Source organism: Mesorhizobium sp. ORS 3428 (genome assembly GCF_001854785.1).
GTDB lineage: Bacteria > Pseudomonadota > Alphaproteobacteria > Rhizobiales > Rhizobiaceae > Mesorhizobium.
Genome location: NZ_MDFL01000140.1, coordinates 1 through 51555, shown reverse-complemented (window position 1 = coordinate 51555; position 51555 = coordinate 1). Strand labels below are relative to the sequence as shown.

At 64.4% G+C, this 51555-nt stretch carries 49 protein-coding genes, 1 tRNA gene, 1 rRNA gene and 1 pseudogene; 30 read left to right on the top strand and 22 right to left on the bottom strand.

Annotation, left to right across the window (positions count from 1 at the left end):
- From ORS3428_RS23990 to ORS3428_RS23970, 5 genes and pseudogenes are all read right to left on the bottom strand, one after another.
- A pseudogene (locus ORS3428_RS23990) lies at positions 1-185 on the bottom strand (electron transfer flavoprotein subunit beta/FixA family protein); the annotation flags it as partial.
- A 164-nt stretch (positions 186-349) separates the two neighbouring features.
- Entirely contained in the window at positions 350-1159 is an 810-nt protein-coding gene (locus ORS3428_RS23985; protein WP_071100769.1) for a rhomboid family intramembrane serine protease, read from the bottom strand.
- Positions 1160-1184: 25 nt separating this feature from the next.
- The gene (locus tag ORS3428_RS23980; protein WP_071100768.1) at positions 1185-1766 is read right to left on the bottom strand and encodes a cob(I)yrinic acid a,c-diamide adenosyltransferase; all 582 of its coding nucleotides are present in this window, start codon (positions 1764-1766) and stop codon (positions 1185-1187) included.
- A 17-nt stretch (positions 1767-1783) separates the two neighbouring features.
- Positions 1784-1975 (bottom strand): twin transmembrane helix small protein, encoded by a 192-nt coding sequence (locus ORS3428_RS23975; RefSeq protein ID WP_071100767.1) that lies wholly within the window; start codon positions 1973-1975, stop codon positions 1784-1786.
- A 24-nt stretch (positions 1976-1999) separates the two neighbouring features.
- A complete protein-coding gene (locus ORS3428_RS23970; protein WP_071100766.1) occupies positions 2000-2857 on the bottom strand; it encodes an SDR family oxidoreductase in 858 nt (285 codons plus the stop codon).
- A gap of 58 nt (positions 2858-2915) precedes the next feature.
- Here ORS3428_RS23970 and ORS3428_RS23965 point away from each other — a divergent pair, with 58 nt between their 5' ends.
- Positions 2916-3767: a YihY/virulence factor BrkB family protein gene (locus tag ORS3428_RS23965; protein ID WP_071100765.1), complete on the top strand. Its 852-nt coding sequence runs from the start codon at positions 2916-2918 to the stop codon at positions 3765-3767.
- Here ORS3428_RS23965 and ORS3428_RS23960 read toward each other — a convergent pair.
- A complete protein-coding gene (locus ORS3428_RS23960) occupies positions 3737-4639 on the bottom strand; it encodes a DMT family transporter (RefSeq protein WP_071100764.1) in 903 nt (300 codons plus the stop codon). The two genes, ORS3428_RS23965 and ORS3428_RS23960, sit on opposite strands and share 31 nt — an antisense overlap.
- A 152-nt stretch (positions 4640-4791) precedes the next feature.
- On the opposite strand from ORS3428_RS23960, the gene ORS3428_RS23955 reads away from it, so the two are divergent.
- Entirely contained in the window at positions 4792-5079 is a 288-nt protein-coding gene (locus ORS3428_RS23955; RefSeq protein ID WP_071100763.1) for a hypothetical protein, read from the top strand.
- Between the two features lie 69 nt (positions 5080-5148).
- Here the strand turns inward: ORS3428_RS23955 and gluQRS are convergent, their stop codons facing one another.
- Positions 5149-6024, bottom strand: a complete 876-nt coding sequence (gene gluQRS / locus ORS3428_RS23950; protein ID WP_071100762.1) for a tRNA glutamyl-Q(34) synthetase GluQRS — start codon at positions 6022-6024, stop codon at positions 5149-5151.
- 97 nt (positions 6025-6121) lie between these two features.
- Here gluQRS and ORS3428_RS23945 point away from each other — a divergent pair, with 97 nt between their 5' ends.
- Together ORS3428_RS23945 and ORS3428_RS23940 are read left to right on the top strand one after the other, a co-directional pair.
- Positions 6122-6781 carry a DNA-3-methyladenine glycosylase family protein gene (locus ORS3428_RS23945; protein WP_071100761.1) on the top strand — a complete coding sequence of 220 codons (660 nt, stop codon included), beginning with the start codon at positions 6122-6124 and terminating at the stop codon, positions 6779-6781.
- Positions 6782-6892: 111 nt separating this feature from the next.
- Entirely contained in the window at positions 6893-7450 is a 558-nt protein-coding gene (locus ORS3428_RS23940) for an HNH endonuclease (RefSeq protein WP_071100760.1), read from the top strand.
- Between the two features lie 162 nt (positions 7451-7612).
- Here ORS3428_RS23940 and ORS3428_RS23935 read toward each other — a convergent pair whose 3' ends face one another.
- Both ORS3428_RS23935 and ORS3428_RS23930 read right to left on the bottom strand, forming a co-directional pair.
- Entirely contained in the window at positions 7613-8131 is a 519-nt protein-coding gene (locus ORS3428_RS23935) for a disulfide bond formation protein B (RefSeq protein ID WP_071100759.1), read from the bottom strand.
- Between the two features lie 24 nt (positions 8132-8155).
- Positions 8156-8746 (bottom strand): YqaA family protein, encoded by a 591-nt coding sequence (locus ORS3428_RS23930; protein ID WP_071100758.1) that lies wholly within the window; start codon positions 8744-8746, stop codon positions 8156-8158.
- Positions 8747-9021: 275 nt separating this feature from the next.
- Between ORS3428_RS23930 and ORS3428_RS23925 the strand changes: the two genes are divergently transcribed.
- Together ORS3428_RS23925 and ORS3428_RS23920 are read left to right on the top strand one after the other, a co-directional pair.
- Positions 9022-9106: transfer RNA gene (locus tag ORS3428_RS23925), tRNA-Leu, on the top strand.
- A 136-nt stretch (positions 9107-9242) separates the two neighbouring features.
- Positions 9243-9635, top strand: coding sequence for a GFA family protein (locus ORS3428_RS23920; protein ID WP_071100757.1), 393 nt, complete (start codon positions 9243-9245; stop codon positions 9633-9635).
- Between the two features lie 18 nt (positions 9636-9653).
- On the opposite strand, the gene ORS3428_RS23915 is transcribed toward ORS3428_RS23920, so the two are convergent.
- Positions 9654-11183, bottom strand: coding sequence for a winged helix-turn-helix domain-containing tetratricopeptide repeat protein (locus ORS3428_RS23915; protein WP_244508083.1), 1530 nt, complete (start codon positions 11181-11183; stop codon positions 9654-9656).
- Positions 11184-11311: 128 nt separating this feature from the next.
- Between ORS3428_RS23915 and ORS3428_RS23910 the strand changes: the two genes are divergently transcribed.
- Positions 11312-11551 (top strand): DUF1127 domain-containing protein, encoded by a 240-nt coding sequence (locus tag ORS3428_RS23910; protein WP_071100777.1) that lies wholly within the window; start codon positions 11312-11314, stop codon positions 11549-11551.
- A gap of 59 nt (positions 11552-11610) precedes the next feature.
- On the opposite strand, the gene ORS3428_RS23905 is transcribed toward ORS3428_RS23910, so the two are convergent.
- The 4 genes from ORS3428_RS23905 to ORS3428_RS23890 form a co-directional block, all read right to left on the bottom strand.
- Complete coding sequence (locus ORS3428_RS23905; protein ID WP_071100755.1) at positions 11611-12780, bottom strand: YVTN family beta-propeller repeat protein; 1170 nt, start codon at positions 12778-12780, stop codon at positions 11611-11613.
- A gap of 71 nt (positions 12781-12851) precedes the next feature.
- A complete protein-coding gene (locus tag ORS3428_RS23900) occupies positions 12852-14132 on the bottom strand; it encodes a GNAT family N-acetyltransferase (protein ID WP_071100754.1) in 1281 nt (426 codons plus the stop codon).
- Positions 14132-15535 carry a lipopolysaccharide biosynthesis protein gene (locus ORS3428_RS23895; protein ID WP_071100753.1) on the bottom strand — a complete coding sequence of 468 codons (1404 nt, stop codon included), beginning with the start codon at positions 15533-15535 and terminating at the stop codon, positions 14132-14134. Before ORS3428_RS23895 ends, ORS3428_RS23900 begins: the two co-directional genes overlap by 1 nt.
- Before the next feature lie 390 nt (positions 15536-15925).
- Positions 15926-16198: a DUF4242 domain-containing protein gene (locus ORS3428_RS23890; protein WP_071100776.1), complete on the bottom strand. Its 273-nt coding sequence runs from the start codon at positions 16196-16198 to the stop codon at positions 15926-15928.
- A 245-nt stretch (positions 16199-16443) separates the two neighbouring features.
- Here ORS3428_RS23890 and ORS3428_RS23885 point away from each other — a divergent pair, with 245 nt between their 5' ends.
- Positions 16444-19029: a helix-turn-helix transcriptional regulator gene (locus ORS3428_RS23885; RefSeq protein ID WP_071100752.1), complete on the top strand. Its 2586-nt coding sequence runs from the start codon at positions 16444-16446 to the stop codon at positions 19027-19029.
- Between the two features lie 128 nt (positions 19030-19157).
- Here the strand turns inward: ORS3428_RS23885 and secA are convergent, their stop codons facing one another.
- A complete protein-coding gene (gene secA / locus ORS3428_RS23880) occupies positions 19158-21890 on the bottom strand; it encodes a preprotein translocase subunit SecA (protein ID WP_071100751.1) in 2733 nt (910 codons plus the stop codon).
- Positions 21891-22153: 263 nt separating this feature from the next.
- On the opposite strand from secA, the gene ORS3428_RS23875 reads away from it, so the two are divergent.
- Positions 22154-23071: a peptidylprolyl isomerase gene (locus tag ORS3428_RS23875; protein ID WP_071100750.1), complete on the top strand. Its 918-nt coding sequence runs from the start codon at positions 22154-22156 to the stop codon at positions 23069-23071.
- Between the two features lie 59 nt (positions 23072-23130).
- Here the strand turns inward: ORS3428_RS23875 and ORS3428_RS23870 are convergent, their stop codons facing one another.
- Positions 23131-23724, bottom strand: a complete 594-nt coding sequence (locus tag ORS3428_RS23870; RefSeq protein WP_071100749.1) for a TetR/AcrR family transcriptional regulator — start codon at positions 23722-23724, stop codon at positions 23131-23133.
- 186 nt (positions 23725-23910) lie between these two features.
- Here ORS3428_RS23870 and argJ point away from each other — a divergent pair, with 186 nt between their 5' ends.
- The 5 genes from argJ (at position 23911) to ORS3428_RS23845 (ending at position 27136) form a co-directional block, all read left to right on the top strand.
- Entirely contained in the window at positions 23911-25152 is a 1242-nt protein-coding gene (argJ, locus tag ORS3428_RS23865) for a bifunctional glutamate N-acetyltransferase/amino-acid acetyltransferase ArgJ (protein ID WP_071100748.1), read from the top strand.
- Complete coding sequence (locus ORS3428_RS23860) at positions 25152-25931, top strand: GNAT family N-acetyltransferase (protein WP_172833723.1); 780 nt, start codon at positions 25152-25154, stop codon at positions 25929-25931. The genes argJ and ORS3428_RS23860 overlap by 1 nt, the downstream gene beginning before the upstream one ends.
- Positions 25928-26350 carry a (deoxy)nucleoside triphosphate pyrophosphohydrolase gene (locus ORS3428_RS23855; protein ID WP_071100747.1) on the top strand — a complete coding sequence of 141 codons (423 nt, stop codon included), beginning with the start codon at positions 25928-25930 and terminating at the stop codon, positions 26348-26350. Before ORS3428_RS23860 ends, ORS3428_RS23855 begins: the two co-directional genes overlap by 4 nt.
- Before the next feature lie 176 nt (positions 26351-26526).
- Positions 26527-26841, top strand: coding sequence for a hypothetical protein (locus ORS3428_RS23850; RefSeq protein ID WP_071100746.1), 315 nt, complete (start codon positions 26527-26529; stop codon positions 26839-26841).
- A gap of 112 nt (positions 26842-26953) precedes the next feature.
- The gene (locus tag ORS3428_RS23845; protein ID WP_071100745.1) at positions 26954-27136 is read left to right on the top strand and encodes a Flp family type IVb pilin; all 183 of its coding nucleotides are present in this window, start codon (positions 26954-26956) and stop codon (positions 27134-27136) included.
- 31 nt (positions 27137-27167) lie between these two features.
- Here the strand turns inward: ORS3428_RS23845 and ORS3428_RS23840 are convergent, their stop codons facing one another.
- Positions 27168-28040 (bottom strand): methyltransferase domain-containing protein, encoded by an 873-nt coding sequence (locus tag ORS3428_RS23840; RefSeq protein ID WP_071100744.1) that lies wholly within the window; start codon positions 28038-28040, stop codon positions 27168-27170.
- Positions 28041-28103: 63 nt separating this feature from the next.
- On the opposite strand from ORS3428_RS23840, the gene ORS3428_RS23835 reads away from it, so the two are divergent.
- The 4 genes from ORS3428_RS23835 to ORS3428_RS23820 all read left to right on the top strand — a co-directional run bounded on the left by ORS3428_RS23835 (position 28104) and on the right by ORS3428_RS23820 (position 30528).
- The gene (locus ORS3428_RS23835; protein ID WP_071100774.1) at positions 28104-28904 is read left to right on the top strand and encodes a ComF family protein; all 801 of its coding nucleotides are present in this window, start codon (positions 28104-28106) and stop codon (positions 28902-28904) included.
- Positions 28905-28973: 69 nt separating this feature from the next.
- The gene (grxC, locus tag ORS3428_RS23830) at positions 28974-29237 is read left to right on the top strand and encodes a glutaredoxin 3 (protein WP_071100743.1); all 264 of its coding nucleotides are present in this window, start codon (positions 28974-28976) and stop codon (positions 29235-29237) included.
- A gap of 2 nt (positions 29238-29239) precedes the next feature.
- Positions 29240-30106, top strand: a complete 867-nt coding sequence (locus ORS3428_RS23825) for a carbon-nitrogen hydrolase family protein (protein ID WP_108723158.1) — start codon at positions 29240-29242, stop codon at positions 30104-30106.
- Positions 30103-30528: a DUF1178 family protein gene (locus ORS3428_RS23820; protein ID WP_071100741.1), complete on the top strand. Its 426-nt coding sequence runs from the start codon at positions 30103-30105 to the stop codon at positions 30526-30528. The genes ORS3428_RS23825 and ORS3428_RS23820 overlap by 4 nt, the downstream gene beginning before the upstream one ends.
- 88 nt (positions 30529-30616) lie before the next feature.
- On the opposite strand, the gene ORS3428_RS23815 is transcribed toward ORS3428_RS23820, so the two are convergent.
- The gene (locus ORS3428_RS23815; protein WP_071100740.1) at positions 30617-31102 is read right to left on the bottom strand and encodes a MarR family winged helix-turn-helix transcriptional regulator; all 486 of its coding nucleotides are present in this window, start codon (positions 31100-31102) and stop codon (positions 30617-30619) included.
- Between the two features lie 104 nt (positions 31103-31206).
- On the opposite strand from ORS3428_RS23815, the gene ORS3428_RS23810 reads away from it, so the two are divergent.
- Positions 31207-32121 carry a DMT family transporter gene (locus tag ORS3428_RS23810; protein ID WP_071100739.1) on the top strand — a complete coding sequence of 305 codons (915 nt, stop codon included), beginning with the start codon at positions 31207-31209 and terminating at the stop codon, positions 32119-32121.
- A 24-nt stretch (positions 32122-32145) separates the two neighbouring features.
- Here ORS3428_RS23810 and ubiG read toward each other — a convergent pair whose 3' ends face one another.
- Positions 32146-32895, bottom strand: coding sequence for a bifunctional 2-polyprenyl-6-hydroxyphenol methylase/3-demethylubiquinol 3-O-methyltransferase UbiG (gene ubiG / locus ORS3428_RS23805; RefSeq protein WP_071100738.1), 750 nt, complete (start codon positions 32893-32895; stop codon positions 32146-32148).
- 307 nt (positions 32896-33202) lie between these two features.
- Between ubiG and ORS3428_RS23800 the strand changes: the two genes are divergently transcribed.
- Positions 33203-33766 carry a putative glycolipid-binding domain-containing protein gene (locus tag ORS3428_RS23800; RefSeq protein ID WP_071100773.1) on the top strand — a complete coding sequence of 188 codons (564 nt, stop codon included), beginning with the start codon at positions 33203-33205 and terminating at the stop codon, positions 33764-33766.
- 5 nt (positions 33767-33771) lie between these two features.
- On the opposite strand, the gene ORS3428_RS23795 is transcribed toward ORS3428_RS23800, so the two are convergent.
- Positions 33772-34080: an antibiotic biosynthesis monooxygenase family protein gene (locus ORS3428_RS23795; protein ID WP_071100772.1), complete on the bottom strand. Its 309-nt coding sequence runs from the start codon at positions 34078-34080 to the stop codon at positions 33772-33774.
- 223 nt (positions 34081-34303) lie between these two features.
- Here ORS3428_RS23795 and ORS3428_RS23790 point away from each other — a divergent pair, with 223 nt between their 5' ends.
- The 8 genes from ORS3428_RS23790 to ORS3428_RS23755 all read left to right on the top strand — a co-directional run bounded on the left by ORS3428_RS23790 (position 34304) and on the right by ORS3428_RS23755 (position 46115).
- A complete protein-coding gene (locus tag ORS3428_RS23790; protein ID WP_071100771.1) occupies positions 34304-35557 on the top strand; it encodes an aspartate kinase in 1254 nt (417 codons plus the stop codon).
- Between the two features lie 83 nt (positions 35558-35640).
- Positions 35641-37911, top strand: a complete 2271-nt coding sequence (gene ptsP / locus ORS3428_RS23785) for a phosphoenolpyruvate--protein phosphotransferase (protein WP_071100737.1) — start codon at positions 35641-35643, stop codon at positions 37909-37911.
- Positions 37912-37921: 10 nt separating this feature from the next.
- Positions 37922-39001: a peptide chain release factor 1 gene (prfA, locus tag ORS3428_RS23780; RefSeq protein ID WP_071100736.1), complete on the top strand. Its 1080-nt coding sequence runs from the start codon at positions 37922-37924 to the stop codon at positions 38999-39001.
- Positions 38994-39863, top strand: a complete 870-nt coding sequence (prmC, locus tag ORS3428_RS23775) for a peptide chain release factor N(5)-glutamine methyltransferase (RefSeq protein WP_071100735.1) — start codon at positions 38994-38996, stop codon at positions 39861-39863. Before prfA ends, prmC begins: the two co-directional genes overlap by 8 nt.
- A gap of 337 nt (positions 39864-40200) precedes the next feature.
- Complete coding sequence (locus ORS3428_RS23770) at positions 40201-41115, top strand: DUF4167 domain-containing protein (RefSeq protein WP_083355273.1); 915 nt, start codon at positions 40201-40203, stop codon at positions 41113-41115.
- Positions 41116-41347: 232 nt separating this feature from the next.
- Positions 41348-43954, top strand: a complete 2607-nt coding sequence (clpB, locus tag ORS3428_RS23765; protein WP_071100733.1) for an ATP-dependent chaperone ClpB — start codon at positions 41348-41350, stop codon at positions 43952-43954.
- A gap of 109 nt (positions 43955-44063) precedes the next feature.
- Positions 44064-44426, top strand: a complete 363-nt coding sequence (locus ORS3428_RS23760) for an MmcQ/YjbR family DNA-binding protein (protein ID WP_071100732.1) — start codon at positions 44064-44066, stop codon at positions 44424-44426.
- Between the two features lie 168 nt (positions 44427-44594).
- Complete coding sequence (locus ORS3428_RS23755; protein ID WP_071100731.1) at positions 44595-46115, top strand: L,D-transpeptidase family protein; 1521 nt, start codon at positions 44595-44597, stop codon at positions 46113-46115.
- Here ORS3428_RS23755 and ORS3428_RS23750 read toward each other — a convergent pair.
- The gene (locus ORS3428_RS23750; protein ID WP_071100730.1) at positions 46089-46721 is read right to left on the bottom strand and encodes a TMEM175 family protein; all 633 of its coding nucleotides are present in this window, start codon (positions 46719-46721) and stop codon (positions 46089-46091) included. The genes ORS3428_RS23755 and ORS3428_RS23750 overlap by 27 nt on opposite strands.
- 262 nt (positions 46722-46983) lie before the next feature.
- On the opposite strand from ORS3428_RS23750, the gene ORS3428_RS23745 reads away from it, so the two are divergent.
- Entirely contained in the window at positions 46984-48540 is a 1557-nt protein-coding gene (locus tag ORS3428_RS23745; RefSeq protein ID WP_071100729.1) for an MFS transporter, read from the top strand.
- A gap of 55 nt (positions 48541-48595) precedes the next feature.
- On the opposite strand, the gene ORS3428_RS23740 is transcribed toward ORS3428_RS23745, so the two are convergent.
- Positions 48596-50572: a M23 family metallopeptidase gene (locus tag ORS3428_RS23740; protein ID WP_071100770.1), complete on the bottom strand. Its 1977-nt coding sequence runs from the start codon at positions 50570-50572 to the stop codon at positions 48596-48598.
- A 727-nt stretch (positions 50573-51299) separates the two neighbouring features.
- Between ORS3428_RS23740 and ORS3428_RS23735 the strand changes: the two genes are divergently transcribed.
- Positions 51300-51555 (top strand): 16S ribosomal RNA (locus ORS3428_RS23735); the annotation flags it as partial.

Genomic DNA, 51555 nt, shown 5'->3' with positions numbered 1-51555 from the left:
GACACGACAACGATCTCCTCGGCCTTGCCGGCTTCCTTGATCCGGATCGCTTCCTCGACCGCGATCTCGTCGAACGGGTTCATCGCCATCTTGACGTTGGCGAGCTCGACGCCCAGTCCGTCGGCCTTCACCCGAACCTTGACGTTGGCATCCACAACCCGCTTCACGGGCACAAGGATCTTCATTTTCCTGTCACCTCTCCTGAGATAGTCGGGCGCGCTATAGCAGTGTGCGCCTGTTCAGAGTTGTCGAAAGCCGACATTCCCGGCGGAATATCCGTCCAGCATGGTGGCGTTTCCGTAGTGGCGGCAATCCGGCGCGTCAATATCCAGGACGCACCCAAATCGGTTCAGTCCTGAGGCGGAGCGRCTCCTCGACCCCATTGCRACGCCGGCTGCGCCGAACCCGGCGCGCTGCCGATGGGTTCGACGGGGACGGGCGCCGGCTGGACCGTCGGCACGGGATCCGGCTCGCCGTCGGCGCCGGCAAGCAGTGGCACGCCGCGGCTGCGCAGCACCAGCACGAGAACGGCGCCGGCGATGATGCCGCCGATATGGCAGGCCCAGGAAACCCGGTCTTCRCCGCCCGCAGCAAACATCACGATCTGGAACAGGATCCAGAGGATGAGCGGTATGAAAGCCGGGATGCGCAGAGGGATGCGCGCGAAGGCCAGAACCCAGACCTTAACCCTTGGATAGAGGATCAGATAGGCGGCGACCACACCGGCAATCGCTCCCGAGGCGCCGATCAGCGGTACCTGCGAATCCCAGGCCACCAACCCTTGAAAGAACGCGCCCGCGGCCGCRCAAAGCAGATAGAAGATCAGGTAGCGGATATGACCGAGCGCATCCTCGACATTGTCGCCRAACACCCACAGGAACAGCATGTTGCCGCCGAGATGGAAGATGTCGGCATGCAGGAAGGAATAGGTGACATAGCTGAGGCTCTCGGGGATGACGACGAATTCGGGCGACAGCTCGACTTTGTCGTGGACCACCGACGGGATGAAGCCGAGACCCAGCACCGCGGCGTTGTTGAAGTTTTCGCCGCCGAGCGTAGTCGCGAGATAGACCAGCGCATTCGCCACGATCAGGCCGATCGTCACATATTGCAGGCGGATGTGACGCAGCCTGTTGGTGTCRTAAAGCGGGATAAACATTGGATCCTCCCGCGATCCMTGATTGTCAGCGGTTCTTGCCGGGAACCCATAGCACGTCGGCATTTCCATTGTCATTGACCGCACGCGCGGCAACGAACAGGAAGTCCGAGACACGGTTGATGTATTTCAGGCCCTCGCGGTTGACGTRCTCGGCCGGATGCTGCGCCAGCGCCACCATGATGCGCTCGGCACGCCGCGCCACCGTTCGCGCCAGATGGAGGGCGGCCGCCGCCGGCGTGCCGCCGTTCAGCACGAAGGACTTCAGCGGCTGCAGATCCTTGTTGAGCAGATCGATGTCCTTTTCGATCCGCTCGGTCTGCGCGGCGACGATGCGCAGCGGCTCGTAGTCGAGCGGCTTGCCGCTGTCCGGCACCGCGAGATCGGCGCCGAGATCGAAAAGGTCGTTCTGGATGCGCGAAAGCATGGCGTCGATCGCCGGATGGTCCTTTCCGGTATGGATGCGGGCCATGCCGATGCATGCATTGGCTTCGTCCACCGTGYCGTAGGCTTCGACGCGCAGATCGGATTTCAGCCGCCGCTCGCCACTGCCGAGGCCGGTCGTGCCGTCGTCGCCGGTGCGGGTGTATATCTTGTTGAGCTTGACCACGTCGTTCTCCTTGCCCGCTATTTGCGGGTGAAATAGACGGTCAGCAAGATCAGCACCAAGGCGATGAACTGCAGCAACACGCGGGCCTGCATCAGCTTGTTCGAGGTGATGCCGGAGYCGCCGCGCATCATGTTGACCAGGCCGCGCAGGAGCACGACTACGACAGCGRCCAAGGCGACGATGGCAAGGATGTTAAAGGCGGTCCCCATGGGCGGACTCCAGTTCGGTTTCTGTCAGGCGCGCCTGGCGAGCACRCGGTAGAGCGCTGATGCCGGCAGGATGCGCTTGAGCACCACGCCGATCTTGGCCGGCACCGTTACCACATAGTGCGGGCGTGGGCGCCGCGACAGAAGTGCATGCCGCAACGCGGTGTGGACTACCTCCGGTCCCGGCTTCAGCCGTGACACGCTGCCGCCCGCCTGCAGCCGCGCGAGCTGGGCCTGATAGTCGGCGCGGTGGACGGAGTTCTCGACGTCGATATTCCTGAGGAACCACGCCAAGCCGTTGCTGGCGATMTTCGATCTCACCGGACCCGGCTCGATCAGCGACAGGTGGACGCCRCTGCCTTCGAGTTCCTGGCGCATGCACARCATCAAGCCTTCGACGGCGTGCTTCGAGGCCGAATAGGCGCCGCGAAAGCGGACTGGGGCGAGTCCCAGGATCGAGGAGCAATGGACAAGGCGGCCTTGYCCCTGACGCCGCATGACCGGCACGACGCGCCGCGTCAGGTCGTGCCAGCCGAAGAAGTTCGCTTCGAACTGCTCGCGCAGCGCTTCGACGGCCAAGTCCTCGACGGCGCCGGGCTGGGCGTAGGCACCGTTGTTGAACAGCGCATCGAGCGCGCCGCCCGTGCGCTTCAGCACGGCATCGACCAGCGCGGCGATCGATTCCGGCTCACGGTAGTCGAGATAGAAGGCCTCGATGCCGTCGGACTCAAGCGCGGCGATGTCGGCCGCCTGGCGCGCCGTGGCGAACACCCGCCACCCTTCCGCCTTCAATGCCCGCGCGCAATAGGCGCCGATCCCGGAGGAAGCGCCGGTGACGATAATGGTGCGCAACTCTTTCGCGGCGGTTTGAGCTGGGGTTGCCATTTGCCGCAATCACTTCCCATATTCGCGGCGTCGACACAATCGAGCGGAGCGCGGGTCCTTGCTGAGGAATATCGTCGCCGTCAAGCGCGTGCTCTACGATGCGATCGGCCATTTCACCACCGACGACGGCTGGGCGATGGCGAGCCACCTGGCGATCACCTCGCTGATGGCGCTGTTTCCCTTCCTGATCTTCGCCACGACATTGGCAAGCTTTCTCGGCGCGCGCGCCTTCGCCGACACGGCCGWGCATCTGGTCTTTGACACCTGGYCGGAGCAGATCGCCAAGCCGATCGCGCGCGAGGTGCAGAACGTGCTCACCGTGCGGCGCACCGACCTCCTGACGTACGGCGTGGTGCTTGCTGCCTACTTCGCCTCGAACGGCATCGAGGCTTTGCGCACGTCGCTCAACCGCGMCTACCGAGTGACGGAGACGCGCGGTATCATCTACCGCCGGGTGCAGAGCATCATCTTCGTGCTGATCGCGACGGCCTGTTTTCTCGCCGTCAGCGTGCTTCTGGTATTCGCGCCGCTGCTCGCGCGCCTGGCCGAGGCGCATTTGGAATGGATCAAGCCCTATATGGGCACGATCACCGTATGGCGTTACGTGATCGCCTCGACGGTCATCGTCATCGGGCTGTTCTCGGTGCATATCTGGCTGCCCGCCGGCAAGCGCCGCTTTGCCTCGATCATTCCGGGCATCGTCTTCACGCTGATCGCCTGGCTGGTCGGCTCAACGATCTTCGCCGTCTATCTCGACCACTTCTCCTCCTATGTGACGACCTATGCGGGGCTGGCCTCGATCATGATCGCGGTGGTGTTCCTCTACATCATCTCGGCCATCTTCATCCTCGGCGGCGAGCTCAACGCCGCGATCAGCCGCTATCTCGAAGCGCGTGCGCGAGTCGGTTGAGGCCTGTCTGGCCGGGCGGTTGCCAGGCCGACACCCAGCGTTGCGATCACCATGCCGGCGATCTGCAGCAGATTGAGCTGCTCGCCGAACAGAGCCCAGGCGATGACGGCGGTGACGGCCGGCACTAGGTAGAACAGCGAGGCGACCTTTGACATCTCGCCGTCCCTGATCATCACCATCAACAGAAAGATGGCGCCGATCGACAGCACCAGGACCAGCCATGCCATTGCGAAGACGAGCTCGCCGTTGACGGTGATCGTGCGCGTCTCGAAGGCAAGCGACCCCAGGATCGTGAGGACGGAGCCGCCGACATATTGCCACATCGTCGCCGACACGAGGTCGCCGCCGGAGGCGAAGCGCTTCTGCCAGATGGTTCCGGCGCTCATGCCGAGCACGGAAATCAGCGAGGCCGTCAGCGTTGCCGCCGTAACGCCGCCGCCGATCGCCCCGAGCTTCGGCCAGAGCACGATGACGACACCCAAAAGCCCGGCGGTCAGGCCGGTCCAATGCCGCGGCAGGATCGCCTCGCCGAGGAACTTGCCGGCGAGCACAGCAGTGATCAGCGGCTGCAGGCCGACGATCAGCGCCGAGAGCCCGGCCGGCATGCCCTTGTGGATCGCCCAGAACACGGCACCGAGATAGACGCCGTGCATGAGCACGCCCGCCACAATCGCGTGAAGCGCCTCTTTCCGGCTCGCCCGGCGCGAGCCGAGCACTGCAGAGAGGCCGGCGAACAGGATCGCCGCCAACACGAAGCGGATGGCGAGGAAGGTGAAAGGCTCAGCCCACGGCATGGCATAGCGCGCGCCGATGAARCCGGTCGCCCACAGGACGACGAAAGAGGCGGGGATGATCCGCTTGAAGCTGTGCATTGTGGGGGAAGCTGCCGGTGAAAAGTAATGATCGCAATTGCTCTAATACCGTTCAATTCGGCAAGCAAAACGAAACGGTTGATCCATAAGCTCATTCGAATTCAACAAACGGTGCCAGAGGGGCATGGCGTTAAGGCACGCCATGGAGAGGCATGCTTTTGCATCTCAGCGCGACTTGGCTGTTGTTCGCGGTCGCGACCGTCGCCGTCTTCGGCTTCTTCTTCGGCACAGCGCTCGATGCAATCATGAAGGACGACGGGTTCGGCTCGACCGGCAACACGCTGCTCTTCACGCTGGGCTTCTTCGTTGCGGTGATGGTTGCCAACGCCCATGGCATCAGTTTCAGGGACCTGAGACTTGCGGTCGCCTGGGGTCTGGGCGGCGCCTTCGTCTTCATCAGCGTGATGGCGCTCATCAAGGCCGGTCTGGCTCGCCTTTAATCCCTTTAATCGGCGCGTTGATACCCAGGTGATGCCGGCCTGGCCTGAATCTTAAGACGCTGCAACCGGCTAAAGCCCGATCAGCCGCCCGACGCCTTGCGGCGACACGCCTGCCTGTCTGAGCGCGGCAAGGCCGGTGTCCTTGAAACTCTTCGAAAGTTTTCTGCCGTCCGGCCCGAGGATCAGGCGGTGGTGGAAGTAGCGAGGCGGCGAAAGGCCCAGCAATTCCTGGAGCAGGCGCTGCACGCCGGTCGCCGAAAAGAGATCCTGGCCCCGAACCACATGGCTGACCTGTTGCAGCGCGTCGTCGAGGACGACGGCGAGATGGTAGCTGGTCGGGATGTCGCGCCGCGCCACGATGACGTCGCCCCAGGCCTGCGGCCTTGCTTCGATTGTGCGCGTTGCGGCCATGGTCTCGTCGGTGAACTCGATCCATGACAAGGCATCCGGCATGCGCGCCATGGCGGCCTCGACATTGAGCCGCCAGGCAAAAGGCATGTTCTCGGCGATGCGTCGCTTGCGCTCTTTCGCGGGCAATATCCTGTCCAGGGGCGGATAGAGCGGCACGCCGTCGGGGTCGCGCGGCCACTCGCGGCCACGCTTCTCGCTCTCGGCAATGAAGGCGCGGATCTCGCCGCGGCTCATGAAGGCGGGGTAGACAAGCTCCTCGGCGATCAGCCGGTCGAGCACCGCCTTGTATTCGGAAAAATGCTCGGACTGGCGCCGCACCGGCTCCTCCCAGCCGAGCCCCAGCCATTTCAGGTCTCGGAAGATGCCGGCCTCGAATTCCGGCGTACAGCGCGTGATGTCGATGTCCTCGATGCGCAGCAACAGCCGCCCGCCGGCCCGCGCCGCCATCTCCTGGTTGAGCAGGGCCGAATAGGCATGGCCGAGATGCAACTCGCCATTTGGGCTCGGTGCGAAGCGGAATGTCAGGAGCGTCATGGCTGAGGCGGCATTCGGGTTGAAAGGCGCTTGCGCCGGTTGATAGTTTGCTTAGCCATCAATTGCCACTTCGCGGCCGCCCAGGGAACACGCAAACGTGCAACGCATCGCCTCGCTCGACGACATTGCGGCAGGGCTCGACGCGCTCTGCCGCATCGATCCGCGGCTGGAAAGAGTGCGCGGCATAGCGGGTGAGGTGCCGCTTCGACTTTCGGAGCCGGGGTTCAGGAGCCTAGCCTCCATCATCGTCTCGCAGCAGGTATCTCGTGCCAGTGCGGATGCCATCTTCGCCCGGCTGGCCAGGCTGGTCGATCCGCTGACGCCGCAAGGGATTCTCTCCGCGGGCGAGGACATTTTCCGCGAGGCCGGTCTGTCGCGGCCGAAGCAGCGCGGGTTGATCGCAGTGGCGCAAGCCGTAGCCGCCGGGCTCGACCTAGATCACCTCTGCTCGCTCGAGGCCACTGAGGCGATCGCGGCGATGACGGCGGTGCCCGGCATCGGCCCCTGGACGGCGGAGTGCTACCTTCTGTTCGCCGCCGGCCACCCGGACGTCTTCCCGGCRCGCGATGTCGCCCTGCAAAGCGCGGTCGGCCACGCGCTCGGCATCGACCCGCGTCCGCCGGAAAAAACGCTCATCCGGCTGGCCGAATCATGGAGCCCGTGGCGGGGTGTCGCGTCGCGGCTTTTCTGGGCTTATTATCGCGAATTGAAGGGCAGGGACGCGGCGCCTTCTGCCGAAATCGCCAAAATTGCATGAAAATCATGTATTTTTGACCGTTTCGACGAGTGACAATCTGCTTCACATCCCTGTCATGTCGGGCTTACAGTATCCGGGCCGTTCGGTTCTAGAACCAAGGAGGCCAACGACGTGACGGTTGCCGTATCTCCGGATGGGCTTCCCGCACTGGTGCTGAATGCGGACTACCGCCCGCTCARCTACTACCCCTTGTCGCTCTGGTCGTGGCAGGACGCCATCAAGGCGGTCTTCCTCGACCGGGTCAATATCGTCGCGGAATACGRGCACGCCGTTTCCTCGCCGACCTTCTCGATGAAGCTGCCGAGCGTGGTCAGCCTGAAGGCCTATGTGAAGCCGTCGCGGCATCCGGCCTTCACCCGCTTCAACGTCTTCCTGCGCGACCGCYTCCAGTGCCAGTATTGCGGCACCACCGACGACCTCACCTTCGACCATGTCATCCCGCGCCATCGCGGCGGGGCGACGACCTGGGAGAATGTCGTGGCCGCCTGCTCGCSCTGCAATCTCAAGAAGGGCGGCATGATGYCGGCGCAGGCCAAGATGTGGCCGCTGCAAAAGCCCTATCAGCCGACGGTGCACGACCTRCACAACAACGGCCGCCTGTTCCCGCCCAACCATCTGCACGAAAGCTGGATGGACTATCTGTACTGGGATGTCGAACTGGAGCCTTGAGATCGTTCGATAATTCGGGAGGCTGGCCGCCTGAAGCGATTTTCTGCGCTTCCGGTGCTCACGGACTTAAATGTCCGCTTCGCTCCGGTTCTCGAAAATCACTTCATCCGACTCAGCCTGCCGAATTCTTTGAACGATCTCGGGTCGGCGCTTTGGGGTGATTCAGTCGCGCGACAGCGCGCTGCGGAAGGCGACGGCTGCCAGGATGAGGCTGGCGATGGCGTTCCAGCCGGCGAGCGACAGGCCGAGGATGCGAAGGGCTGCCTTGTCGCAGGAGGGCGGGACGAATTTGTCGAGCGCGTCGAGCACGCCCTTGCCCCCGGTATCCACCGGGCCGGCTCCGGCCGTGCAGTCGGCCGGCCCCGGCCACCATCTCCATTCGACGCCGGAGTGGTAGACGCCGAGATAGAGGCCGTAGAGCATCAACAGGCCGCCGATCGCGAGCAGCCCACGCGTCACCCAGGCAGGCGCGCGCAGCATCGAGGTGATCGCCGCCACCAACATCAGCGGCGCGCCGAGATAGTAGGGGGTGCGCTGCTCGAGGCAGAGGTGGCAGGGGATGTAGCCGCCTATGTATTGGAAGGCGAGCGCGGAGCCGACGGTGGCCGCCATGGCGACGGCGAGAAACAGCGCGGCCCGCGTCCGCTGGCGTCCGGTATCGGCATTCATGGTCGCTGTCATCGGTCCCTGATCCGTTCGCTTGGCTTATCCGTGGGCGTATCTGACGAGGATATAGAGCAAAATCAGGGCAGCGGCTCCGGCCCCGACAATCGTTCCCAAGCGCTTCTCGATGAACTCCTTGATCGACTCGCCATAGCGGCGCAGCAGCCAGGCGAGCAGCAGGAAACGGGCGCCGCGCGCGACTATGGCCAGCCCGATGAACAGCAGCAGGTTGACGCCRATCACGCCGGACAGGATCGTCACCACCTTGATCGGTGGCAGATGGGCGGCGCCTGAGGTGATCAGCATCAGGATGATGAAACCGACGCCGGAGGAGGTGCGCAGCTGCTCGAACTCGTCATACTTGCCATAGAATTCGAGGATCGGCTTGGCCACCGCTTCATAGGCGTAGTGGCCGATGAACCAGCYGGCGACGCCACCCAGCACCGAGGAGACGGTGGCGATCAGCGCATAGCGGTAGGCACGCTCGGGTTTTGACAGCGCCATCGGCAGATAGAGCACGTCGGCCGGCACCAGGAAGACGGAGCTCTCGACGAAGGCGATGAAGGCAAGCCACCATTCGGCCGATTTCCTTGCCGCCAGCGACAGGGTCCAGTCGTAAAGTCCGCGAAGCATCGGCTCTCCTAATGTCGCCCCAAGCGGCGCAGCGGTTTTCGGCCACCGGCTTGCACGAAACAAGGACCCAAAGCGCCGCAGCCGTCGTTTCCGACCCCGGGCGCTTCAAACGTTCGCCTGTCTAGAAAGATTTTCCGCGCCGCACAATGCCGGCGCCTTCACGAAACCGAAAGGCGTGGCTCGTGCGCAGCTCGCGCCGGCAAATCGGCAACAGGCCAGTTGACGAAAACCCGTCCGCCCGTATAGTCCGCGCCCATCCAGGCCGTCCGGCCTGAGCCCCTATGGCGGAATTGGTAGACGCGCTCGACTCAAAATCGAGTTCCGCAAGGAGTGCTGGTTCGATCCCGGCTAGGGGCACCACCCTTCGCTCTTCGAGCTTCGGGTGGCTGGTCACCTAAAGATGTTAGGTGAAGATCTTCGATTTTTCGCGTCTTCATGGACGTCCGGCCGAGCTCCGTCGTAACATTCCGCCTTGCTTCTTTGGAGGAGACGCAGCATGGACCGGTTCACCGGAGGTTGCCTGTGCGGCGATGTCCGATTTGTGGCGTCGGGTCGGCCGTATCGGGTCGCCATCTGCCACTGTCTCGACTGCCGCAAGCATCATGGCGCGGTTTTCTATGCTGCCGCGGTGTTTCACCAGGATGCGGTGACGGTCGAGGGCGAAACGCGCGACTATGCCGGACGGTATTTCTGTCCGCGCTGCGGCTCGTCCGTTTTCGCACTCACCGCGGACGAGATCGAGGTGCATTTGGGCTCCCTCGATGCCCCTAACCAGCTGAAGCCGACCTATGAGAGCTGGGTCATCCGCCGCGAGTCCTGGCTGCCGCCGTTTCCGGTGACGAAACGCTACAAGCACAATCGCAAGGCCACGAGTCGCTTCGAAGAATAGTCAGCCGCCGGTGCAGGATCACTWCGGAAGACCGGCCTTGCGGAAGCCGTCGACGAAATGCTTGAGCATCGCGGCGTCCCGGAACGGTTCCGTCGCGGCCCAAAAGCCGGTGGAGAAATGCGGATTGGCGACGAGGAACATCTCTACCTCGGCGCGCGCCTCRTCGAGCCGGCCGAGCTGCGCAAGGCTCGCCGCCAGGAAACGGCGCGAGCCTGTGCGGTAAGTCTCGTCCCTGCGCAGCGTCTCGATGGCGGCATCGTAGTCGCCGGCTGCATATTGCGCCTGGCCGAGCGTCAGATAGTACCAGCTTGCCGGAAACGGGTTCAGGCGGAAGGCCTTCCGGATCTGCTCAAGGCCCTCCTCGACCCGTCCGGCCAGAACCGTGATGTCGGACATCGTCGCCCAGGTGTCGGCCTCGTTCGGATCGAGCTCGATCGCCCTGGCGAATTCCGCATCCGCCTCGTCGAAGCGGCGCTCATAGGCAAGCAGGTTGGCGAGCACCCAGCGGCAGCCGGCGTCGTTGGGGTCGATCGCCACCGCCTTGCGCGCCAGCTCCAGGGCGATGCTGCGCGCGGGTTCGATCGGCTGGCCCCAATGCACCCAGCCCATCCAGTGGTTCATGGCGAGCCAGCGATAGGCCTCGGCATAGTCCGGATCGAGCGAAACCGCGCGCGTCAGCATCAGATGCGCTTCCCGCGCGGCCTGCGGCGAATCGTCGATCARCTTGCGCGCCCGCACGCAAAGATCGTAGGCCTCGAGGTTCTTGGGCCGATTGCGCGGCGGTGGCGCGCGCAGGCGGCCGAGCAACGCTTCCACGATCTTGGCCGTCACCTCGTCCTGGACGGCAAAGATATCTTCCAGGCTGCGATCGAAGCGTTCCGCCCATAGATGCTCGCCGCTCACCGCGTCGACGAGCTGGGCATTGATGCGCACGCGCCCCGCGGCGCGTCGTGCGCTGCCTTCCAGCAGGTAGCGCACGCCAAGCTCCCCGGCGATCGCGCGCACGTCCATCGCCTTGCCCTTGTAGGCAAAGACCGAGTTCCGCGCGATGACGAACAGGCCGGAGTTCCTTGACAGGTCGGTGATCAGGTCCTCGGTCAACCCGTCGGCGAAGGATTCCTGCTCGGGGTCGCTGCTGAAGGCAACGAAGGGCAGCACGGCTATCGACGGCTTGTCGGGCAGCGGCAAAGATTTTCGCGCCGCGCCGGCGAGCTGTTCGACGGCGCCCGTGAAGCGGTAGCCGACGCGCGGAACCGTGGCGATCCATTCGCCGCCGCCTTCGCCTGCATCGCCGGCCGGGCCAAGCAGCTTCCTGAGCTGAGCGATCTGGACGGTGAGGTTGCCTTCCTCGACGGCCGTGCCCGGCCAGGCCGCGTCCATCAACTCGGCTTTGCCCAGGATTTCGCCCGGACGTCCGACGAGCGCCGCAAGCAGCTTCAGCCCGCGGTAGCCGACAGCAACGGGAACATCGTCGCGAAGGAGCGTTCCCGCCCCCGGGTCAAACACGAATGGACCAAAGGCAAAGCGCGATCCCTGCATGGGGCGCATCTATAGCCAGTTTGGATGTTTTTGGAACTATTTGGCCGCGCTTAATTACGCCGCCGTTCGCATTCGGCATCATTCAACTTCTTTCAGGTCGAAGGCTATCCCCGCCTTCGAGCCATATGGAGGTTGCCATGAACGATAGCTGCACCTTTGCGTCAGCGCCGCATCAGGCGGCAGCACCCGTAGGGCGGGTATCGCGTCGGCGCCAGGCGACCCTGCGAGGCATGATCGCGGCATGGCGCGAGCAGGCCMACTTCCGCTGGGAACTCAAGCGGATGTTGCGGGACAATCCGCATCTGATCGACGATATCGGTCTGACGAGACGCCAGGCCGAGGAAGAGATCGCCAAGCTGCCTTTCTGGCAACGATAGGGCGAAAGCAAAGACATCGGACTGCGGCGCCAGTAAACCCATCGCCGTTATCTGGAACCCTACCGCATATTTCCCGTATGCCCTTGCGAATAGCGCCCCGGCTGCGGCCAGACGGTGAGGCCGTGCGGTTCGGCGCCGACGCGGATCTTGGTCACGGCGCCRCTCGTCGTGTCGATCATGTAGACCTCGCCGTCGAAGCGGYCGGACAGCCATAGCTGCCTGCCGTCGGCGCTGACATTGCCCATGTCGGGGCTGCCGCCGCCGGGGATCGGCCATTGGGCGACGACCGAGCGGGTCGCGAAGTCGATCACCGTCACGCTGCCGGGTCCCTTCGCCTTGCCCTGCTCCATCTTGTGAGAGCCGCGGTTCGAGACGTAGAGCCGCTTGGCGTCGCGRCTGACGACAAAACCGTGCGCTCCTATTCCCGTCGGGATGAAGCCGATCTCCTTGAAGCTGTCGCTATCGATCAGGAACACRCCGTCATTCATCATGTCGGCGACATAGAAGACCTTGCCGTCGGGCGAGAGCCTTATGTCCTGCGGCATGCCCATCTTCGACAGGTCGAGATGGCCGAGCACTTTCTGGTTCTTYAGGTCGATCTTGGCCAGCCCGCCGTCRCCATATTCGCAAGTGAAGATCGCATAGGAATTGTCGGCCGAGAAATCGGCATGGTTGATGCCGGGGCAGGTCGGCGTCGGGATGACCGATTTCAGCGCCATTGTCTGCGGATCGCGCAGGTCGAGCTGCTTCAGCGCCTCGTCGACGATGATGGCGGAGCTGCCGTCCGGCATGAAATACACATTGTAGGGGTCGTCGACCGGCACCTGCTTGCCGGGCTTTGCAGTCGTGGGGTCGATCGGCGTCAGGCTGCCGTTCTTGCCGGTGCCGTTGTTGGCCACCCAGAGCGTCTTCAGGTCCCAGGAAGGAACGACATGCTGCGGCTTGCTGCCGACAGGAAACCTGTCGACTTCTTTCAGGGTCACCGCGTCGATCACCGAGACGCTGTTCGAGGACCGGTTCGGTACATAAACGCGCTGCAAAGCGCCGGCCGTCGCCAGGCTCATATGGCCTGCGGTCGTCTGGCTGTAGATGCCGACGGGTTGGGGCGGGGAATCGGAGCAATCCTCGGGGCAGGAGCCGGCGAAGGCGCCGGCCGCCGGCAGCGCGGCGAGCAGCAGGCCAAGCAGCGGAACCGACAGGCCGGCATGACGCAGGAGTGTTCTGATCATCTGGAATGCTTTGCGATGAGTGTGGACCGGAGCGGCCCGCCGGATGCCATAGCCTGTGTAACGCCGATCATCTAGCGCCTTTTCAGCAGGCTCCGCATGCGGTTGCGCAGGATGCGCGCCATGTTGCGGGTCTCACGGTAGAGATGCAGTTGCGAGGCCGCCTGGCGGGCGAGGCGGTCGGCATCGGGCGTCAGGCCGACGACCAGCGTGCCCATCGGCTTGCGCTCCGTCCACAGCCGGCTCATCACCGGGTGATCGGGCATCGCGCAGGAATCGGTCATGGCCATGTTCGGATCGTCGAGATGCTGCTTCGTCACCTCGATCGTCAGAAGCGTGCCCGGCGAATAAGCGGAGAGCGTCTCGTCATAGGCCGTCTTCCAGGTGTAGGCGACGCCCGCCTCGACGAACACGACCAGGCAGGCGATGGTGCGGCCGTCGAGCCGCAGCGAGTGGATGCGGCACATGTCCTGCTCGRCCAGCCGGTGTACGGCCTCACGGGCGAAGGCGGCGCGGTAGCGGTCGATCGCCATGGCGGTGCGCTCGCGGCCCTTCCAGCCGGCGGCCTCCAGCGTCAGGAAGCCCTCGATGGCGTGGCGGATCTCGTCCGGCCCGCGCGCCACGACATGCTCGAGCCTGCCGAGGTCGGCGAGGCGTCGCTTCAGGCGGCGGAATTCGCGATAGTGATGCGAGCGCAGCGATGCCTTGAGGTAGTCGTCGCCGTCGGCGTCGCTGTCCAGCACCGGGCGCTCGACCTTGCCGGTGGTGACCAGGGTCAGGCCGCGGCTGTCGGCAAAGGAGGTGAGGAGGCTCGCCACCGGACCGTCCAGCCTGATGTCGGGCAGCACGAACACTTTCGGCAGCTTGAGATGCGGCCTGGACAGCATCGAGAAGAAATCCTCGATGACGCCGACCSGGTCGTCGCGGTCGACCAGCGGCGTGCCGAGCGGACCGAACGGGCTCGACCATGTGCGCAGGACCGGGACGCCGAGCGGGATTGCCGGCCGCTCGACCGAGAAGGGTACCAGAAGCCGCAGCCGGTTGCGGAACTCGTCGCCGTCGCGGACCACGGCGAGCCGTACCTCGCGGTCCTCAAGCCTCGGCATGGCGGGCGCCAGGAAGCGCGGGTTGAAGAAGACGTTGGGCTCGACCGTGCGGGTGCAGAGATAGTCGAGTTCCTCGACGAGGTCGAAGCCGGCCGACGCGGGATAGATCGCGAGCCGGCGCTCCGGCCGGTTGCTGGCGAAGAGCTCGATATGGGCGGGGTCGGGCTCCCTGGCGAGGCCGGCAAGGCCCGACACCATGGCGCCGGCCGGGCCGCCGCTGGTCTCTTCGAGCAACGGAACGGCGGCCATCAGGCGATATCCTTGTTTGCAGGCACGAAGATTGCCATGACGATGCCGAGCTTGCGCCAGACGGTGAAGGAGAGCGCGCCCGCCTCGAAGACCATGGCAAGGCTGGTGGCGATCGCGGCGCCCCAGAGGCCGAAAAGCGGGATCAGGATCACGTTGAGACCGATGTTCAAGGCAAGCGTCATGGCATAGACGGCGGCGCAGATGTTCTGGTTGCCGCTCATGGTGAGCAGGCTTTCGCAGGGGCCGACGGCGCCGCGGGCGACGACGCCCAGGACGAGCAGGAAAAGCAGCGGATAGCCGGCGGTGAATTCCGGGCCGAACAGCACCAGCATCGGCTCGCCGAGCGYCAGCACCAGCAGCGCCATGGCCAGCGACGGCCAGAAGGTCCAGGTGACGGTCTCGCGGGCGAAGGCGGCGAGCCTTTCCGGCTCGCCATGGGTGAACTGCGCATAGCGCTGGGCGACGCCCGCCTTGACGGCGAAATAGACGAAATGCACCAGCGCTAGCGTCTTCACCGTGGCGAAATAGACGGCGACGTCATTGGGGTCGAGATAGGCGCCGACCATCAGCACGTCGGCATTGGTGAGCAGGAAGAAGAAGCTCTCGACAAGGAAGATCGGCAGCGAGACGAGGAACCACTGGCCGAAATGCACCGTCACCGGTCCGGCCGGGATCCTCCTGTCCATGCGCGAGGTGACGCCCATCAACTGGCCGAGCGTCGTGACATAGGTGGCGCCGATCGAGGCGAAGATCGCGGTCCTGGCGTCCGGGGCGTAGTTCAARGCGAGCATCAGCGCCATGAACACTAGGATCAGCACCGGCCGCACCAGATAGGTCGGCGACAGCGCAAACAGCGCCCATGAGTTCGCCCGCGCCAGTCCCTGCAGGAGATCGCCCAGCGCGATCATCGGCAGGCAGATCACGCCGAGGATGAAGGGAATGACGTAATAGTTCTCGATCCAGCCCGAGAACAGCCAGACGCCGAGCGCGCCGAGGCCGGCAAACGCCGTCGAGGCGATCAATACGAACAGCCGGCTCGCCATCACGATGCCGCGCAGCTCAGCGAGCATGCCGCGCTCGCGGTATTCGGGAATGAAGCGGATGACCGAGGTGTGGAAGCCGAGGCAAGCGAGGTTGCCGACGATGACCATCGTCACCCAGACCAGCACGAAGATGCCATATTCGAACGAGCCCATCCAGCGTGCCATCAGCACCTGGCTGATGAACGCGATGACGGCGCTGATGATGCGGATGGAAAAGGCGATCAGCGACATGCGGCCGGCTTCGCCGCGTTCGTCGGCGGTGAACAGCACGGCATCGATGCGGCCAAGCAGCGGACGCATGCGCAGCGCCCAGCGCTGCGGCAGGAACCGCCCGGCAGTCGTCGCCGCGGAAAAGCGCACCCCGAATACTCTCCGTTTTCCGCCCTCTTTCCGCGGGCTGGTCTAGCGAAAACACATTAAGAAACGGTTGGGTGAGCCTTCCTTCTCCCCGTTACTGCAGGGGAGAAGGGAAGCGCTCTGCGTCAGCGGTGATGCCACCAATATTCCCAGTATTGGCGCGGCATCTCGCGCTCGTTGAGGCCGATGTCGCGTTTCAGATAGTCGTCCCGAGGCGGCAGYCGCCGTCGCCGGTTTCGCAGAGGCGAGAGCAGCGCCGCCATGGCCCRCCGCACGATGCCGCTCCGTGGCGAATCCGCCGGGGCGGATACACCCTTGCCGTCCTGCTCGACATCAGGTCCGCCAGCGACGGGGATGATCGGGTAGCCATCGTTCTGCCGTTCGTCTGCCGGGTCAGCGATAAAAGTAGGGGTCGAGGACCCGCACCTCCGTGATCTTGTCGACCGGAAGCGAATTCTTCTGCGAGGTGCTGCGGATCGCCTCGGGTGAGGGCGCGTCGTAGATGCAGAAGCTCTTCGACTTGTCAGGCGAGACGAAGGACTGCACCCAGGTCACGCCCTTCTCGGCGTTGCGGGCGATGACGCTGCCCATGGCCGTCGCGCCGGCATCGTTCATCGGCACGTTGAGTCCTTCGGGAAATGTACGTTCAACCAAATAGCGAGGCACGATTGTCTTTCCTTTCGGTGATTGAATCACGCTCGGTTCGAGCGCGGCCGGACTAAAATCACGCTCGCAAGATCCGCGCATCGGAGCCTTTCCCCATATTGGGCGGGACGATTCCCCATGTTAAAAGCGTTGTTTGTGGAGAGAGGCACCTCAATGTGTGGAAGGTCACATTGTCGAGCGCCCGTCCGGATTATCGAGGCGGCGTCCCGCCGCGGTTAAATCCTGACTTCGCGAAAGAAACAAAAATGCTTCTGGAACGRCAGGCGCAGTTGCGGCAACTGGAGGCTCTTCTCGCGGGTGCAATGCAAGGCAGCGGCCGCGTCGCCGCGCTGTCCGGCGAGGCCGGCGCCGGCAAGACGGCGCTGGTGGGGGCTTTCCTGGATCGTTCAGGGCAGGGGGTGACCCTATTGCGCAGCGCCTGCGAGGACCTGTCGATCCCCGACCCGCTGGGACCGCTCTACGACCTTGCCCGCGAGGCGCAATGGGAATTGCCGCGCGCGATTGACGACCGGCAGGGGCAGAGGCTGYCGCTGTTTTCCGATGCGCTCAACGTCTTCGAGGCGAGTGGTCCGAGCCTGCTCGTCATCGAGGATCTGCATTGGGCGGACGACGCGACGCTCGACTTCGTCCGCTTCCTCGGCCGGCGCATTGCAAACACCCACATCCTGCTCCTGGTTACGGCGCGCACCGATCGCAGCGAGGGACAGATGCGGGTGCGCCGGGCGCTCGGCGAGATCCCGGCCGGCAATGTCCAGCGCATCGAGGTGCCGCTGCTCAGCGAGGCCGCAGTGCTCTCGCTGGCGGACACAGCCGGCCGCGACGGCGGCGCCATCTATCGGGCTACCGCCGGCAATGCCTTCTTCGTCACGGAGCTGCTCGCCGCCGAAAGCGACATCGCCCTGCCGGCCAGCGTGCGCGATGCGGTGCTTGCGCGGGCGGAGCGGCTGTCGCCCGGCGCCCGCTCGATGCTCGACGCGGTGTCCGTGTTTCCGCGCCGCGCCGACGCCTGGGCACTCAGCGGCCTGTGCGGGATCGCCGCCGCCGGCCAACTCGCCGAATGCGTCGCCCAAGGCCTGCTCGAGGATTTCGGCGACGGCTACGCCTTCCGGCACGAGATCGCCCGCCGGGCCATCGAGATGGCGCTCACGCCCAGCCGACGGCGCGAGTACAACCAGCGCGCGCTGGCGGCGCTGCAGGAGGATCCGGACGTGGCGACGGCAAGGCTGGTGCACCATGCCGTGGAGGCGCAGAACCTGGAGGCGGTGCGCGAGCTTGCCCCGCTCGCGGCGCGCGAGGCCTCACGCGTCGGCGCGCATCGCGACGCGGCGGGCCACTACGAGGTTGCCTTGCGGCATGCCGACGGCCTGCCGATCGAAAGCCAGGCGGCTCTCTATGAAGGGCATGCCTTCGAATGCCACCTGATCGGCCGCATCGATGCAGCCATAGAGGCGCAGGGCCAGGCGCGGCGGCTGTGGCAGGCGCAGGGCGACAGGCTGAAGGAAGGCGACAGCCTGAGATGCCTGTCGCGCTTCGCCTATCTCATCGGCGACCGCGAGGCCGCGGACCGTTTCGGAGCACAGGCCGTCGAGCTTCTGGAAACAGCGCCAGACAGTCCCGAGCTTGCCATGGCCTATTCCAACCTCTCGCAGCTGGCGATGCTGGCCGAAAGGCTTGACGATGCGCTTGCACTCGGCGGCAGGGCGGTCGAGCTGGCGGAGCGGCTGAACCGGCCGGACATCCTGTGTCACGCGCTCAACAATGTCGGCGCCGCCGGGCAATGGCTGGATTTCGCCAAGGGGCGGCGCGACCTCGCCCGCAGCCTGGGGATCGCCCTTGCGGGGAATTTCCAGGAACATGCGGCGCGCGCCTTCACCAACTGCGCCTGTGTCGAGATGAACAGGCTCAGTCTCAACGAGGCGGAAGCCTTCCTCGATCGCGGCATTGCCTATTGCGTCGAGAACGATCTGGCCACCTGGCGCGACTATATGCGCGGCGTGCAGGCGCAGCTGTTGCTGCGGCGCGGCTTGTGGAACGACGCGRCCGCGGTGGCGCACGACGTCATCGACGACGAGGCAACGACCGCGCTTGTCCGCTACCCCTCGCTGGTGGCGCTGGCGAGACTGCGGATCAGGCGCGGCGATCCATCGCCCGAGCCGGTGCTGGACGAGATGAAGCGCTTCCTGGACAAGGGCATGGAGTTGCAGCGGCTGGCGCCTTACGCCGCGATAATGGCGGAGCGCGCATGGCTCGGACAGGGCGACCGGCACGAGGCGCTGCGTCTGATCGATCTTGCCGAAAGCCTGTCGCCGGCACGCGCGGTGTTCGGCGAGCTGGCGACTTGGCGCCAGCTTCTGTCGCCCGATAGCGATCCCGGCGAGACCAACGGCATGGCGGAGCCGCATCGCCTCCTGCTTACCGGCGACTGGCGGGGCGCCGCGGAAATCTGGGCCGGGATGGAGGCTCCCTTTGAGCGCGCGCTTGCGCTGCTGCAGGGCGACGAGCCGGCGCTGCGCGAGGCGCTCGACCTATTCGAAGGGCTCGGCGCAAGGCCGGTCGCGCAGCATGTGCGCGGCCTGATGCGGCAGAACGGCGTCAGCCATATCGCGAGGGGCCCAAGRCAGGCGACGCGCGCCAATCGCGCGGGCCTGACGCAGAGGCAGATGGAAGTGCTGCAACTGATCGAGCGCGGCTTCTCCAACAAGAAGATCGCCGCGCATCTGACGATCTCGCCGAAGACGGTCGATCACCATGTCTCGGCGGTGCTTGAGAAGCTGGAAGCCGTCTCTCGCGGCGAAGCGACCGCGGCCGCGCGCGCTTCGGGGTTGTTGTGAAGGTTGTTGGTTACGGAAAGCCCAGCGCTTTTTGGCTTTCGCTAGAATCGCCGACGCCGGCGCTGCCCCTCATCCGCCCTTCGGGCACCTTCTCCCCGTGAAACGGGGAGACGGAARGGGTGCGTGCGTCAGGCGAAAGCGCCGTGGCAGTGCTTGTATTTCTTGCCCGAGCCGCAGGGGCAGGCCTCATTGCGGCCGATCTTGCCCCAGGTCGCCGGGTTCTTCRGGTCGCGGTTTTCCGGCGCGACGATGGCGTTCTGATCCTGGCGGACCAGCAGCGCGGTCTCGCCGCCCTGGAAATCGTCCTCACCGGTGGTGCCGTCGATGTGGCTGCCGAACATGTCGGGTGCAGCCGGCGGCGGCGCGTCAGCCGCCTGGCGGACCAGCTCGACGCGCATCAGCTGCGCGGTGACGGCCTGGCGTAGGTTGCCGAGCATGCCCTGGAACAGCTCGAAGGCCTCGCCCTTGTATTCCTGCAGCGGATCGCGCTGGGCATAGCCGCGGAAGCCGACGACCGAGCGCAGGTGGTCGAGGTTGACGATGTGTTCGCGCCACAGATGGTCGAGCGTCTGCAGCACCACCGAACGTTCGACATAGCTCATCACGTCGGGGCCGAAGCGCTCGGCGCGCTCCTTGGCGGCGGCTTCGGCAGCAGCCGAGATGCGTTCGCTGATGTCGTCCTCGGCGATGCCCTCTTCCTTGACCCACTCCTCGACCGGCAGGTCGAGATTGAGGTATTGCGCCACTTCCTCCTTCAGGCCGGCAACGTTCCACTGCTCAGCATAGGCGTTTTCGGGAATGTGCTTGGCGACGATGTCCTCGATGACGCCCTCGCGCATGTCGGTGACCGTCTCCRACAGGCCTTCGCCGTCCATCAGCTCGAGGCGCTGCTCGAACACCACCTTGCGCTGGTCGTTCGAGACGTCGTCATATTTCAAGAGGTTCTTGCGGATGTCGAAGTTGCGCGCCTCGACTTTCTTCTGCGCCTTTTCCAGCGCCTTGTTGATCCAGGGATGGATGATCGCTTCGCCTTCCTTGAGGCCGAGCTTCTGCAGCATGCCGTCCATGCGCTCGGAGCCGAAGATGCGCATCAGATCGTCCTGCAGCGACAGGAAGAATTTCGAGCGRCCCGGGTCGCCCTGGCGGCCGGAACGGCCGCGGAGCTGGTTGTCGATGCGGCGCGATTCATGGCGCTCGGTGGCGAGCACATAGAGGCCGCCGGCGGCCAGCGCCTTTTCCTTCAGCTTGGCAATGTCGTCGCGGATCTGCTTTTCCCGCGCTTCGCGCTCCGGTCCGGCCGGAACTTCCGCCAGCTCCTCGGCGATGCGCATGTCGGCATTGCCGYCAAGCTGGATGTCGGTGCCGCGGCCGGCCATGTTGGTGGCGATGGTGATGGCRCCGGGTTTGCCGGCCTGGGCGACGATGGCCGCCTCGCGCTCGTGGTGGCGGGCGTTGAGTACTTCGAAATTCTTGATGCCTTCCTTGCGCAGGCGCTCGGCCAGGTGCTCGGATTTCTCGATCGAGGTGGTGCCGACCAGGATCGGCTGGCCGCGCTCGCGGGCGTCGCGGATCTCCTTGACGATCGCCTTGTATTTCTCATCGACCGTCCGATAGACCTCGTCGTCCTCGTCCTTGCGGGCGACAGGCAGGTTGGTCGGGATCTCGGTGACCTCGAGATTGTAGATGTTGGCGAATTCCTCTGCCTCGGTGAGCGCCGTGCCGGTCATGCCGGCGAGCTTCTTGTAGAGGCGGAAGTAATTCTGGAAGGTAACGGAGGCGAGCGTCTGGTTCTCGGGCTGGATCTGCACGTGTTCCTTGGCTTCGAGCGCCTGGTGCAGGCCTTCCGAATAGCGGCGGCCGGGCATCATGCGGCCGGTGAATTCGTCGATGATGAYGATCTCGCCGTTGCGCACGATGTAGTCCCTATCCTTCTGGAACAGTAGGTGCGCCTTCAGCGCGTTGTTGACATGGTGGACGATGGCGACGTTCTCGACGTCGTAGAGCGACTCGCCCTTCAACAGGCCGGCGTCGCGCAGCATGTTTTCGAGCTTCTCGGTGCCGTCCTCGGTGAAGATCGTGGTCTTCTGCTTCTCGTCGACCTCGTAATCGTCGGGGCCGAGCTTCAGCATGAAGGCGTCGATGGTGTTGTACATTTCCGAGCGGTCCTCGAGCGGACCGGAAATGATCAGCGGCGTGCGCGCTTCGTCGACCAGGATCGAGTCCACCTCGTCGACAATGGCGTAGGCATGGCCGCGCTGCACCATCTGCGAGCGCTCATACTTCATGTTGTCGCGCAGATAGTCGAAGCCGAGCTCGTTGTTGGTGCCGTAGGTGACGTCGGCCGCATAGGCCTCGCGGCGTTCGTCGTCGGAGAGGCCGTGAACGATGACGCCGACGCTGAGGCCGAGGAACTTGTAGATGCGGCCCATCCATTCGGCGTCGCGCTTGGCGAGATAGTCGTTGACGGTCACGACATGCACGCCCTTGCCGGCAAGTGCATTGAGATAGACCGGCAAGGTGGCGACCAGCGTCTTGCCCTCGCCGGTGCGCATTTCGGCGATGCCGCCATTGTGCAGCACCATGCCGCCGATCAGCTGCACATCAAAAGGACGCAAGCCGAGCACGCGGCGCGCCGCCTCGCRCACGGTGGCGAACGCCGGTATCAGCAGGTCGTCGAGCGAAGCGCCGTTGGCCAGATCCTGACGGAATTTTTCGGTGCGGCCGGCAAGCTCGGCATCCGAGAGCGCCTGCATCTCGTTTTCCATGGCATTGATGGCCTCGACCCGGGGCCTGGTCGCCTTGACTCGGCGGTCGTTGGAAGAGCCGAAAACCTTACGCGCGAGAGCGCCGAGACTGACCATCCAATGGTCCTTTCGATAGCAATTTTGGCCGTTTGCGACGGGCGCCTGGCGGGCCTATCAAATCYGCGTGAATGCGGACAAACGCAAAAAGCGCCCGGAAAACGGTTCTGGACGCCAAGTCGTTGGACAGATAAGAGGGGGCTCAACTGATGTCAACGCCGCGTTAGCCCTATGGGCAGCGCCAAATTCCGCCACAATCCGACTGATCTGGAACCTTTCCGCTCAAGCGATCCTTATTGGCAATCCCCATTGGAGTTATCTTGATGTCCCTGTTGTTTCGCCGTGCGTCGTTCGCCAGCCTCGGCTTGGCCGTCGGCCTCTCGGCTCTTTCRCTATCRCCGCTGATGGCGCAGGAAACCAAGCCCGCCCAGCCGGACGCCGCTGCGCCCGCCGCCGCTCCGGTCGACCCGRATGCCGTGGTCGCCACCGTCAATGGCGAGAAGCTGACCGAGTCCGACCTTGCGCTTGCCGAGGGTGAGCTGTCGCAGCAGTTCCAGCAGCTGCCGCCTGACCAGCGCCGTGCCGCCGCGCTCTCGGCCGCCATCGAGATCCGCGTCATGGCCAAGAAGGCGGTCGACAGCGGTCTCGACAAGAATCCCGATTTCCAGCGCCGCATGGCGTTCCTGCAGCAGCGCGCCCTGCATGGCGAAGTGGTCGAGAAGGAGGTCGTCGACAAGGTGACGGATGCCGATGTCCGCGCCCGCTACGATCAGGAAATCGCCAACACGCCGCCGGTCAATGAGATCCACGCCCGCCACATCCTCGTCAAAACGAAGGAAGAGGCCGAGGCGATCATCAAGCAGCTCGACGGCGGCGCCGACTTCCAGAAGCTCGCCAACGAGCACACCAGCGACCCGAGCGGCAAGAGCAATGGCGGCGACCTCGGCTGGTTCGGTCCCGGACAGATGGTGCCRGAATTCGACAAGGCGGCGTTCGCGCTGGAGGTCGGCAAATACTCCAAGGAGCCGGTGCAGTCGCAGTTCGGCTGGCACGTCATCAAGGTCGAGGACAAGCGCGCCAAGCAGCCGCCGGCCTTCGAGGACGTGAAAGATCAGGCCAAGCAGGCCGTGATCCGCGACAAGTATTTCGCCATGGTCAAGCAACTGCGCGGAGCGGCCAAGGTCGATATCCCGGACGCGAAGCTGAAAAAGGACGTCGACACGCTGGAAAGCGGCAAGTAACCGGCCGCCGGAAGGGAACTTGCAAAGGGCGCCCGCGGGCGCCCTTTTCGCGTTTCAGGTCACGCGCGGGCTATGCCCCGCACCACATAGCGGACGGCGGCGCGGACCGCCGCCTCGTCTTCGTCCAGGCGGTTGGTCAAAAGATGCGTCCAGGCGAATGAGGCGACGAGATCGGCCACCAACTCGGCATCGACATCGGCCGCCACCTCGCCGCGCGCCTTGGCGCGCTCGATCATCAGGCCGGTATGGGCGCGCCGCCCCTTCGCATAGTCGGCAAGCGCCGCCGCGGCCGCGCCGTCGGATTGCGCCTCGGCGATCAGCGATCTGAAGACATTGCCGGACGAAGTATCGCGCCAGTGCGCGAACAGATTCATGAGGAAGCCGGCAAGGTCGGCCTCGAGGTTTCCCGTATCAGGTGTCTCGACACGTTTTTGGCGCTGATAGACCTCGATCAGCAGCGCCGCCTTGCTTGGCCACCAGCGATAGATTGTCGGCTTGCCGGCCCGTGCCCGCCGAGCGACGGCCTCRATCGTGAAGCCGGAATAGCCCGCCTCGCTCAGCACCGCTTCGGCGGCCTCGAGGATGGCGTCGGCGCTTTCGGGGTTGCGCCTGGYGCCGATAGATTTGCGTCCCGGGGCGGCGATTTCACCCATTTCGTCTTCCTTAGCCGGTGAATCCCCTGCGGATCATATTCGGTTCGGACCTGAAACGAAACGGCCCGTTTTGGATGYGGCGGCGTCGGAACTGCCTGCAAAACGCGGCCAGAACGCCTCTTGYGCCAACGCGCGCTATCGGGCAAACCGGCCTTCATTTTGCGTTCCTGCCGCTTCGGGGTCCCAATGTCCGCAACGATTTCGCCACTCGCGCCGAAGAAATATCCCAAGATGCCGGTTATCGAGGGCGTGCGCATCGCTACCGCCGAGGYCGGGATCAAATACAAGAACCGGACCGACCTTCTCGCCATGGTCTTCGATCCGGGTACGGCCGTCGCCGGCGTCTTCACGCGGTCGAAATGTCCCTCTGCGCCGGTCGACTACTGCCGCCAGAACCTGCCCGCCGGCAAGGCGCGCGTGCTGGTGGTCAATTCCGGCAACGCCAACGCCTTCACCGGCAAGAAGGGCAGGGCCTCGACCGCGCTGACCGGCGAGGCGGCGGCGAAGGCCGCCGGATGTTCCGAGAGCGAGGTGTTCCTGGCCTCGACGGGGGTCATCGGCGAACCGCTCGACACCAACAAGTTCAGCCATCTGCTCACCGGCCTGGTAAAGGACGGCAAGCCGGAGCTGTGGACCGAGGCGGCGCAGGCCATCATGACCACGGACACCTATCCGAAGGTGGCGACGCAGACGGTCAAGCTCGGCGATACCGACGTCACCATCAACGGCATCGCCAAGGGCGCCGGCATGATCGCGCCCGACATGGCGACAATGCTTTCCTTCATCGCCACCGACGCGCCGATCGCCGCCCCCGTGCTCCAGGACCTGCTGTCGCGCGGCACAGCCAAGACGTTCAATGCGGTCACCGTCGACAGCGACACTTCGACCAGCGACACGCTGCTCATTTTCGCCACCGGCAAAGCAGCGGCGCGCGGCGCGCCCGCTATCAGCGACCCGAAGGATGCGCGACTCGGCGCCTTCCGCCGCGCGCTCGGCAAGGTGCTGAAGTCATTGGCGCTGCAAGTCGTGCGCGACGGCGAGGGCGCGCGAAAGCAAGTCGAGGTCACTGTCACCGGCGCCAAATCGGCGCGCTCGGCCAAGCGCGTCGCGCTTGCGATCGCCAATTCGCCGCTGGTCAAGACGGCAATCGCCGGCGAGGACGCCAATTGGGGCCGCGTCGTCATGGCTGTCGGCAAGGCCGGCGAACCGGCCGACCGCGACCGGCTGTCGATCTGGTTCGGCGACAACCGGCTGGCCTATGAGGGCGAGCGCGATCCGGGCTACTCCGAGGAAGCGACCTCGGCCTATATGAAGCGGGACGACATCCGCATCCGCGCCGACCTCGGCATCGGCCGCGGCAAGGCGACGGTGTGGACCTGCGACCTCACCAAGGAATATGTCGCCATCAATGGCGACTACCGGAGCTGATGGCGCCGGTGTCGAGGCATCCGGCAAGCGTGCTGGCGATCGTGCGTCGCTTCGAGGCGGCGGGCTTTCGCGCCTGGCCGGCGGCGGCCGTRCATTACGACGGCACCTGGGTGGTGCGGCTGACGGCCGGCCATCCGGCAAAGCGGCTGAATTCGGTCAATCCGCTCGATCCGGGCGACACCCATGCCATTGCCGAACGCATCGTGCGGGCCAGCCGCCGCTTCGAGGCTTACGGCCGGCCGCTGACCTTTCGCATGTCGCCGCTTTCGGGCCAGGTGCTGTCGAAGCATCTCGACGAGGCCGGCTGGAGCCGGTTCGATGAATCACTGGTGATGYGCCTGCCGCTCAAGGAGGCCGAGCTCGACGGTGCGAGGGACCAGATTCCGCTCAAGGACATCAGCCGCTTCATCGGTGCGGCGATCAGGACGAACGGCTCGGACGTCTCGCTGCGCCCAGGCCTGTCGGAGGTCATCGGCGCCATCCAGCCGGAGGCAGGGCTGTTTGCGCTCGAGAACGGCAACGATCCGCTGGCGACCCTGATCTGCGTCCATGACGGCGATCTCGCCGGACTGTTCGAGGTCGCCACCGAGAAGTCGGCGCGCAACAAGGGGCATGGCCGCAACCTCATCCTGTCGGCGCTGAAATGGGCCAGGCTGCGCGGCGCGCGAGACGCCTGGCTGCAGGTCGAGGCCGGAAACGTCCCGGCGCTGTCGCTCTATCGGTCGCTCGGCTTCGAGGAAGTCTATCGCTACCACTATCGTCGGCCGCCGGGCGCATGAGCGAGATCAAGCCAGCCGGAAAACGCCTGCTTCTCGTTGCGGCCTGCGCGCTGGTCGACGCCGACCGGCGCGTGCTTCTGGCGCAACGCCCCGAGGGCAAGCAGCTCGCGGGCCTTTGGGAGTTTCCGGGCGGCAAGGTCGAGCCCGGCGAGACACCCGAGGAATGCCTGGTCCGCGAACTGCATGAGGAACTCGGTATCGAGACCGAGATCCCGTGCCTCGCGCCGCTCACTTTCGCCAGTCACAGCTATGACGATTTCCACCTGCTGATGCCGCTTTATATCTGCCGGCGCTTCCGCGGCATCGCGCAGCCGAAGGAAGGGCAGGGACTGAAATGGGTCAGGCCGCGGCAGATGCGCGACTATCCGATGCCGCCGGCCGATGCGCCGCTGATCCAGTTCCTCATCGATCTCCTGTGATCTAGCGATTTTTTCGCAGTTCGGGACTGAAAGCCGTCAGGCACTTTCCTGTAATGCTCCAAGCTGTTGTTGCCTCGTCTGTTTCAGGCAGCGTTAATGGAAGATTTATCCCGATATGGAACTTTGAAGCAAAGTCGCCCGCGCGGCGGCACGTCGATTTGTTTGGAGCCCATTCGATGAGCCTCGAGAGAGACTGGGACTCGATCCAGCCCGATCGTACTTTCCGCGCCGCCGATGCCGGCATGGGCATTTTGCGGATCACGCTGCTCTTCGGGTCGGCCGCGGTGGCGTTGGCGCTGATCGCGACGCCCATGCTCGACAGCCAGACGCGCTCGCAGAGCCCGCGTGGCGGCTTGACCGGCCTCGACATGACCAGCACGGGCTCAATCGCCCGCCACAACACCTACACGCTGCGGCGAAGCGTGCTGCAGCCGATGCCGAGTTCCGTCTGCGTGATCCGCAACGATGGCAGCCGGCATGGCGACTGCTGACATGGTTAATGATTTCAGCGAAACAGGTCCGCTTCACGCCCTGTTAAGCTTTTGCCGTTAACCTTTCTTAACAGGTAGGCCCTATGGTTCCCGATATGAGGGATCGACGACCATGACAAACCTGCTGCAGCAGTTCGTGAAGGATGAATCGGGCGCCACGGCCATCGAATACGGCCTGATCGTCGCGGTGCTGTCGCTTGCTATCGTCGCCGGAGTCGGCAAGGCCGCCGATGCGATCCAATGGCTGTTCAGCGACAACGGCAGCAAGCTTGCCAACGCCTTCGCCCAGCACTGATCATCCAAAATTGGGGCCTCGCGCGGACCGGTCAGTGGCCCTTAGGGTTCTCCAGGATGGTCTTCAGCGAGACCTTGGCCGAGCCGGGCTTGAGCGGCTTCTGCTGCGAGGCGTCGGGCGCCCAGCCGGACATCCACACAATCGAAAAGCTCGCCCGGACGCGGCCGTCCGGGTCTGAAAACCGTTCGGCATAGATTTCGGCGGCCCGCGCAAACAGCCGCCTGGTGGCCGGCCGCCGGCTGCGGTCGAAAAGCGGGCTGGTCTCGCCCATGGCGCGAAGATCGGCCACAAGGCCAAACAGCGAATCGTAGCGCACCGTGACCGTCTCGACATCGGCAACCGGCAGCGCCAGGCCGGCCCGCTGCAGCAGCGCGCCGGCATCGCGCACATCGGTGAAGGGAAGGACGCGGGGGCTGGCGCCGCCATGAAGCTCGGTCTCGGCGGCAAGCAGGCTTTCGCGCAACTCCGCGAGTGTTCCGGCGCCAGCCAATGCGCCGAGGAACAGTCCGTCGGGCTTCAGCGCGCGGCGGATCTGCGCCAGCATGCCCGGAATGTCGTTGATCGCCTGCAGCGACAGCAGCGAGACGACGAGATCAAGGCTTTCGGCTTCAAACGGCACGGTTTCCGGGGCCACCACGACGCCGGCTTTGCCGGCAAGGAACGCATCGTCCGCCTCCACGCGGACGATCTCGGCCACCTTGCCGCTTTCGTCGAGCACTTCGGCCGCAGCCGATGTCTGGCAAAACAGCGCAGCCGCCTTGCCGAACCTGCGCTCGACGGCGCCAAGCCGATCGGCGAGGTCCTGAGCCGCCCGCCGCATCAGGAAATCGGCGCCCTCGACAGGGTGCGCGAGCGCCCGACGCTTGCGCGCAAGCCAGAGCTCGGTATCGATCAAGGGCTGCAATGGGCCATTCCTGTTGTCCGCGCCTGCCGGACTGATGTTATGGTGATGTGGGGTTTCCATCACGTGGCCGATCCGGTGCACAAGATCAAGACCATCGCGATCAAGGACATGGCACGGCAAGCGCTGGGCTGGCCGGCACGCCTGCTGTTCCCGCCCGTCTGCGCCGGCTGTCGCCGTCACGTCTCGCAGCCCGGCGTGCTTTGCGGCGCCTGCTGGCCGAAGCTTCGCCTGCTGGAGAAGCCGTGGTGCCCGGTAATGGGCACGCCTTTCACCCACGACATGGGCGAGGGCTTCCTTTCGGCCGAGGCGATCGCCGATCCGCCGCCCTTCGAGCGGGCGCGGGCAGCGGTGGTCTATTCAGGGGTCGCGCGCCAGATGGTGCAAGGGCTGAAATACCAGGACCGCACCGATCTCGCGCCATGGATGGCGCGCTGGATGATGCGCGCCGGCGCGGAGCTGATCGCTGAAGCCGACGTGGTGGTGCCGGTGCCGCTGCACTGGCGCCGCTTCTTCCGCAGACAGTTCAACCAGTCGGCGGAGCTGGCGCGGGCGGTGTCGAAACTCAGCGGGCTGCCTTTTTCGCCGGCGGCAGTGAGACGCGTGAAGCTCACCCGTCAGCAGGTCGGGCTGGAGCGGCACGAGCGCGAGGAGAATGTGCGCGCCGCCTTCCGCGTCCCGACCGAAGCCGAGATCGAGATCGCCGGCCGCAGGGTGCTCGTGATCGACGACGTCTACACCACCGGCGCCACTGTACGGGCGGTGGCCAAGGCGCTGAAGAGGGGCGGCGCCGGCGCGGTCGATGTTCTGACCTTCGCCCGCGTCCTGCCGGGGGACTTTCGGGCCGATGAGTCCGCGACTATATAGGCAGATTAAGCTGTTGATTTATACATGTCGTTTCGCCATTGGGCGACACATGGACTGGATTGCTGACCGATGGTCGACGTGACGATCTACACCCGGATGATGTGCGGCTATTGCACGGCCGCCAAGCGGCTGCTCGACCGCAAGGGTGTGGCCTATACCGAGCATGACGCTTCATTCTCGCCGGAATTGCGCCAGGAAATGATTTCCAAGGCGCGCGGGCGAACCACCTTTCCGCAAATTTTCATCGGCGACACGCATGTCGGCGGCTGCGACGACCTCCATGAACTGGAGTCGCAGGGCCGACTGGRCATGCTGCTTGCCAACGGGAGATGATGATGAGTTCTTTCAAGGCAGCGGCGGTGCAGATGCGTTCAGGGACAAATCCCGAGCGCAACGCGGCCGATATGGAACGGCTGGTGCGCGAGGCCGCAAGCCGGGGCGCGACCTATGTCCAGACGCCCGAAATGACCGGCGCGCTCATCCGCGACAAGCAGGCGGCCGCCGCCGTTTTCACCACCGAGGACAAGGACGTCGTCGTTTCGACTGGGCGGAAACTGGCCAAGGAACTCGGCATCTTCCTGCATGTCGGCTCGACGGCCATCCTGCGCGCCGACGGCAAGCTCGCCAATCGCGCCTTCCTGTTCGCCCCCGACGGCGCCACGGTCGCCAACTACGACAAGATCCACATGTTCGATGTCGATCTCGACAATGGCGAAAGCTGGCGCGAATCCTCCTCCTACGAGCCGGGCAAGGAAGCCGTCGTCACTGAGATCGATGGCGCCAGGCTGGGCTTCGCGGTCTGCTATGACCTGCGCTTCCCGCAGTTGTTCCGCGCCGAGGCGCTGGCTGGCGCCGATGTGCTTTCGGTGCCGGCTRCCTTCACTCGCCAGACCGGCGAGGYGCACTGGCATGTGCTGCTCAGGGCACGCGCCATCGAGAACGGGGCCTATGTGATCGCCGCCGCGCAGGGCGGCCTGCATGAAGACGGCCGCGAGACCTATGGCCATTCGCTGATCGTCGATCCGTGGGGGCGCATCATCGCCGAGGCCGCGCATGACGAGCCAGGCGTGATCGTCGCCGAGATCGATCCGGCCCAGTCGCTCGCCGCGCGCCGCAAGATCCCCAATCTCAAGAACGCGCGGGATTTCAGTGTCAATGCCGGCGAGGTGGAGGCGCCRCGTCTCAAGGGTGCAGCATCTTGATCCGCTTTTCGCTTATCTGCGAACACGAGCACGAATTCGAGGCCTGGTTCCGCAGCAACGACGACTTCGACACCCAGAAGAAGCGTGGCTTCGTCGAGTGCCCGACCTGCGGCTCGCACAAGATAGAGAAGGCGCTGATGGCGCCGGCCGTTTCCACCTCGCGGGGCCAAGAAAAGATGGCGCTCGCCATGGGCGAGGCGCAGAAGCAGGCCCTGGCGCAGCTCAAGGCGCTGGCCGACAAGGTGCGCGAGAGCGCCGACTATGTCGGCGACAAGTTCGCCGAGGAAGCGCGCAAGATCCATTTCGGCGAAACCGATCCGCGCGGCATCTATGGCGAGGCGACACCGGAGGAGGCGAAAAGCCTCGCCGACGACGGCATCGAGTTCATGCCGATCCCGAGCTTCCCGGAGGACCGACACTGAGTCGCGGCCGAAGCGGAATGACCCTTCGTCGAATCGTCATTCCGCTTTACCTTTCCGRAAGCCGCCACGCATTTTTCGGGATGATGTTCTAGCTCAGGCTTTCGATCAGCTTCTCCAACAGTTCTGCCATCGTTTCCAGGTCCTCGCGCGTCATGCCGGCGAGGATCTGGTGCTCGTTGGCGACGTGGGCGGCGAGTGCCTCGTCAATCAACTCGCGACCTTTCCCGGTAAGCTGCACAACCACGCCGCGGCGGTCGCTGGGATGCGGGGCGCGCTGGATCAGGCCAGCCTTTTCCAGCCGGTCGAGGCGGGCGGTCATGGCGCCGGAGGTCACCATCGTCGCCTCGTAGAGTTCAGTCGGCGTCAAGGCGTAGGGCGCGCCGGAACGGCGCAGCGTCGCCAGCACGTCGAATTCGCCACGCTGGAGACCGAAGYGGGCGAAGACCGGCGCCAGGCGCTCGCGCGCGATCAGCGAGGACGCTTCGTGCAGCCGCCCGATCACCCCCATCGGCGACACGTCAAGGTCCGGCCGCTCCTCCCGCCACTGCTCCATGGCCCTGCCAGCACGATCCATATGTTTCACCGTAAAGTATCTTGATATTAAGAATCTTTGTGCTATCTTATCTCAAGACAGGATGTCGGCCAAGCGCTACTGTTAAGGAGTTAAGGAGCCATCCGATGAAATTTCTCTGGGATTCGGCATTGGGCCTTCTGATCGTCACCGGCGGATTGCTCGGCATGACGCTGCCCTTCGGCAAGCTTGCGACAATCGCCGGCGTGCCGGCCATGGTCTGGGCCTTCGTCATTTCGTTCGGCGCCGGCGGTGTGCTTTTGTGCGCATTGCTGCTTGGCGGCCAGCRCATCCGGCTGACGGCGCGCAAGCTCCGCTATTTCTTCGTCACCGCCGCGGTGTCCTACGCCTTCCCCAATCTCTTGATGTTCTCGGCGATTCCGCATCTCGGCGCTGGCTACACGGGCATCATGTTCACGCTCTCGCCCGTCATCACGCTGGTCTTTTCGATCCTGCTCGGCGTCAGAAGCCCCAACCTGCTCGGCGTCGCCGGCATCGCAGTCGGCTTCATCGGCGCGGTGATGGTTGCGCTCACGCGCGGCGAGGCCGGCCAGCCGGCCGACTATTTCTGGGTGGCGATCGGCCTGCTGATCCCGGTCAGCCTTGCCGCCGGCAATATCTACCGCACCGTCGACTGGCCGGAAGAAACCGGTCCGATCGAACTCGCCGTCGGCAGCCATCTGGCGTCGGCGACCCTGCTTCTCATCGGCATCCTGACGCTTTTCGGCTGGCAGGCGTTTGTTCCGCTCGCCCGCGTGCCGCTGGTGGTCGCCGGACAGGTCGCCTCGGCATCGGCGATGTTTGCCTTCTTCTTCAGGCTGCAGTCGGTCGGCGGCCCTGTCTATCTCAGCCAGATCGGCTATGTGGCGGCAGCCGTCGGGCTCTTTGCCGGCACGATCTTCCTCGGCGAGCACTATCAGCTGCTGACCTGGCTGGGCGCGGCCATCATCACGGCCGGCGTCTTCATCACGACCAAGGCGCAAAWCCAGACCAGCGCGCGGGCGCAGACCCAGCCGGCGTGAGCGCGAACGCGGCGGCGCGGCCGATCAGACCGAAGCTTTCTCGGCCAGCACCATGTAGTTGACGTCCATATCGTTGGATTTCTRCCAGCGGTCGGCCAGCGGATGGTAGATCACGCCGGTGCGGTCGATCACGGTCAGCCCCGCCGCACCAAGCGCCTTAACAAGCTCTTCAGGGCGCACCAGCTTGCCGAACTGGTGCGTGCCGCGCGGCAGCCAGCGCAGCAGATATTCGGCACCGATTATGGCAAGGCCGAGCGCCTTCAGCGTGCGGTTGATGGTGGCGACGAACATGATGCCGCCGGGGCGAACCATCTGGCCGCATTTGGCCACGAACAGATCGACATCGGCGACATGCTCGACCACTYCCATGTTGAGGATGACATCGAATGTCTCGCCGGCATCGGCCAGCGCCTCGGCCRTTGTGGCGCGATAGTCGACGCTGACGCCGGCCTCCGCCGCATGCAGCTTCGCCACCTCGATGTTGGTGGTCGATGCGTCGGCGCCGACCACCTCGGCGCCGAGCCGCGCCATCGGCTCGCACAAAAGCCCGCCGCCGCAGCCGATGTCGAGGAAGCGCAGGCCCGCGAAAGGCTTGGCCGCGCGCGGATCGCGGCCGAAGCGCACCGACACCTGATCCCGGATATAGGCGAGCCGCACCGGGTTGAACTTATGCAGCGGCCGGAACTTGCCGTTCGGATTCCACCATTCGGCGGCAAGGGCGGAAAAGCGCTCGACTTCTGCGGCATCGATGGTCGATCGTCGGGGCTCTGGCATGGGGCGGGTCTCCTCGCGCAGGACCCTGAAAATCGGTATCGATTTTCGGAAAGGATCATGCGCAAACCAAAGTGCTACAGCGTCCTCTGTGCGTCCGAAAGGAGGCGCGCGATGTAGAACGCTAGCAAGTCGGGTCCCCGGCGGAGAAAGTCAAGGCAGGTTTTTTCCACTGCCCGGCGGGAGGGGTCGGGGCGACCAGGCTTTTCCGGCGCCGGCCGCTCTTTGTCAGCACGTGGCAGCTTGGATGGTCCCGCGATGAAACAGAACCGCTTTGCGGACGAAGAAAGACATCAACCGGGGAATGACGATGCAAACCATAGCCTCGATCCTCTGGCGGCGGCTCGATCAGGAAGGGCATGACGGCTGTTTGCTTTCCAGGACGGGAGAGGGCTGGAGTCTCAAGGGACATGCGGTGTTCATGCAGGAAGGCGCGCCATGCGGCCTCTCTTACGAGGTCGACTGCGATGCCAGATGGCTGACCCGCGCCGCGCGCGTGGCGGGCTTTCTCGGCGGCGACACGCTCGACTATCGTTTCGAGAGGCTTGGCGACGGCGGCTGGGCGCTCAACGGCAAGAGGCAGYCGCAGGTGAGCGACCTTATCGACCTGGACCTTGGTTTCACACCCGCTTCGAACCTCCTGCCGATCCGACGCCTCGATCTTCTGCCCGGCCGTCCGACGCCARCTCCCGCGGCCTACATGGCCTTCCCCGAGTTGAGGCTTGAGCGTCTCGACCAGACCTATCGCCGCCTCGACGATACCCGCTATGCCTACGCCGCGCCGAAATTCGGCTACGACCAGGTGCTGGAGGTCTCGCCGCCCGGCTTCGTAGTCGACTATCCGGGTCTTTGGCAGGCCGTCGAGCTGCGCTGAGCTGCTCAGGCATCGATGAGCGTCGCCAGCGCGACCGCGGCATGGCTCATGCTGACGCTGGCCGGCTCGATCGACTGCATTGCCGCGCAATCRCCGATCTCTGCCATGATCAGCTGTGCCGCTGCCTGGGCCTGTTCGAGGCTTTGCCAGCGCACGACGTCGACCCAGCTTCCATCCTCGCGCTCGCCGAGATGACGGCTGAGAAAGCYGGGCTGGCGCGCGAGCCAGTCGGTGACAACGCCGTTGTTGGCGACAAAGCCTGCCGCCGCCCCCGGCTTGAGGCGGAAAGTGACGATTTCCAGCGTTTCGGTCATGATTTTCTCCACACGTTGCGTTTCCTCCACCTTATCGCATGGYGGGCCGCGAAGATCTGTCAGGAGAACCGCAAACCAGGCCGAAGCCCTTCTTATCCCGCATCGCTTGCGAAGCTTAGCCGTTTTGGTTAAGGAGGCCGCGCATTTCCGCGGCCCGGCGTTGCYGGGCGCTTCGTTCCGCGTTCGGCGTCAAGCCGGCTTCAGTCAAAGGCATCTCGCTTCCATGGCGCGTATCGTGATGAAATTCGGCGGAACCTCGGTCGCCGACATCGCCCGCATCCGCAATGTGGCGCGTCACGTCAAACGCGAGGTCGATGCGGGCCATGACGTTGCCGTGGTGGTTTCGGCGATGGCCGGCAAGACAAACGAGCTGGTGGCCTGGACCCGCGAGGCCTCGCCCATGCATGACGCACGCGAATACGATGCCGTCGTCGCCTCGGGCGAGCAGGTCACCGCCGGCCTGTTGGCGATTACGCTGCAGAACATGGGCATCCATGCCCGCTCCTGGCAGGGCTGGCAGATCCCGATCAAGACCGACAACGCCCATGGCGCGGCGCGCATCCTCGACATCGACGGCGCGTTCCTGGTCAAGCGCTTCGGCGAGGGCCAGGTAGCGGTTATCGCCGGTTTCCAGGGCATCGGCCCGGACAACCGGATCTCGACGCTCGGCCGCGGCGGCTCCGACACCAGCGCGGTGGCAATCGCGGCGGCGGTCAAGGCCGACCGCTGCGACATCTACACCGATGTCGACGGCGTCTACACGACCGACCCGCGCATCGAGCCGAAGGCGCGCCGGCTGGCCAAGATCTCCTTCGAGGAGATGCTCGAAATGGYCTCGCTCGGCGCCAAGRTGCTGCAGGTGMGGTCGGTCGAGCTTGCCATGGTGCACAGGGTGCGTACTTTCGTGCGGTCGTCCTTCGACGATCCCGATGCGCCCGGAATGGCGGATTTGCTCAATCCGCCCGGAACGCTTATTTGCGACGAGGAAGAGATCGTGGAACAGCAGGTCGTCACCGGAATTGCCTACGCCAAGGACGAAGCGCAGATTTCGCTGCGCCGCGTCGGCGACCGCCCGGGCGTTGCCGCCGGCATCTTCGGCCCGCTGGCCGAGGCCAACATCAACGTCGACATGATCGTCCAGAACATCTCCGAGGACGGCAAGCTCACCGACATGACCTTCACGGTGCCTTCCGGCGACGTCGACAAGGCGCTCGCCGTGCTCGAGCGCATCAAGGCCGATGTCGGCTACGATGTGGTGCAGTCTGAAGCCGGCATGTCGAAGGTCTCGGTCATCGGCATCGGCATGCGCAGCCATGCCGGCGTCGCCGCCACCGCCTTCAAGGCGCTGGCCGACAAGCAGATCAATATACGGGCGATCACCACCTCCGAGATCAAAATTTCGATATTGATCGACGGTCCCTACACGGAACTTGCAGTTCGTACTTTGCATTCCGTCTACGGTCTCGATAAGCAATAGCAAGAACTGAGTCAGTTGTTGCGTGAGCGCCGGCCGCGGCAGAAACTGCGGCGGGCAGAGTGCCCATTGGAGAACAAGCTGCGATGCGTGATATGGCCGGTGGCCCGCGCGTTCTGCTGAGACGRCTCCGCGAGCTCATGCAGGAGCCGCTGGAGCCGCAGGAGCGGCTCGACCGCATCGTGCGCGACATTGCCTCCAACATGGTCGCCGAGGTGTGCTCGCTCTATGTGCTGCGCGCCGATTCGGTGCTGGAGCTTTACGCCACCGAAGGTCTGAACCCCAACGCCGTTCACCTCGCGCAGTTGAGGCTCGGCCAAGGCCTGGTCGGCACGATTGCCGCCAGCGCCCGGCCGCTCAACCTTTCCAACGCGCAGGAACATCCGGCCTTCGCCTACCTGCCGGAGACCGGTGAAGAGATCTATCATTCCTTCCTCGGCGTTCCGGTGCTGAGGGCAGGGCGCACGCTGGGCGTCCTGGTGGTCCAGAACAAGACGATGCGCCAATACCGCGAAGACGAGATTGAGGCGCTGGAAACGACGGCGATGGTGATCGCCGAGATGATCGCCACCGGCGATCTCGCCCGCCTCACCCGTCCCGGGCTGGAGCTCGACCTGCGCCGCCCGGCAAGCTTCACCGGGCTTTCCTTCAACGAAGGCGTCGGRCTGGGCCATGTCGTGCTGCACGAACCCCGCATCGTCGTCACCAATCTCTTCAACGAGGACAGCGAGGAGGAGGTGCGCCGCCTCGACCGGTCGCTCGGCTCGCTGAGGCTCTCGATCGACGACATGCTGGAGCGCCGCGATGTCGCCTTCGAGGGCGAGCATCGCGAGGTGCTCGAGGCCTATCGTATGTTCGCCAACGACCGCGGCTGGGTGCGCCGGCTGGAAGAGGCGATCCGTAACGGCCTGACAGCGGAAGCRGCCGTCGAGAAGGTGCAGAGCGACATGCGCGCGCGCATGCTGCACATGACTGACCCTTATTTGCGCGAGCGAATGAGCGATTTCGACGATCTCGCCAACCGGCTGCTGCGCCAGCTGATGGGACGCGGCCCGGAGGATGTCGCGGCCTCGCTGCCCAAGGACGCCATCATCGTCGCCCGCTCGATGGGCGCGGCCGAGCTGCTCGACTATCCCAGGGACAAGCTGCGCGGCCTGGTGCTGGAGGACGGCGCGGCGACCAGCCATGTCGTCATCGTGGCGCGCGCCATGGGCATCCCGGTGGCAGGCCAGGTCAAGGGCGCCGTTTCCATGGCGGAAAACGGCGACGCCATCATCGTCGACGGCGATGAAGGCTCTATTCACCTCAGGCCGCAGCCCGACCTCGAGGCCGCCTATGCCGAAAAGGTCCGTTTCCGGGCGCGGCGGCAGGAGATCTACCGCGAACTGCGCAAGAAGCCGTCGCTGACCAAGGACGGCGTCCACGTCGATCTCCTGATGAATGCGGGCCTTGCCGTCGACCTGCCGCAGCTTTCGGAATCGGGGGCGGCCGGCATCGGCCTGTTCCGCACCGAATTGCAGTTCATGGTCGCCTCGACCTTCCCGCGCGCCGAGGCGCAGGAACGTCTCTATCGCGATGTGCTCGATGCGGCGCGCGGCAAGCCGGTCACCTTCCGCACCATCGACATCGGCGGCGACAAGGTGCTGCCCTATTTCAAGGGCGCGGTGCAGGAGGAAAACCCGGCGCTCGGCTGGCGGGCGATCCGGCTAACCCTCGACCGTCCCGGCCTGCTCAGGACCCAGATCCGCGCGCTGCTCAAGGCCTGCGGCGGGCTCGAGCTGAAGCTGATGCTGCCGATGGTGACAGAGCTGTCGGAAATCGCTCAGGCGCGCGAGATCATCGACCGCGAGGTCCGGCATCTGTCGCGCTTTGCGCATCATCTGCCGACCAGCCTCAAACTCGGCGCGATGCTGGAGGTGCCGTCGCTGCTGTTCCAGCTCGACGAACTGATGAAGGCGGTCGACTTCGTTTCGGTCGGCTCCAACGACCTCTTCCAGTTCATGATGGCGGTCGATCGCGGCAATACGCAGCTTGCCGACCGTTTCGACACGCTGTCGGCGCCGTTCCTGCGCGTGCTGAAGACGATCGCCGATGCCGGCGTGCGCAATCACACGCCGGTGACGCTGTGCGGCGAGCTGGCCGGCAAGCCGATCTCGGCGATGGCGCTGATCGGCCTCGGCTTCCGCTCGATCTCGATGTCGCCGGCCTCGATCGGCCCGGTCAAGGCGATGCTGACCGAGCTGCCGCTGCAGGAGCTGGAAGACTTCTTCAAGGACAATCTGATGGCGCCCGCCCAGGGGACGCCGATGCGGGCGCTGCTGCAGGCCTTTGCCGACGACCGCTCCATTCCGCTATAGCATTTCTGCCATGATCAACCTGCCCCGCGACCGCATGGATCAAGTCGTCAAGCGTTTCGACATGCTCGAAGCGCAGATGTCGGCCGGGCCGTCGGCCGATGCCTATGTCAAAATGGCTTCGGAATATGCCGACATCCAGGAGATGGTGGGCAAGATCCGGGCACTGCGTGCCGCCGAGCAGGAGCAGTCCGACCTCGAGGCGATGCTCGCCGACAAGAGCACCGACGCCGAGATGCGGGCGCTGGCCGATGCGGAGCTTCCGCAGGTCGAGGAGCGCATCGAGGCGTTGCAGAAGGACATCCAGATCCTGCTTCTGCCGAAGGATGCCGCGGACGACAGGAACGCCATCCTCGAAATCCGCGCCGGCACCGGCGGCGACGAGGCGGCCCTGTTCGCCGGCGACCTGTTTCGCATGTATGAGCGCTATGCCGCCTCGCGCGGCTGGCGGTTCGAGGTGGTTTCGGCCAGCGAAGGCGAGGTCGGCGGCTATAAGGAAATCATCGCTTCCGTGTCGGGCAAGGGCGTGTTCGCGCATCTGAAGTTCGAATCAGGCGTGCACCGCGTGCAGCGTGTGCCGGAAACCGAAGCCGGCGGACGCATCCATACCTCGGCGGCGACGGTCGCCGTGCTGCCCGAGGCCGAGGAGGTCGACATCGAGATCCGGCCCGAGGACATCCGCATCGACACCATGCGCGCCTCGGGCTCGGGCGGCCAGCATGTCAACACCACCGACTCGGCAGTGCGCATCACCCATTTGCCGACCGGCATCATGGTGGTGCAGGCGGAGAAGTCGCAGCACCAGAACCGGGCGCGCGCCATGCAGATCCTGCGCGCCCGTCTTTACGATCTTGAACGCAGCCGCGCCGCTGAGGAGCGCTCGGAGTCGCGGAAATCGCAGGTCGGCTCGGGCGACCGGTCGGAGCGCATCCGCACCTACAATTTCCCGCAAGGCCGCGTCACCGACCACCGCATCAATCTCACGCTCTACAAGCTCGACCGGGTGATGATGGGCGAGCTCGACGAGGTCGTCGACGCGCTGATTGCCGACCATCAGTCGAAGCTCCTTGCCGATATGGGCATTGATGGCTGATGTGCTGCCCGCGGCACTCGGGCCGCTGCTGCGCGCGGCGAGGCTGCGGCTCGCCGCTGCCGGCATTGGCGATCCGGCGCTGGATTCCAGGCTGATCGTAGAGCATTTTTCCGCCACGACCCGCGCCCAGGCCATCGCCGCGCCCGATCGTGCGGTCGATGCGAGCGCGCTCGCCGCGATCGACGCGGCCCTGAGGCGTCGCGCCGCGGGCGAACCGGTGCATCGCATCCTCGGCTACCGCGAATTCTACGGGCTGCGGCTGTCGCTTTCGCCGGACACGCTGGAGCCGCGCCCGGACACCGAGATCCTGGTCGACACGGTTCTGCCCTTCGTCAAGGCAACGGCCGAAAGGCTTGGCGAATGTCGTATCCTTGATCTCGGCACCGGGACCGGCGCCATCGCATTGGCGCTGCTCAGCGCCGTGCCGGCCGCGAGGGCGACCGGCGTCGATATTTCTCCCGGCGCGGTGGCGACAGCCATGCGAAACGCCGAGGATCTCGGGCTTGGCGGGCGCTTCAAAGCCCTGCATTCCAACTGGTTTGAAAAAGTTTCGGGCCGATACCATTTAATTGCCGCGAACCCTCCCTATATACCATCCCGAGACATCGAAAATCTGCAGGACGAGGTCCGCGATTTCGATCCGCACCGGGCCCTAGACGGCGGGATGGACGGCCTGATCCCTTACAGGATCATCGCCGGTGAAGCGGAAGGGTTTCTGGAAGCACAGGGCCAGATAGCGGTCGAGATAGGCCACACGCAGCAAAGCGAGGTCACGGCTATCTTTGCCGGAGCCGGCTACAGGCTGGCGGAGGCGCGGCGCGACCTCGGAGGAAACGATAGAGTTCTGGTGTTTGTGCGTTGAAACCCCCGATGCAGTGCGAAAAAAGCGCTTGGCAATATTAGGGAATGCAGCTAGGGTCCGGCTTGACCGGATGAGACGAAGCAGGCAGTGCTCTTAGCGATTCGGTTTTCCTTGGAAATAGCTGCCTCCTTGCGCAAACGACGCCCAAGCTTCGTGCGGAAATCGTCCGGCAAGTGATGTTAACCGGAACAGGATGGCACGTGGCGCCAACGCAATCGATGCGGGCGAACGCCGGTGAAAAAGCGAAACGGTTGGCTGCATGAGCGCCACCGTTCGCGAAGAGTTTTGAATTCCACATGAAGAGAGTCGAATGAGGCCACAACAGCAGAACAGGCGCATGCGCGGTCGCAACAACAATGGCGGCGGAGGTAATCAGAACCGCAAGGGGCCCAATCCCCTGACGCGCAACTACGAGAGCAACGGTCCGGACGTGAAGATCCGCGGATCGGCTCAGCAGATCGCCGAAAAATACGCCGCACTTGCCCGGGACGCGCAAAGCTCCGGCGACCGAGTGATGGCGGAGAACTATCTCCAGCACGCTGAACACTACAATCGCATCATTGCCGCCGCGCAGGCGCAGATGCCGATCCAGAATGTCCAGCAGAACCGCGACGACTTTGACGACGACGTCGATGAGGATCGCGACGAGTTCGACAGCATCGGCAGCGCCAATGTCGGCGAGACGGCGGCCGCGCCGAACGGCTCCGGGCCGCAGCCGGTGATCGAAGGCACGCCGGCCGAGCTCGGCTTCAACCAGGAAAACGGCCGCGACAACAACAACCGACGCGACAGGCACCGCGACCGTCGCAACGGCGGCTATGGCCAGTACGGCCAGCGCGGCGACAACGGACAGCGCGGCGAGGGACAGCGTGGCGAACATGGCGGCCAGCAGTTCGACCAGAACCGCCGCAACGAGGCGCAGGCCCAGCCGGAAGCATCCGCTGAGTCTGGCAGTGCGGCCGAGYCGGCCCCGCTGTTCGACAGTTTCTCGCCAGCGAGCCTTGCTGCCCAGGCCGAGCGCAATGAAGCGGCGGCCGCCGAAAATGGCGGCGGGCGTCGGCAGAGACGTCCACGTCGCGGCCGCGGCAATGCTGAGCAGAGCTATAGTGCCGAGCAGGGCAATGCCGACCAGGCGGACAGCCCCGCCGATGATAACAAGGCAGACAACGGCAGCGTCGCCGCCGGAGAGGCAAATGCGGCACCGGGCGAGGCCGTCGCCAGCGAGCCGACGGTCGCCGACGCAAACAACTGATCCCGGCCACTGATCCGAGCCTGATTCCAGGCATTCGAACGGCGGAGATTTCTCCGCCGTTTTCGTTTATGCGCGCATGGAATATTCTGCTTTGGCCGATATCAAGGCGTCTTGAGAGACCTTAGCCCGCATACCATATCTCGCTCGAACAGGGCTCGGCTCGAATGGGCGGGTCCGTCACCGCAATCTGATCCGGTGCCGCAAAGCGGGCCGGTGATGGAAGGAGACAAGTATGAATCTTGAAAAATACTCGGAGCGCGTGCGCGGTTTCATCCAGTCCGCGCAGACCATGGCGCTCTCGCGCAACCACCAGCAATTCACTCCCGAACATATTCTGAAAGTGCTCGTCGATGACGACGAGGGTTTTRCCGCCTCCCTGATCGAGCGCGCCGGCGGYCGTATCCGCGACGTCAAGCTCGGGGTCGAGGCGGCACTCGAAGCAATGCCCAAGGTGGAAGGCGGCAACGGCCAGCTCTACCTCGCCCAGCCGCTCGCCAAGGTGTTCTCGACCGCCGAGGAACTGGCCAAGAAGGCCGGCGACAGCTTTGTCACCGTCGAGCGGCTGCTGCAGGCGCTCGCCATGGAGAAATCGGCCAAGTCCGCCGACATCCTGGCCAAGGCCGGCGTTACCGCGCAGGCGCTGAACCAGGCCATCAATGATGTCCGCAAGGGCCGCACTGCCGATTCGGCCAATGCCGAGCAGGGCTATGACGCGCTGAAGAAATACGCGCGCGACCTGACCGCGGATGCCCGCTCAGRCAAACTCGACCCGGTCATCGGGCGCGACGACGAGATCCGCCGCACCATCCAGGTGCTGTCACGCCGCACCAAGAACAATCCCGTGCTGATCGGCGAACCAGGCGTCGGCAAGACCGCGATCGCCGAAGGCTTGGCGCTGCGCATCGTCAATGRCGACGTGCCGGAATCGCTGAAGGACAAGCAGCTGATGGCRCTCGACATGGGCGCGCTGATCGCCGGCGCCAAGTATCGCGGCGAGTTCGAGGAGCGGCTGAAGGCGGTGCTCAACGAAGTCACGTCCGCCAACGGCAACATCATCCTGTTCATCGACGAGATGCACACGCTGGTCGGCGCCGGCAAGGCGGACGGCGCGATGGACGCCTCCAACCTCTTGAAGCCGGCGCTGGCGCGCGGCGAATTGCACTGCGTCGGCGCGACCACGCTCGACGAATACCGCAAGCATGTCGAGAAGGACGCGGCGCTCGCCCGCCGCTTCCAGCCCGTCTTCATCGACGAGCCGACGGTCGAGGACACCATTTCGATCCTGCGCGGCCTGAAGGAGAAGTATGAGCAGCACCATAAGGTGCGCATTTCCGACTCGGCGCTTGTCTCGGCGGCGACGCTTTCCAACCGCTACATCGCCGACCGTTTCCTGCCCGACAAGGCGATCGATCTGGTTGACGAGGCTGCGTCGCGGCTGAGGATGCAGGTCGATTCCAAGCCCGAGGCGCTGGACGAGATCGACCGCCGCATCATGCAGTTGAAGATCGAGCGCGAGGCGCTGAAGGTCGAGAAGGACGAGGCCTCGAAGGACAGGCTCGCCCGGCTGGAGAAGGAGCTTGCCGACCTCGAGGAGCAGTCGACCGAGATGACCGCGAAGTGGCAGGCCGAGAAGCAGAAGCTCGGCCTGGCCGCCGATCTCAAGAAGCAGATCGACGAGATGCGCAACGAGCTCGCCATCGCCCAGCGCAAGGGCGAGTTCCAGCGCGCCGGCGAGCTTGCCTATGGCAAGATCCCGGAGCTGGAGAAGAAGCTCAAGGAAGCGGAAGCCCGAGACGACAAGGCAGGCATGGTGGAAGAGGTGGTCAGCCCCGACCACGTCGCACATGTTGTGTCGCGCTGGACGGGCATTCCGGTTGACAAGATGCTGGAAGGCGAGCGCGAGAAGCTGCTTCGCATGGAAGACGAGATCGGCAAGCGGGTCGTCGGCCAGGGCGAAGCCGTGCAGGCCGTTTCGAAAGCAGTGCGCCGCGCCCGCGCGGGCCTGCAGGACCCGAACCGGCCGATCGGCTCGTTCATGTTCCTTGGGCCCACCGGCGTCGGCAAGACCGAACTCACCAAGGCGCTCGCCAGCTTCCTGTTCGACGACGAGAGCGCCATGGTGCGCATCGACATGTCGGAGTTCATGGAGAAGCACTCGGTCGCCCGGCTGATCGGCGCGCCTCCCGGCTATGTCGGTTATGAGGAAGGCGGCGTGCTCACCGAAGCGGTGCGGCGCCGGYCCTATCAGGTCGTGCTGTTCGACGAGATCGAGAAGGCGCATCCGGACGTGTTCAACGTGCTGCTGCAGGTGCTCGACGACGGCCGGCTGACCGACGGTCAAGGGCGTACGGTCGACTTCCGCAACACGCTGATCGTCATGACCTCCAACCTCGGCGCCGAATATCWGGTCAATCTGCGCGAGGACCAGGATGTCGATGCCGTGCGCGACGAGGTGATGAGCGTTGTGAGGGCTTCGTTCCGTCCGGAGTTCCTCAACCGCGTCGACGAGGTGATTCTGTTCCACCGGCTGCRCCGCCAGGACATGGACCGCATCGTCGAGATCCAGCTCAAGCGGCTGGAGAACCTGCTCGTCGATCGCAAGATCACGCTGTCGCTCGATCACGACGCGATCGAGTGGCTGGCGTCCAAGGGCTATGACCCGGCCTATGGCGCCAGGCCGCTGAAGCGGGTGATGCAGAAGGAACTGCAAGACCCGCTGGCGGAGAAGATCCTGCTCGGCGAAATCCTCGACGGCTCGACCGTCAAGGTCACCTCCGGCTCCGATCGGCTGAACTTCCGCTCGAAGCCGACCGTGGTGGCAGCCGAAGCCGCCGCCTGATTCGRCCAATGTGCATGACAAGTGCGCGTCGCACCAAACGGTGCGGCGCGCTCTTGCATTTTTACGATGCGACGCAGCAAAACCGTTTTCGACGAGGGCGAAGGGTGGGATGAAACTCGAGGATTATAACGGCTTCTGCGCTTCGCTGCCTGCCGCGACGCATGTCGTGCAGTGGGGTGGCGCCCATGTCTGGAAGGTCGGGGGCAAGGTCTTCGCGATCGGCGGACACGACCGGGACGGCCAGGTGTTCGTTACCTTCAAATGCTCCGACATGGCCTATGACGTGCTGAAGGAGCAGCCAGGCTGCCGGCCCGCACCCTATCTCGCCTCGCGCGRCATGAAATGGATCCAGCGCCAGACAAGCCAGAGCGTGGATGATGATGCGCTGAAGGACTATCTGCGCGAAAGCCACCGCCTGGTCGTCCTCAAGCTGACAAGACAGGCACRCAAAGAACTAGAGCTCGGTCTTTAGCGAAACCATGATCTTTGCGAAAACCCGACCCCAGCTTTCGGGATCATGGTCAGAGCATGAAATCCGCCATCTTCATGCCCGGTTCATGTTAGAAGCTTAATTTTGGTAACTGGTTCGCCGGCGACGGGTCGCCTGCACAGACCAAGCCGACCGGAGAGCCTGACCCACATGCTGCGCACGATCTTTTCCCTTTCGGCACTCGCGGCCGGGCTGGTGTCCTCTGGCGCGCTCGCGACGCCGAGCGGGGACGGCGCGCAGAGAGCGGTTCGGCCCGCTCAATACGGCACGCTCCTGCTCGCCCAGGATAGCAATATCGACATCTATTACGATGCCAGGGGCAACCGGGTGCTTGTCGATGCCGACACCGGCAAGGTCATCGCCATCCAGCCGCCGCAGACCAGGCTCGACCGCCAGGCGCTGCGCCGCCAGTTACGGATGCATGAGCTCGGGCGCGCGCCTGTCCAGGACGACGACCGCTACTATCTCGATAATCCCGACGACATGGCCCGCTTCCGCCGCAGGCAGTTGGAAGAGAACGGCCGGTATATCCCGCCGCCGGTGGACGACTACGATTCCAACAACGACAATTCCGTCGATGCCTTTCCACCCGCGCCGCAGGGTGATGAAGGTTATGCCACCACCTATCCGGAGGCGCCAAAGTCGGACACCATCAAGCGCCAGCCGCTGAACGAGGCGTCGGTCGAACCGCAGGCGGGCCAGGGGGAAGTGCTGCAGGTCAACCCGGAAACAYAGGCCGCGCTGCCGCCGGACACAGGCGGCAAGGCCACCGTCGATCCATCGCTGTCGCTCGGCGTGCGCCAGGACGTGGCAGCACYTCAGGTGCTGCTCGACCGCGGCGGCGCCTCGCCGGGTGTCATCGACGGGCGATTCGGCTCGAATGTCGACAAGGCGTTGGCCGCCTACAATGAGATCACCGGCAGCAATCTGAAATCGACCGACGCGGCCGGCATTCAGGCCGCGCTCGCACAGTCGGGCGGCGACGCCTTCGCCTCCTACACGATCACGCCCGAGGACGTCGCCGGACCCTATGTCGCTTCGATCCCGGAAGACTACAGCCAGAAGGCCAAGCTCGACCGCATGGGCTACACATCCGTCACCGAGGCGCTGGCCGAGCGCTTCCACATGGATGAAGCCTATCTGAAGTCGATCAATAAGGGGCTCGACTTCAACCGTCCTGGCACGATCATCAAGGTCGCCAATTTCGGCAAGCTGGTGTCGACGCCGGTCGCCCGCATCGTTGCCGACAAGGACAAGAAGGAAGTCTTCGCCTATGATGCCGGCGGCAAGCTGGTCGCGGCCTATCCGGCCACCATCGGTTCGGCCGACACGCCTTCGCCATCCGGCATCCACGCTGTGTCGCGCGTCGCGCTCGATCCCAACTACACCTACAACCCCAACATCAATTTCAAGCAGGGCCAGAACGACAAGATCCTGACCATCCCGCCGGGGCCGAACGGTCCAGTGGGCTCGGTCTGGATCGCGCTGGACAAGCCGACCTACGGCATCCACGGGACGCCCGACCCCTCCAAGATCGGCAAAACCGAAAGCCATGGCTGCGTGCGCCTGACCAACTGGGATGCGCGCGAACTCGCCAAGCTGGTGTCGCCGGGTGTCCCCGTGGAGTTTGTCGGCGGCGGATTTTCAGCCGATGAGCTTGCGCAGCAGTGAACCGCGCAGCGCGGCGGCATAGACGAGCTGCGCCAGCAGGATGAAGGCGATGCTGAGCAGAGGGGTGATGAGGCAAAGCGCTGCGCCGATCGCCCAAAGGATTTGGGCCTTGACGATGCGCTGGTAGACGGTCCRCCTCGTCTCCGCGTCGACGTCCTCTGCCAGCATGCCGTTCTTGTCGGCGTACCACCAGCTCGCGAACARCATGACGCCGAGCATCAGAAGGTTAAGCCAGTAGACGAGCACCGCGACGCGGAACTCGAGGAAATCGGCCAGGAGGTCGGTGGAGAACGGTAAGAGCGCGATGAAGGCGAGAAAGCAGAGGTTGAGGGTCGCCAGCCGACGGTCCGATTTCGCGATCAGGCCGTGCTGCGCCTGCTGGCCGAACCAGAAGATGGTCAGCGTCAGGAAGCTCAACCCATAAGTCAGGAAACGCGGCGCGAGCGCAACAATCGTCGCTAGCAACTCGCTTTCCGAATGCACCGTCTCATGCGACGGCACCCTGATCTCCAGCACGATCAGGGTCAGCGCGATAGCGAAGACGCCGTCGGTTATGCCGACGATGCGCCCGCGCCCTTCCGCCGACGGTTCGAGCGGCCGCTTCATGGCTTCCCCCAGCTTTAAAAGCATGTCTCCCGAAAGTGGGAACCGGTTTCGGGACAAAGACATGCGTAAAATCAAAAAAACTAAAGCGCATGGAGCGAATCTGAAAGATCGCGACTCGCTTTAGGCCGGAACCTAGCACGCGATCGGCAGTTTGCATCATGATCGGCGCTGACCTCGCCATGCGGCCAGCGTCATCTGGTTTCAAGAACAGTGATTCTCTGGTCGGTTGTTTACAATGCGCCGGGGGACTAAGCAGGAATTGATGCCATCCTCGAACGAAGCCACCGCCGGTATGCTTTCGACCGCGCAGCGTGCGAACGGTACCTTCTGCCCGCAGGCGCGGCGCAAGTTCGTGCTGGTCGCGGCGATCCTGGCCTCGGCGCTCGGTTTCATCGACGGTTCCGTCCTGGCGATCGCCATGCCGGCCCTGCGCGTCAATCTCGGCGCCAGCCTGGCGGAAGCGCAGTGGATTTCCAACGCCTATGCGCTGACGCTTTCGGCGCTGATCCTGGCCGGCGGTGCGGCCGGCGACCGATTCGGGCTGCGGCGTGCCTTCGTGGTCGGCATCGCGCTTTTCATCACCGCTTCGCTCGCCTGCGCGCTGGCGCCAAATCCGCTGGTGCTAATCGCGTTCCGCGCCATCCAGGGTATCGGCGCCGCCATCATGGTGCCGGGCAGCCTCGCCATCATCGCCAAGGCCTATCCTAAAAAGGAGCGTGGTCGGGCGATCGGCATCTGGGCGGCCGCCTCGGCGCTGACGACGGCGCTCGGTCCGGTGGTTGGCGGCTTCGTGCTGTCCACCTTCGGCAACGGCGTCTGGCGCGCCATCTTTGCCGTCAACCTGCCGCTCGGGCTGATTTCGATCTATCTGCTGCTCTTCAAAATCCCGGCTGACCAGCCGACTGAACAGCGCAGCCTCGATCTCGGGGGTGCCGGGCTCGCCACGCTCGCCTTCGGATCGCTGGCCTACGGACTTACGGCGATGAATGCCGAGGGAGGCGGGATGATGGCCGGGCCGGCGATCGTCGCCGGCGTGGTCCTGCTTTTCGCCTTCATCCTTTACGAGCGCTGGCAGCGTGAGCCGATGATCGATCTCGGCCTATTTCGTATCGGCGCTTTTGCCGGCGCCAATCTGGCGACCTTCTTCCTCTATTTCTCGCTCTCGGCGAACCTCTTCTACCTGCCGATGCTGCTGATCGCGGGCTGGGGACTGAGCTCGGCCGAGGTCGGCTTCATCTTCCTGCCGCTGTCGGCATCGATTGCGCTGCTGTCGGGTCCGGTCGGCCAGTGGTCGGACCGGATCGGTCCCCGCCTGCCGATCGCCGCCGGCAGCTTGATTGTCGCCGTCGCTTTTGCCGGCATGGCGCTCCTCGCCCATGCCGGCATCCACAATTTCTGGACCGGAATTTTCTCTCTGATGACCTTGATGGGGCTCGGCATGGCGCTGGTCGTGTCGCCGCTGTCGACCGCGATCATGACCTCCGTGGAGGACAAGGATACGGGCGCGGCGTCAGGCATCAACAACGCCGTCTCGCGCATCGGCGGACTGATCGCGGTGGCGGYRATGGGTTCGCTCGCGGCTTTCGTCTATGCGCAAATCACCGGCAACCCTGCGGGCATCCCCGGTTTTGGCGAGCCGCCCCCGCCCGGACTCGCGGCCGATCTCGATGGGTTGAGGATTGCGGCAAGCGATTCGGCTTTTGCCGCGGTCGCCGGCCTGACCGCGCTGCTCTGCCTGCTGTCGTCGATCATCGCCTGGCTCACGGCGCCCGGGCAGGTGCTGCCCTGGCCGCAGCGCACGCGCGACTCGCAGGATTAGACAGTTCTTACACTATCCCGGGCGGAARATCGCTGCGCACTGTTCCTGGAATTGCTCAGTTGGGAAGCTGCGAATCGGTCTTGGCGCTGGCGACTTTCAGCGAATTCCCATCTTCCTGCTTCAGCAGGTCGTCGATGCGCTCGCGCTCGCGCTTGAAGGCGACGAGATCGTCGCCCTTCAGCACCTTGCCGACCGGCAGGCRCACACGCATCGAATCGACCTTGGTGCCGTTGACGATAWGCTCGTAGTGGAGATGCGGGCCGGTGGAGAGGCCCGTCTGGCCGAGATAGCCGATGACCTGGCCCTGGCGGACATGAACGCCAACGTCGATGCCTTTGGCGAAGGCGCTCTGGTGATTGTAGGAGGTCTCGTAGCCATTGGCGTGGCGAATGATGATCTGCTTGCCATAGCCGCCTGCCCAGCCGGCCTTCTCGACCACGCCGTTGCCGGCGGCGATGATCGGCGATCCGATCGGAGCCGCCCAGTCCGTGCCGGTATGCATGCGGACATAGCCGAGGATAGGATGCCGCCGCGCACCGAAGCCTGAGGTGAAGCGGCCATTGGGCAGCGGGTTGCGCAGCAGGAACTGCTTGGCGCTGCTGCCGTTCTCGTCGAAATAGTCRACGCTGCCGTCCTGCATCTGGAAGCGGTAGAAGTTCCGCGTCTGTCCACCGAAAGTCGCCGAGACATAAAGCAGCTCGGAATTGTCGGAGGTCTGGTCGTCGTTGTCAGGCTGCGAGAACAGGACCTCGAGCCGGTCGGACGGCGAAAGCCGCGACTGGAAATCGACATCCGAGGCGAGAAGCTTGATCAGCTTCTGGGTCATCGATTTCGACATGCCGTAGGAATAGGCGGCGCGATAGATGCCGTCATAGACGTTGGGCAGGTTGCCGCGCACCACCACTGGCTGCGAATCATCGAATGCCGTCAGTAATTCGGGATTGGGCTCCGGCTCCTGTGCCGGCACGAACTGCCCGCGATCGTCGAGCGCGATGGTAACGATGTGGGTGGTGYGGTCGTAAACGCTGGTGCGGACCACCTTGGCGATATCGCCGCGCACCTCCAGGCCGACGCGCAGCACCGTTCCGGCCTTGAGCGCCGTCGCGTTGAGCAGCTTGCCGATCGCCGCCGACATGCCGATGGCGTCATCGCCGGTGTAACCCGAATCGGCGAAGGCCTCTGCAATGTCCATATCATTGGTGAAAGGGATGATTTCCTCGGCAAAGGCCGGCGCCTGGTCGTCCGGCGTGGCGCGCGCGGCCACCGAAACATTCTCCGGCGTGATCTTGACGTCGTAGGATCCGGCCATGCTTTCGGCGAAGGCATCGCCGAACCGCTGCGGGTCGACATAATGAAGCGCTGCCACCTGAACGGCGCCGTCGCTCAAGCCGTTGCCGGCTTCGCGCACGACCTTTTCCACCTCGTCGGCGGAGAGGTCGCTCTTTTCGTCGAAGGATGCCGTCTCGATCGGAAAATCGACCGTCTTCAGGCTCATCTCGCTTTCGACCTTGGCGCCATAGATCTGGCCGGCGACCGCGGCGGCGGCCGGCTGGGCATTGTCGTCGTTGTCGTCGCCGAAGACCTGCAGCGGGTCGAATGGCGGGTAGGGACGGTTGGTGGTGTGGCCGGCCGCAAGCGCCATCTTGATCTGCACGAAGGGCATGGTGTGGATAACGTCGCGGTCGCCGACCTTGGTGACCATCGACACTTCCATGCGCCGACGATCCTTGGCGCGGGCGATCTGGCGCGGCGCGACCAGCCTGGTGGTCTTGGCCAGCTCGCCGGAATCGTCACTGCTGCTGGCGAGGCTGATGAGCTCGGCGATTTCCGGCGGCGTCGCAAGCTGCTGGCGCCCGTCTAGGGCCGCGAACAAGGCCACCCCCATCAGCACGCTCGAGGTCACGCCGGTCAGGAACGTGCCCGAAAGCCAACGCGCCGAGACCTCGCGGCGGTCAGGCGGACCGCTGCGGCCGTCCGCAATCAGCGGCGGCTCGTTGCCGAGTTCGGCTATGACATCTTCCGCGTCTGGCATCCAGAAAGGCTGCTTCTTCCCCGGGCGAAACGGCTTGTCGTTATTCGTTTCGGCCATGACATTTGCCTGCCGCGGCCTTTGAAGTCAAACGAAGCGGCAGTTTTCAGCCGATATCCCCACTCACGTCTCTTGCAAACGGCGCCCTTGTCACCTGTGGTCGAGGCTCTCGCGCGAACGCGTGCGCCTTCGTGATAGGTTCGGTTTCGAACCTCAATGCGGCGGCAATAGGGCTCGGTTAGGATGGCTGTGGACCTGCCGCAGGGGCAATTGTCAGGCGAAAGATAGCCGTCGAAAATTTCGTCGCAAAAAATTCAAAAAAGTTCGAAACCCTTGTTGACACTTCGAGCGGCCGCCGACTATATACGCCCCACCAACGACGGCGGCGACGCTGCTGGCGATAGAGAAGTTCGCTTCTGAGTTTCGCGAAGTTGGGACGAATTCAAGAGAGCCGCGTGAGCGACACTCGAAGGGCCCGGGAGCGGCAAGCGAAACRGGCCGTGACATTGCGTCTGCGATGTCAGTTCTTTGACAATTGAATATTGAAGAAAGAGAAACGTGGGCGGCAGAGTCCTGCTGAGCCGCTTATCCCGCCAGGGGTGAGCCGGTTCGAACGAGACTTTGRCGGATCACGTTTCGTGAGAATAAGATCTACCAGACGCTAGAAGCGTCTAGGTGTGAATGTTCTCGTCGATTCATGCGTGACCAAAAGCCAAATCAAAGTCTTATTAAACTTGAGAGTTTGATCCTGGCTCAGAACGAACGCTGGCGGCAGGCTTAACACATGCAAGTCGAGCGCGTAGCAATACGAGCGGCAGACGGGTGAGTAACGCGTGGGAATCTACCCATCTCTACGGAACAACTCCGGGAAACTGGAGCTAATACCGTATACGTCCTTTTGGAGAAAGATTTATCGGAGATGGATGAGCCCGCGTTGGATTAGCTAGTTGGTGGGGTAATGGCCTACCAAGGCGACGATCCATAGC

Bases quoted from the DNA above. Each gene is read 5' to 3' on its own strand.
- ORS3428_RS23955 (WP_071100763.1), top strand. From the start codon at position 4,792: ATGCTTTTGCATCTCAGCGCGACTTGGCTGTTGTTCGCGGTCGCGACC.
- gluQRS (WP_071100762.1), bottom strand. From the start codon at position 6,024: ATGACGCTCCTGACATTCCGCTTCGCACCGAGCCCAAATGGCGAGTTG.
- ORS3428_RS23935 (WP_071100759.1), bottom strand. From the start codon at position 8,131: ATGACAGCGACCATGAATGCCGATACCGGACGCCAGCGGACGCGGGCC.
- ORS3428_RS23920 (WP_071100757.1), top strand. From the start codon at position 9,243: ATGGACCGGTTCACCGGAGGTTGCCTGTGCGGCGATGTCCGATTTGTG.
- ORS3428_RS23855 (WP_071100747.1), top strand. From the start codon at position 25,928: ATGAGCGAGATCAAGCCAGCCGGAAAACGCCTGCTTCTCGTTGCGGCC.
- ORS3428_RS23850 (WP_071100746.1), top strand. From the start codon at position 26,527: ATGAGCCTCGAGAGAGACTGGGACTCGATCCAGCCCGATCGTACTTTC.
- ORS3428_RS23845 (WP_071100745.1), top strand. From the start codon at position 26,954: ATGACAAACCTGCTGCAGCAGTTCGTGAAGGATGAATCGGGCGCCACG.
- prfA (WP_071100736.1), top strand. From the start codon at position 37,922: ATGATCAACCTGCCCCGCGACCGCATGGATCAAGTCGTCAAGCGTTTC.
- prmC (WP_071100735.1), top strand. From the start codon at position 38,994: ATGGCTGATGTGCTGCCCGCGGCACTCGGGCCGCTGCTGCGCGCGGCG.